This window comes from Pantoea sp. NSTU24, assembly GCF_050157905.1.
In the GTDB taxonomy this organism is placed as follows: Bacteria; Pseudomonadota; Gammaproteobacteria; order Enterobacterales; family Enterobacteriaceae; genus Pantoea.
Genome location: NZ_JBKIWZ010000001.1, coordinates 2058092 through 2114170, shown reverse-complemented (window position 1 = coordinate 2114170; position 56079 = coordinate 2058092). Strand labels below are relative to the sequence as shown.

52 protein-coding genes and 4 pseudogenes (2 of these 56 only partly in view) are annotated in these 56079 nt (G+C 58.3%); 44 read left to right on the top strand and 12 right to left on the bottom strand.

The features are described 5' to 3' along the window. The 10 genes and pseudogenes from ccmB to ACLHDD_RS09905 all read left to right on the top strand — a co-directional run. Positions 1 to 10, top strand: the 3' end of a protein-coding gene (ccmB, locus tag ACLHDD_RS09950; RefSeq protein ID WP_427103990.1) for a heme exporter protein CcmB. It extends 650 nt beyond the left edge of the window; 10 of the gene's 660 nt are visible here — the last part of the coding sequence; its start codon lies beyond the left edge, outside the window; it ends in the stop codon at positions 8 to 10. Positions 11 to 77: 67 nt separating this feature from the next. Continuing rightward, positions 78 to 817: pseudogene (locus tag ACLHDD_RS09945) on the top strand (heme ABC transporter permease). Beyond that, positions 814 to 1047, top strand: coding sequence for a heme exporter protein CcmD (gene ccmD / locus ACLHDD_RS09940; protein WP_128085448.1), 234 nt, complete (start codon positions 814 to 816; stop codon positions 1045 to 1047). The pseudogene ACLHDD_RS09945 and the gene ccmD overlap by 4 nt, the downstream one beginning before the upstream one ends. Continuing rightward, complete coding sequence (gene ccmE / locus ACLHDD_RS09935; protein ID WP_427103989.1) at positions 1044 to 1529, top strand: cytochrome c maturation protein CcmE; 486 nt, start codon at positions 1044 to 1046, stop codon at positions 1527 to 1529. The genes ccmD and ccmE overlap by 4 nt, the downstream gene beginning before the upstream one ends. After that, entirely contained in the window at positions 1526 to 3484 is a 1959-nt protein-coding gene (locus ACLHDD_RS09930) for a heme lyase CcmF/NrfE family subunit (protein ID WP_427103988.1), read from the top strand. The genes ccmE and ACLHDD_RS09930 overlap by 4 nt, the downstream gene beginning before the upstream one ends. Then, positions 3481 to 4038 carry a thiol:disulfide interchange protein DsbE gene (gene dsbE, locus ACLHDD_RS09925; protein ID WP_427103987.1) on the top strand — a complete coding sequence of 186 codons (558 nt, stop codon included), beginning with the start codon at positions 3481 to 3483 and terminating at the stop codon, positions 4036 to 4038. The genes ACLHDD_RS09930 and dsbE overlap by 4 nt, the downstream gene beginning before the upstream one ends. Beyond that, positions 4035 to 4490 (top strand): cytochrome c-type biogenesis protein, encoded by a 456-nt coding sequence (locus ACLHDD_RS09920; RefSeq protein WP_427103986.1) that lies wholly within the window; start codon positions 4035 to 4037, stop codon positions 4488 to 4490. The genes dsbE and ACLHDD_RS09920 overlap by 4 nt, the downstream gene beginning before the upstream one ends. Beyond that, the gene (ccmI, locus tag ACLHDD_RS09915; RefSeq protein ID WP_427103985.1) at positions 4487 to 5719 is read left to right on the top strand and encodes a c-type cytochrome biogenesis protein CcmI; all 1233 of its coding nucleotides are present in this window, start codon (positions 4487 to 4489) and stop codon (positions 5717 to 5719) included. The genes ACLHDD_RS09920 and ccmI overlap by 4 nt, the downstream gene beginning before the upstream one ends. 128 nt (positions 5720 to 5847) lie before the next feature. After that, positions 5848 to 6612: a phospholipid-binding lipoprotein MlaA gene (gene mlaA / locus ACLHDD_RS09910; RefSeq protein ID WP_427103984.1), complete on the top strand. Its 765-nt coding sequence runs from the start codon at positions 5848 to 5850 to the stop codon at positions 6610 to 6612. Between the two features lie 624 nt (positions 6613 to 7236). After that, the gene (locus ACLHDD_RS09905) at positions 7237 to 7851 is read left to right on the top strand and encodes a hypothetical protein (RefSeq protein WP_427103983.1); all 615 of its coding nucleotides are present in this window, start codon (positions 7237 to 7239) and stop codon (positions 7849 to 7851) included. A gap of 279 nt (positions 7852 to 8130) precedes the next feature. Here ACLHDD_RS09905 and fadL read toward each other — a convergent pair whose 3' ends face one another. Further along, complete coding sequence (gene fadL, locus ACLHDD_RS09900) at positions 8131 to 9414, bottom strand: long-chain fatty acid transporter FadL (protein WP_427103982.1); 1284 nt, start codon at positions 9412 to 9414, stop codon at positions 8131 to 8133. Positions 9415 to 9770: 356 nt separating this feature from the next. Between fadL and ACLHDD_RS09895 the strand changes: the two genes are divergently transcribed. The 4 genes from ACLHDD_RS09895 to sixA all read left to right on the top strand — a co-directional run bounded on the left by ACLHDD_RS09895 (position 9771) and on the right by sixA (position 14339). Beyond that, on the top strand, positions 9771 to 10067 hold the full coding sequence (locus ACLHDD_RS09895) for a YfcZ/YiiS family protein (protein WP_427103981.1): 297 nt from the start codon (positions 9771 to 9773) through the stop codon (positions 10065 to 10067). A gap of 158 nt (positions 10068 to 10225) precedes the next feature. Continuing rightward, positions 10226 to 11536 (top strand): acetyl-CoA C-acyltransferase FadI, encoded by a 1311-nt coding sequence (fadI, locus tag ACLHDD_RS09890; protein WP_427103980.1) that lies wholly within the window; start codon positions 10226 to 10228, stop codon positions 11534 to 11536. Next, entirely contained in the window at positions 11536 to 13632 is a 2097-nt protein-coding gene (fadJ, locus tag ACLHDD_RS09885) for a fatty acid oxidation complex subunit alpha FadJ (protein ID WP_427103979.1), read from the top strand. Before fadI ends, fadJ begins: the two co-directional genes overlap by 1 nt. Positions 13633 to 13856: 224 nt before the next feature. Next, complete coding sequence (gene sixA, locus ACLHDD_RS09880; protein ID WP_427103978.1) at positions 13857 to 14339, top strand: phosphohistidine phosphatase SixA; 483 nt, start codon at positions 13857 to 13859, stop codon at positions 14337 to 14339. Between the two features lie 31 nt (positions 14340 to 14370). Here the strand turns inward: sixA and smrB are convergent, their stop codons facing one another. Then, entirely contained in the window at positions 14371 to 14919 is a 549-nt protein-coding gene (gene smrB / locus ACLHDD_RS09875) for an endonuclease SmrB (protein WP_427103977.1), read from the bottom strand. A gap of 159 nt (positions 14920 to 15078) precedes the next feature. Between smrB and prmB the strand changes: the two genes are divergently transcribed. Genes prmB through ACLHDD_RS09845 form a run of 6 tightly spaced genes read left to right on the top strand, consistent with a single transcriptional unit; the run spans position 15079 to position 19665 of the window. Further along, positions 15079 to 16011, top strand: coding sequence for a 50S ribosomal protein L3 N(5)-glutamine methyltransferase (prmB, locus tag ACLHDD_RS09870; protein WP_136198656.1), 933 nt, complete (start codon positions 15079 to 15081; stop codon positions 16009 to 16011). A 45-nt stretch (positions 16012 to 16056) separates the two neighbouring features. Continuing rightward, a complete protein-coding gene (gene aroC, locus ACLHDD_RS09865) occupies positions 16057 to 17142 on the top strand; it encodes a chorismate synthase (protein ID WP_427103976.1) in 1086 nt (361 codons plus the stop codon). A 4-nt stretch (positions 17143 to 17146) separates the two neighbouring features. Next, positions 17147 to 17971, top strand: a complete 825-nt coding sequence (mepA, locus tag ACLHDD_RS09860; protein WP_427103975.1) for a penicillin-insensitive murein endopeptidase — start codon at positions 17147 to 17149, stop codon at positions 17969 to 17971. Between the two features lie 8 nt (positions 17972 to 17979). Next, positions 17980 to 18783, top strand: a complete 804-nt coding sequence (locus ACLHDD_RS09855) for a sulfite exporter TauE/SafE family protein (protein WP_427103974.1) — start codon at positions 17980 to 17982, stop codon at positions 18781 to 18783. A gap of 19 nt (positions 18784 to 18802) precedes the next feature. Next, positions 18803 to 19348 carry an elongation factor P hydroxylase gene (locus tag ACLHDD_RS09850; protein ID WP_427103973.1) on the top strand — a complete coding sequence of 182 codons (546 nt, stop codon included), beginning with the start codon at positions 18803 to 18805 and terminating at the stop codon, positions 19346 to 19348. A gap of 32 nt (positions 19349 to 19380) precedes the next feature. Then, positions 19381 to 19665: a YfcL family protein gene (locus ACLHDD_RS09845; RefSeq protein ID WP_427103972.1), complete on the top strand. Its 285-nt coding sequence runs from the start codon at positions 19381 to 19383 to the stop codon at positions 19663 to 19665. Positions 19666 to 19700: 35 nt separating this feature from the next. Here the strand turns inward: ACLHDD_RS09845 and mnmC are convergent, their stop codons facing one another. Continuing rightward, positions 19701 to 21707 (bottom strand): bifunctional tRNA (5-methylaminomethyl-2-thiouridine)(34)-methyltransferase MnmD/FAD-dependent 5-carboxymethylaminomethyl-2-thiouridine(34) oxidoreductase MnmC, encoded by a 2007-nt coding sequence (mnmC, locus tag ACLHDD_RS09840; RefSeq protein ID WP_427103971.1) that lies wholly within the window; start codon positions 21705 to 21707, stop codon positions 19701 to 19703. A gap of 154 nt (positions 21708 to 21861) precedes the next feature. On the opposite strand from mnmC, the gene fabB reads away from it, so the two are divergent. Further along, positions 21862 to 23082, top strand: coding sequence for a beta-ketoacyl-ACP synthase I (fabB, locus tag ACLHDD_RS09835; protein WP_111140438.1), 1221 nt, complete (start codon positions 21862 to 21864; stop codon positions 23080 to 23082). 133 nt (positions 23083 to 23215) lie between these two features. Here fabB and ACLHDD_RS09830 read toward each other — a convergent pair whose 3' ends face one another. Next, the gene (locus ACLHDD_RS09830) at positions 23216 to 24652 is read right to left on the bottom strand and encodes a PLP-dependent aminotransferase family protein (RefSeq protein ID WP_427103970.1); all 1437 of its coding nucleotides are present in this window, start codon (positions 24650 to 24652) and stop codon (positions 23216 to 23218) included. 87 nt (positions 24653 to 24739) lie between these two features. Here ACLHDD_RS09830 and ACLHDD_RS09825 point away from each other — a divergent pair, with 87 nt between their 5' ends. Continuing rightward, entirely contained in the window at positions 24740 to 25183 is a 444-nt protein-coding gene (locus tag ACLHDD_RS09825; protein WP_427103969.1) for a rhodanese-like domain-containing protein, read from the top strand. A gap of 1 nt (position 25184) precedes the next feature. On the opposite strand, the gene flk is transcribed toward ACLHDD_RS09825, so the two are convergent. From flk to ACLHDD_RS09805, 4 genes are all read right to left on the bottom strand, one after another. Then, positions 25185 to 26234, bottom strand: a complete 1050-nt coding sequence (gene flk, locus ACLHDD_RS09820; RefSeq protein WP_427103968.1) for a flagella biosynthesis regulator Flk — start codon at positions 26232 to 26234, stop codon at positions 25185 to 25187. Between the two features lie 111 nt (positions 26235 to 26345). Beyond that, the gene (locus ACLHDD_RS09815; RefSeq protein WP_427103967.1) at positions 26346 to 27851 is read right to left on the bottom strand and encodes a tripartite tricarboxylate transporter permease; all 1506 of its coding nucleotides are present in this window, start codon (positions 27849 to 27851) and stop codon (positions 26346 to 26348) included. A 10-nt stretch (positions 27852 to 27861) separates the two neighbouring features. Continuing rightward, the gene (locus ACLHDD_RS09810) at positions 27862 to 28293 is read right to left on the bottom strand and encodes a tripartite tricarboxylate transporter TctB family protein (protein ID WP_427103966.1); all 432 of its coding nucleotides are present in this window, start codon (positions 28291 to 28293) and stop codon (positions 27862 to 27864) included. A 12-nt stretch (positions 28294 to 28305) separates the two neighbouring features. Continuing rightward, on the bottom strand, positions 28306 to 29274 hold the full coding sequence (locus ACLHDD_RS09805) for a Bug family tripartite tricarboxylate transporter substrate binding protein (RefSeq protein ID WP_427105193.1): 969 nt from the start codon (positions 29272 to 29274) through the stop codon (positions 28306 to 28308). A 132-nt stretch (positions 29275 to 29406) separates the two neighbouring features. Here ACLHDD_RS09805 and tctD point away from each other — a divergent pair, with 132 nt between their 5' ends. Further along, positions 29407 to 30078, top strand: a complete 672-nt coding sequence (gene tctD, locus ACLHDD_RS09800; protein ID WP_427103965.1) for a transcriptional regulator TctD — start codon at positions 29407 to 29409, stop codon at positions 30076 to 30078. Beyond that, positions 30069 to 31475, top strand: a complete 1407-nt coding sequence (locus tag ACLHDD_RS09795) for a sensor histidine kinase (protein ID WP_427103964.1) — start codon at positions 30069 to 30071, stop codon at positions 31473 to 31475. The genes tctD and ACLHDD_RS09795 overlap by 10 nt, the downstream gene beginning before the upstream one ends. On the opposite strand, the pseudogene ACLHDD_RS09790 reads toward ACLHDD_RS09795, so the two are convergent. Further along, positions 31438 to 32336 (bottom strand): annotated as a pseudogene (locus tag ACLHDD_RS09790) (DMT family transporter). The gene ACLHDD_RS09795 and the pseudogene ACLHDD_RS09790 overlap by 38 nt on opposite strands. A gap of 97 nt (positions 32337 to 32433) precedes the next feature. Here ACLHDD_RS09790 and ACLHDD_RS09785 point away from each other — a divergent pair. The 15 genes from ACLHDD_RS09785 to hisP all read left to right on the top strand — a co-directional run bounded on the left by ACLHDD_RS09785 (position 32434) and on the right by hisP (position 46650). Beyond that, a complete protein-coding gene (locus ACLHDD_RS09785; RefSeq protein ID WP_427103963.1) occupies positions 32434 to 33213 on the top strand; it encodes an AraC family transcriptional regulator in 780 nt (259 codons plus the stop codon). Positions 33214 to 33269: 56 nt separating this feature from the next. Beyond that, positions 33270 to 34403: a 4-phosphoerythronate dehydrogenase PdxB gene (gene pdxB, locus ACLHDD_RS09780; protein WP_427103962.1), complete on the top strand. Its 1134-nt coding sequence runs from the start codon at positions 33270 to 33272 to the stop codon at positions 34401 to 34403. 170 nt (positions 34404 to 34573) lie between these two features. Beyond that, positions 34574 to 35581: an aspartate-semialdehyde dehydrogenase gene (locus tag ACLHDD_RS09775; RefSeq protein WP_427103961.1), complete on the top strand. Its 1008-nt coding sequence runs from the start codon at positions 34574 to 34576 to the stop codon at positions 35579 to 35581. Between the two features lie 2 nt (positions 35582 to 35583). Next, a complete protein-coding gene (truA, locus tag ACLHDD_RS09770) occupies positions 35584 to 36387 on the top strand; it encodes a tRNA pseudouridine(38-40) synthase TruA (protein ID WP_427103960.1) in 804 nt (267 codons plus the stop codon). A 29-nt stretch (positions 36388 to 36416) separates the two neighbouring features. Next, positions 36417 to 37079, top strand: coding sequence for a DedA family protein (locus ACLHDD_RS09765; protein ID WP_427103959.1), 663 nt, complete (start codon positions 36417 to 36419; stop codon positions 37077 to 37079). 144 nt (positions 37080 to 37223) lie between these two features. Further along, positions 37224 to 38138: an acetyl-CoA carboxylase, carboxyltransferase subunit beta gene (gene accD / locus ACLHDD_RS09760; RefSeq protein WP_427103958.1), complete on the top strand. Its 915-nt coding sequence runs from the start codon at positions 37224 to 37226 to the stop codon at positions 38136 to 38138. A gap of 94 nt (positions 38139 to 38232) precedes the next feature. After that, positions 38233 to 39501: a bifunctional tetrahydrofolate synthase/dihydrofolate synthase gene (folC, locus tag ACLHDD_RS09755; protein ID WP_427103957.1), complete on the top strand. Its 1269-nt coding sequence runs from the start codon at positions 38233 to 38235 to the stop codon at positions 39499 to 39501. Further along, on the top strand, positions 39491 to 40282 hold the full coding sequence (gene dedD, locus ACLHDD_RS09750) for a cell division protein DedD (protein ID WP_427103956.1): 792 nt from the start codon (positions 39491 to 39493) through the stop codon (positions 40280 to 40282). The genes folC and dedD overlap by 11 nt, the downstream gene beginning before the upstream one ends. Positions 40283 to 40546: 264 nt before the next feature. Next, the gene (gene cvpA, locus ACLHDD_RS09745) at positions 40547 to 41032 is read left to right on the top strand and encodes a colicin V production protein (RefSeq protein ID WP_111140455.1); all 486 of its coding nucleotides are present in this window, start codon (positions 40547 to 40549) and stop codon (positions 41030 to 41032) included. A gap of 37 nt (positions 41033 to 41069) precedes the next feature. Continuing rightward, positions 41070 to 42587, top strand: a complete 1518-nt coding sequence (purF, locus tag ACLHDD_RS09740) for an amidophosphoribosyltransferase (protein ID WP_427103955.1) — start codon at positions 41070 to 41072, stop codon at positions 42585 to 42587. A gap of 112 nt (positions 42588 to 42699) precedes the next feature. Next, positions 42700 to 43269 (top strand): UbiX family flavin prenyltransferase, encoded by a 570-nt coding sequence (locus tag ACLHDD_RS09735; protein ID WP_427103954.1) that lies wholly within the window; start codon positions 42700 to 42702, stop codon positions 43267 to 43269. Between the two features lie 259 nt (positions 43270 to 43528). Beyond that, positions 43529 to 44311 carry a lysine/arginine/ornithine ABC transporter substrate-binding protein ArgT gene (gene argT, locus ACLHDD_RS09730; RefSeq protein ID WP_427103953.1) on the top strand — a complete coding sequence of 261 codons (783 nt, stop codon included), beginning with the start codon at positions 43529 to 43531 and terminating at the stop codon, positions 44309 to 44311. 158 nt (positions 44312 to 44469) lie between these two features. Further along, positions 44470 to 45159 carry a histidine ABC transporter permease HisQ gene (locus tag ACLHDD_RS09725; protein ID WP_427103952.1) on the top strand — a complete coding sequence of 230 codons (690 nt, stop codon included), beginning with the start codon at positions 44470 to 44472 and terminating at the stop codon, positions 45157 to 45159. Beyond that, the gene (locus ACLHDD_RS09720) at positions 45152 to 45868 is read left to right on the top strand and encodes an ABC transporter permease (RefSeq protein ID WP_128084701.1); all 717 of its coding nucleotides are present in this window, start codon (positions 45152 to 45154) and stop codon (positions 45866 to 45868) included. Before ACLHDD_RS09725 ends, ACLHDD_RS09720 begins: the two co-directional genes overlap by 8 nt. Positions 45869 to 45876: 8 nt before the next feature. Further along, on the top strand, positions 45877 to 46650 hold the full coding sequence (hisP, locus tag ACLHDD_RS09715) for a histidine ABC transporter ATP-binding protein HisP (RefSeq protein WP_427103951.1): 774 nt from the start codon (positions 45877 to 45879) through the stop codon (positions 46648 to 46650). A gap of 114 nt (positions 46651 to 46764) precedes the next feature. On the opposite strand, the gene ACLHDD_RS09710 is transcribed toward hisP, so the two are convergent. Beyond that, positions 46765 to 47712 carry a sugar-binding transcriptional regulator gene (locus tag ACLHDD_RS09710; protein ID WP_427103950.1) on the bottom strand — a complete coding sequence of 316 codons (948 nt, stop codon included), beginning with the start codon at positions 47710 to 47712 and terminating at the stop codon, positions 46765 to 46767. Positions 47713 to 47907: 195 nt separating this feature from the next. Here ACLHDD_RS09710 and dalD point away from each other — a divergent pair, with 195 nt between their 5' ends. From dalD to ACLHDD_RS09695, 3 genes and pseudogenes are all read left to right on the top strand, one after another. Then, a complete protein-coding gene (gene dalD, locus ACLHDD_RS09705; RefSeq protein ID WP_427103949.1) occupies positions 47908 to 49296 on the top strand; it encodes a D-arabinitol 4-dehydrogenase in 1389 nt (462 codons plus the stop codon). Positions 49297 to 49298: 2 nt separating this feature from the next. Continuing rightward, positions 49299 to 50767: pseudogene (gene xylB / locus ACLHDD_RS09700) on the top strand (xylulokinase). A 27-nt stretch (positions 50768 to 50794) separates the two neighbouring features. Continuing rightward, a complete protein-coding gene (locus ACLHDD_RS09695) occupies positions 50795 to 52075 on the top strand; it encodes an MFS transporter (RefSeq protein WP_427103948.1) in 1281 nt (426 codons plus the stop codon). Positions 52076 to 52106: 31 nt separating this feature from the next. Here ACLHDD_RS09695 and ACLHDD_RS09690 read toward each other — a convergent pair whose 3' ends face one another. Further along, positions 52107 to 53003, bottom strand: a complete 897-nt coding sequence (locus ACLHDD_RS09690; RefSeq protein ID WP_427103947.1) for a TIGR01777 family oxidoreductase — start codon at positions 53001 to 53003, stop codon at positions 52107 to 52109. 182 nt (positions 53004 to 53185) lie between these two features. Between ACLHDD_RS09690 and yfcF the strand changes: the two genes are divergently transcribed. After that, a complete protein-coding gene (yfcF, locus tag ACLHDD_RS09685; RefSeq protein ID WP_427103946.1) occupies positions 53186 to 53827 on the top strand; it encodes a glutathione transferase in 642 nt (213 codons plus the stop codon). A 108-nt stretch (positions 53828 to 53935) separates the two neighbouring features. Then, complete coding sequence (gene yfcD / locus ACLHDD_RS09680; RefSeq protein ID WP_427103945.1) at positions 53936 to 54460, top strand: NUDIX hydrolase YfcD; 525 nt, start codon at positions 53936 to 53938, stop codon at positions 54458 to 54460. A 96-nt stretch (positions 54461 to 54556) separates the two neighbouring features. Here the strand turns inward: yfcD and pta are convergent. After that, a pseudogene (gene pta, locus ACLHDD_RS09675) lies at positions 54557 to 56079 on the bottom strand (phosphate acetyltransferase); it runs 621 nt beyond the window's last position.

Here is a 56079-nt window from a genome sequence, read left to right as displayed (position 1 = left end):
TTTGCAATAACCGGTGTTGCACTCACGCGCGTAAAAGACGCGGCAACTCCCTTTTTTCGTCAATGTGAGCACTTGATATGTGGAAAGCGTTACATCAGCTGGGCAGGCCGGAACGGCTCTACCGGTTGTCGGGGCGACTGGTGCCCTGGTTCGCCGTTTCAGGGCTGGCGGCATTGCTGCTGGGTTGGGTCTGGGGATTTGGGTTTGCACCCGCTGACTATCAGCAGGGTGACAGTTTTCGCATCATGTACATTCATGTGCCTGCCGCGATGTGGTCGATGGGCATCTACGCGTCTATGGCCATTGCCGCGTTTATCGGGCTGGTGTGGCAGCTGAAAATGGCCGACCTGGTTTCTGCTGCAATGGCGCCGGTGGGCGCGATCTTTACCTTTATTGCGCTGGTCACCGGGGCCGCCTGGGCAAGCCGATGTGGGGCACGTGGTGGATCTGGGATGCACGCCTGACTTCGGAGCTGGTGCTGCTGTTCCTCTATATGGGCGTGATTGCGCTTTATCACGCGTTTGACGATCGCCGCACCGCAGGCCGGGCCGCGGGCGTCCTGATTCTGGTTGGCGTAGTAAATCTGCCCATCATTCACTTCTCGGTACAGTGGTGGAATACCCTGCATCAGGGATCGTCGGGCATTCTTCAGCAGGCGATTGCGCCCGTCATGCGCACGCCGCTGCGCTGGGCCATCATCGGTTATCTGCTGCTGTTTGTGACGCTGACGCTGATGCGGCTGCGCAACCTGATTCTGTTAACAGAACGTCATCGTCCCTGGGCGCTGACGGTCGCGAAAGGGGGAGAGCAGGGATGACGCCAGCCTTTTCCTCCTGGCACGCCTTCTTTGCGATGGGAGGCTACGCCTTCTACGTCTGGCTGGCCGTCGCCTTTACGCTGCTTCCGCTAATCGGTCTGACGCTGCACACGCTGTTGCTGCGCCGCCGCCTGCTGGCTGAGATCCGCCAGCGTGAGGCACGTGAACGTCGTATCCGTGCGGCTAAATCTAAAAAAGCCGCGGCTGAAGCGGCAGGAGAGACATTGTGAATACCCGTCGACGCAACCGCCTCTATGCGGCAGTGGCGATTCTGCTCGGCCTCAGCCTGGCCACCGCGCTGGTCATGTATGCGCTGCGCTCAAACATCGATCTCTTCTATACGCCGGGTGAAATTCTCTACGGCAAAGGCGAAGCACACGAGAAGCCCGAGGCGGGCCAGCGACTTCGCGTGGGCGGCATGGTCATGCCCGGCAGCGTCCGGCGCGATCCGGAAACACTGGCCGTCTCCTTTAAACTTTATGACGCTCGCGGTGTCGTCAGTGTCAGTTTCGAGGGCATCCTGCCGGATCTGTTCCGGGAAGGGCAGGGCGTAGTGGCGCAGGGCGTGCTTACGGCGGGCAACCGGATCGTCGCCAAAGAAGTGCTGGCAAAACATGATGAAAAATATACGCCGCCAGAGATTGAAGATGCGATGAAGAGCACTCCGGGTGGCCCGCAGTCGCCTTACTCTGCAGGAAGTAAATCATCATGATGCCAGAGATTGGAACCTTTCTGCTCTGCCTGGCGCTGAGCCTCGCTCTGCTGCTGAGCAGCTATCCACTGTGGGGCGCCGTGCGTCAGGACGCCCGCCTGATGGCGATGGCGCGACCGCTGGCTGGTGGCCTGTTTGTCTGCATCGCGGCAGCGTTTGCGCTGCTGGTCTGGGCCTTTATCTGCAACGATTTTACCGTTGCCTATGTCGTCACCAATTCCAACAGCCTGCTGCCGGTCTGGTATCGCATTGCTGCCACCTGGGGCGCGCACGAGGGCTCGCTGCTGCTCTGGGTGCTGCTGCTCAGCACCTGGACTCTGGCGGTGGCGCTTTTCAGTCGCGGGATGCCGCAGGATGCGCTGGCGCGGGTGCTGGCAGTGATGGGGATGATTAATCTCGGCTTCCTGCTGTTTATCCTGCTTACCTCCAATCCGTTTGCCCGCACGCTGCCGGACTTTCCTGTGGATGGTCATGACCTGAATCCGATGCTGCAGGATATTGGCCTGATCTTCCATCCGCCGCTGCTTTACATGGGCTATGTCGGTTTTTCCGTGGCGTTCGCGTTTGCCATCGCCTCGCTGATGGCCGGACGACTGGATACGGCCTGGGCGCGCTGGTCGCGTCCGTGGACAACGGCGGCCTGGGTCTTTCTGACCATCGGCATTGTGCTCGGCTCAGCCTGGGCCTATTACGAGTTAGGCTGGGGCGGCTGGTGGTTCTGGGACCCGGTAGAAAACGCCTCCTTCATGCCGTGGCTGGCGGGAACAGCCCTGATTCACTCGCTGGCGGTCACCGAAAAGCGCGGAACCTTCAAAGCCTGGACCGTGCTGCTGGCCATTACCGCGTTTTCACTCAGCCTGCTGGGCACCTTCCTGGTGCGATCCGGCGTGCTGGTGTCGGTACACTCCTTTGCCTCCGATCCGGCACGCGGAATGTTTATCCTCGCATTCCTGGTGATTGTGATCGGCAGTTCGTTGCTGCTCTACGCTATTAAAGGCGGGCAGGTGCGTGGTCGGGTTCAGAATGAAACCTGGTCGCGTGAATCGTTTCTGCTGGGGAATAACGTGTTGCTGATTGCCGCCATGCTGGTGGTGCTGCTCGGCACGCTGCTGCCGCTGGTGCATAAACAGTTGGGCCTGGGCAGCATCTCCGTCGGCGAGCCGTTCTTCAATACCCTGTTCAGCTGGCTGATGGCCCCCTTTGCGCTGCTGATGGGCATCGGCCCGCTGGTGCGCTGGCGGCGTGATGAGCCGCAGAAGCTGGCAAAACGCCTGGCACTGGCGCTGATCGTGACCCTGGCCTGTTCCGTCGTCATTCCATGGTGGCTGCAGGATCGCGTTGCGGCGATGAGTGTGGTGGGGCTGCTGATGTCCGTCTGGATTATCATCCTGACGCTGCTGGAACTGCATGAGCGCGCCACGCACCGCCATCGTTTCTTTACCGGTTTAAAGCATCTTTCGCGCAGCCACTGGGGGATGGTGCTGGGGCATCTGGGTGTGGGTGTCACGGTTATCGGCATTGCGTTCAGCACGCAGTACAGTGTAGAGCGCGATGTACGCATGAAGGCGGGTGACAGCATCGATATTCATCACTATCACTTTGTCTTTCGCGGCGTGCAGAATCTTCAGGGCCCTAACTACAGCGGTGGCATGGGCATCATTGATGTCACCCGCGACGGTAAGCCGGAAGCGACACTGCAGGCAGAAAAACGCTTTTACACGGCAGCCCGTACCATGATGACTGAAGCGGCAATTGATGGCGGCTTCAGCCGCGATCTCTATGCGGCGCTGGGTGAAGAGCTGGACGACGGCGGCTGGGCCGTGCGCATCTACTACAAACCCTTTGTGCGCTGGATCTGGGCGGGCGGCATACTGATGGCGTTGGGTGGGCTGTTCTGCCTGCTTGACCCCCGTTATCGTTCGCGCAAAAAAGACGAATGTGAGGAGCGGACATGAACAAAAAAATCCTGTTTATTCCTCTGATACTGTTTCTGTTGTTGGCGGCGGCGCTGCTGTGGCAGCTGACACGTAACGCAGAGGGCGACGATCCCACCCGTCTCGAATCTGCGCTGATTGGCAAGCCGGTGCCGCTGTTCCGGCTGGAAGCTCTGGATCAGCCGGGCCAGACCTACGACCAGCGCGTGCTGACGGATGGCAAACCGATCCTGCTGAACGTCTGGGCAACCTGGTGTCCAACCTGCCGCGCCGAACATCACTACCTGAATAGTCTTGCGGAGCAGGGGATTCGGGTCGTGGGGCTGAATTATAAAGACGACCGTCAGAAAGCAGTGAACTGGCTGAATACGCTCGGGAACCCCTATGCGCTAAGTCTCTATGATGGTAATGGCATGCTGGGGCTGGATCTCGGGGTGTACGGCGCGCCGGAAACGTTCCTGATCGACGGTAAAGGCATTATCCGTTATCGCCATGCGGGCGATCTCAACGCGCGCGTCTGGGAGCAGGAAGTGAAACCGCTGTGGGAAAAATACAGCGCGGAGGTAGGATCATGAGATCGCTGATGCTGATTTGCGGCCTGCTGTTCAGCTTCTCACTCTGGGCCGCCATCGATACGTTGCAGTTTGACTCGGTCGCGCAGGAAGAGCAGTACCGCGATCTGACCGCCTCGCTGCGCTGCCCGAAGTGCCAGAACAACAGTATCGCCGACTCAAATGCAATGATTGCCGCCGATATGCGCCTGAAGGTCTATCAGTTGATGAAGCAGGGCCAGAGTCGCCAGCAGATCATCGACTATATGGTGGCGCGTTATGGCAATTTCGTCAGCTATTCGCCGCCGGTTACGCCCTCAACACTGATTCTGTGGGTGGGGCCTGCGCTGTTTGTCCTGCTGGGCGGCGCGGTTATTATCCTGCGCAGCCGTCAGCGCAAAACCCGCAGTGAGCTGAGTGAAGATGAACAACAGCGTCTTAATGCGCTTCTGAAATCCGACAGGAAACCGTCATGAGTGCATTCTGGATCACCCTTTTTCTGTTACTGCTGGCGGCCTGTACGCTGTTTCTGGCCGCAGGCTGGCGACAGCGTCAGGCCAGCACGGGCGATCGCGACCGCCTTAACCAGCGTTTCTATCATCAGCGGGTCGACGAGCTGGCGCAGGATGAAGCACAGGGCGTCGTCGCTGAGCGACCACTGATGGAGCGGGAACTGCAGCAGACGCTGCTGGCCGATATTCCACTGGCAGAGGCGCCGCCGTCACACCGCAGCAGCCGCTGGATTCTGCTGCCCGGCATAATTGTGCTGGTTGTGGTCTCGCTGGGCACTTATCTGAAAACCGGCGGCCTGGCGCAATTCACCGGCTGGATGCAGGTCCGGCAGGCGTATCCTGAACTGCGGGCCCGGCTGATGGATCCCGGTGCTAAACCGCTGAGTATGGAGGAGCTGGCGCGTTTACAGCTCGGATTGCGTACCGCGCTGCAGAAAAAACCGGATAATCTGGCCGACTGGACGATGCTGGGACGGCTCGGCATGGTGCTCAACAATGCAGAGATCGCCAGCCAGGCATTTGAGCGCGCACTGCAGCTTGCGCCTAACGACCTGGCGCTGAAGCAGGATTATGCGGAGGTGCTGACGCGATCTGCCGATCCGCAGGATAACCGGCAGGCGGCACTGCTGCTGCGATCGCTGCTTAAAGCAGATCCACAGAATCTGCGTACGCTGAGCCTGCTGGCGTTTAACGCCTATGGACAGCAGCAGTACGATCAGGCCATCGGTGCCTGGCAGACGCTGCTGGAGCTGCTGCCTGCAGATGATTCGCGCCATGCGATGATCGCCCGCAGTATCGAAAAGGCCCGGAGTGCTGCCGGGCAGCAGAGCCGTCAGCTGGCGCTGAAGGTGACACTGACGCCGCAGGCAGAAAAAATGTTACCGCAGGACGGAGTATTGTATATTTCGGTTTCTGACGGGGTGTCACCGGTGCCGGTGGCGGTTAAACGCATGCCGCTCAGCCACTTCCCGCTGACCCTGACGCTGGATGACGGCAATGCCATGATGCCGGACAGGCTACTGTCAGCGCAGCATCAGGTCGCGGTTCGGGTGCGGATCGCCCGTGACGGCAGCGCCAATCCTCAGCCAGGCGACTGGCTGGGCCAGAGCGCGGTGACGCCCTGGAACGGGCAGCAGCCGATAACGGTAGAGATTAATCAGCAGACCCCTGATGACGCTCAGCAACAACATTAACTAAGATATGTGCCATTGCCTGCTGCCTCTGGCACAAAGTCAGCTATGCTCATCGGGTAAGCCGCTTCGATACCAGGCGTTAACCTGAACGATGGGCAGTTCTTTTTCATCCGCACAGGGAGATTGGAATGAATTATCGCCTGACCAGCCTGGCAGTAGCCAGCGTTCTTCTGGTGGGTTGTGCCAGTTCAAAGCCGGCGAATAGCGATCCTGCTGAACGCAGCGATCCCTTCGAAAGCTTTAACCGCACGATGTTTAACTTTAACTACAACGTGCTGGACCCCTATCTGCTGCGTCCGGTGGCGGTGGCCTGGCGTGATTATGTGCCGGTGCCGGCGCGTACCGGCCTGAGTAACTTCCTGGGCAACCTGGAGGAGCCAGCCAGTATGGTTAACGCCATTCTGGTGGGAGATGGACGGGATGCGGGCATTCACTTTACCCGTTTCTTCCTGAACAGCGTGCTGGGCCTGGGCGGTTTCATCGACGTGGCCGGAAAAGCGAACCCGGCACTGGCACGTGAAGAGCCGCACCGTTTCGGGACTACGCTCGGACACTACGGCGTCGGCTATGGCCCCTACGTTGAACTGCCGGCTTACGGCAGTTTCACGGTCCGTCAGGATGGCGGCGACTACGTGGATTCGCTTTATCCGATTCTTGGCTGGCTCACCTGGCCGATGTCGATCGGCAAGTGGACGCTTGAAGGGATTGAAACCCGCGCGCAGCTGCTGGACTCCGATGGCATCCTGAAACAGCAGCGCGATCCGTACGCCTTTATCCGTAACGCCTACTTCCAGCGTCACGACTTCCTGGCGCGCGGTGGCAAGCTGAAGCCGGAAGAGAATCCAAACGCGGCGGCCATTCAGGATGATCTGAAGGACATCGACGCGCCATAACGCTACGATCCGCAAGAGGGCGCGTCACATAAGTCGTTTGAGTTGTTGACTGCGTCTGGCTCGGTCTGCTTTAAGACCGGGCCAGCAAAAATAAGCGTTTTCAGTCTTTACCAGACCGTTCGGTTTGCATCATTTATGCTTCGGGCCGTTTTTTTCGTCTGCCTTTACTTCTGACTTAATCCGTAACGACCTGTCTCTTTCCAGTCTGGGGCGGCTATCAACCTCCTGTCTTCCAATATGAGCCTGTTTTTTTTCAACAAATCTGATGTCAGAGAACAACTGTTCATATTGGTCAGCGCCGGATGTTAAAGTCGGTGGAATTTGCTGGTGTGAAAAAGCGCTTTTTAATCAGCCGGATAGTTTTAGAGTGTTCCCCGCGTGAGCGAGGATAAACCTGGTTGACTTCAGCTTCCGGCCAAATGGCAGTTCGTTATAGATTTTCCTGCGTTTTCCATATTGCTGTGTAATTGTTAAGTGCGACGGATTACAATCTCTCGCATCCGACAATTTTTTTTGAAGATGCATTGTTAAGCTCTGTAATTATTTAAATGTCATCATTTATCATAAATATATCAAAGTAATATTGATTGCACTTTAATCTTTAACTGAAGGATCAGAATAACCATGTTCTTTATGTATTTAAAAAGTATTACCTTTAAAATTACTTTTACTTTGCTAATCGCGACAGCTTGCGTGAGTCTGACTGGATGCACCGTCAATTTTGCAACAGCAGTAAATAAGGCTCTTACCTTCAGAGACTTTCAGACCTACAGGACCGATATCAAATACTGGACATTTGCAGACGGAAAGCGGGGCACACAGTATACATACACCATGCAGGTACAGGATAAAAATGAATACGTTTTCTACATAATGGATTATGGTTCATATAAATATCTTGGACGAGTCTCTGTTAAAACGTTTGATGAAGATATCAAACCCTACAGAGAGTTTCTCAAATGGGCGACACAACCTGCCGATGAAAGAGAACGGACAGCGAAAACTTTGACAGGCACTGAGATGTTCAGGAAGCGTGGCTTCTCTCTTTACACCGAGAAACACACCGAGGAGCCTCTGTTGATTATTACGCGAAATCCCGCCTTCTATATTCCTACCGGTGTTTATGCGATGACAAAGCAGGAAGTAGCAAGACTGATCCTTCAGAGCTATGAAATTAAGTCGAGAAATGAAAAGGGCATAAAGAATCCGACTGATTATGACACAGCTTTTAAACTCTGATTAGGTAACAAAAATCGTCTACGGTTGCAGTGACAGCTGCAACCCAGCCAGCGCAAATATGGCTGGGTGCTCTCCATGTATGCCGCGGTAAATCTGTAATGGGCGAGTCCGGGAAAGATGAGGATAAATTTTTGCTGGTCGAACGATGATAAACCATGATGAAGAAAGACGGGGTAGAGTGAGAATCTCTGTTGCCAGCGCCTGCGGGGCATACGTCGGGAGGGGTCAGCAGTATAAAGGCGACTCATCCGTGTCGCCTTTTTTAATCTCACTCGCCGGTCAGAACTTGTAGTTAAAGTTCGCGCCGTAAAGCCACGCCTTGCCTTCAGAGGTAAAAGTATACGGCCCCTCTTTGACGGTGACTTTCTGTCCATGCATATAAGAGATGCCTAAATCCACCGAGGCATCATCGTTAAAGGCATAAGACGTCCCGGCGCTCAGCCACAGACGATCCTGGTCGGGAATGGAGATAGAACGCTTATCGGCCGGAACCGGACTGTCGTCAAACGCGATACCGGTGCGGAACGTCCAGTTTTTGTCGTAAGAGTAGGTCGTACCCAGCGCAATGCGGTAGGCGTCGTGGAAGCTTTCATCTTTATAGAACAGCGTCTGACCATTCGAGCCGGTCGCCTTCAGCTCCTGGAACTGACTCCAGCTGGTGTAGGCCATGCTGTAGTGTACCGCCCACTGCGGCGCCACTTTATGCCAGCCCGACACTTCCCACATCTCTGGCAGATTCAGGGTTAACGCGCCCGGAATGGTGGTGCCGCTGGTGCCATAAGGGATACCGGTCACGGTCGGATTGTTAACCGCATTCAGACGCGATGAGAGGCTGCTCTTGTAATCGCCATCGAAATCGACTTTAACTTCTGAACGGTAGGTAAAGCCAAAGCGGTTGTTTTCATCCACTTCATACAGGATACCGGCGTTCCAGCCGTAGCCCCACTCATCACCTTTCAGATGGGCTACCTGGGTATCCGCCGGAACGCCGAGTCTCGCGCCGGATTCACCCGCATAACGTTCAATTTTAGCTTTTGCATAGACAGCATCAAAACCGACGCCCACGCTGAAATGCTCATTTAGCCGGTAGGCGGTGCTCAGATTGAAGTTGCCGGTGACCAGGTCAGTCTTACCACCATAGCCGCCTGCGGTGTAACCATTGTTAAACTCTGTTGCTAAGCCGTAGTTAGAGGTTGCAGACGCGCCGATCCACCACTGATCGTTGATAGGCTGAACGTAATGAATATTCGGCACCCACTGATTCGGCGCAATATTATTCGCGTCCAGGCTGCGTCCGCTGGGACTGCGGCCACTGATATCCACATCCGGCGCAATATAGACCGCGCCGATTGAAAATTCCGGTCGATCCATTAACGCCATGGTTGCCGGGTTACGGCTGGCAGATGCCGCCGTATCACCCATTGCCCCCTCGCCTGAATATGCGCGACCTAAACCAATCGTAGAAAACTCATTTAACTGGAACCCAGCTGCGTAAACGTGTGAAGAGACAAGCGCCACTGCAGCCGCCACGGCTGACTTTGCAAACAGGTTTTTATGGTTCATGACCACAACCTCATGTGAATTATTATCTAACGCTGTAACGTCGCGTAACATAGGACGGCGGATTGTAGGGACTGACGTAAAGCGCACATATCAGACCAGTGCGGAGAGTATAGGTCCGACCTGTGTACAGGTTGCAATATTGTTTTTAAAATATTTCAGGTTTGATCGTTTAAAATTCGATCTGCATAACAAAACTGCCCTGAATCTCCCTAGCATACCGATTCCAGTTTGTTCTGGATCAAATTTTATTGTGATATTCGTCACTTAGCATCCGGCGCATGGCACATCCTCAGACAGGCGGGTAAGATTTCGGCCATAAAATCGCTTAACCCCTATTTACAGGCCAGGAGAATGAAATGAGTGATGCTATGAAAAAATGCAGTGCGAATGAAACCGCCGCCTGTTGTTGTGTCGATGTGGGCACGGTGATGGATAACACCGATTGTACCGCCAGCTGGTCGGAGTGGTTCGCTGACCGCGCTGAAGCGGAGGTAAAATTAGCACAGCTGACCCAGCGAGCCCGGGCAGCAGAGTCGGAACCCTGTGTAATTCAACCCCGCTTCAGCAACGTCAATCAGGGCGTGCAGCTCGATATCGATTTTACGTTCAGCTGCCAGGCAGAAACCCTGATTTTTCAGCTTGGCTTGCGTTAATCGGCCCGACGCCGCACCTGTGCGGCGTTTTTCATTTTCGTGTTTCTCTTCGCACTTTTTCCTTTCCGGTATTGGCGGCTCACCCGCTTGTGGTTAACACTGATCAGGTCAGACCTCTTCAGGCAATGATGCCCTAGTCCCAGCCACAGGTGAGAACAATGAGTAAAGCGCAGCCGCTGCTGACGCGCGATGGTGAACGCATCGCAATAACCCACGGGTTACGGACCCCTTTCCTGCGCCAGGCAACCGGCTTTCATGGCATCCCCGCCGTTGAACTGGGCCGCATGGTCATCAGCGAATTAATGGCGCGCAGTGAGCTGCCACCGGCGGTCATCGAACAACTGGTCTTTGGTCAGGTGGTTCAGATGCCGGAAGCACCTAATATTGCGCGCGAGATTGTCCTGAGCAGCGGGCTCGGTGTACAGACAGATGCCTATAGCGTCAGCCGCGCCTGCGCCACCAGTTTTCAGGCGGTCGCCAACGTGGCGGAGAGCCTGATGGCAGGTACCATTTCGGCGGGCATCGCCGGTGGCGCGGACTCCTCGTCGGTGCTGCCGATTGGCGTCACTAAAACCCTGGCGCGTGCGCTGGTGGATCTCAACAAAGCCCGCAGCCTCGGACAAAAACTGCATATCCTGCGCCGCCTGCGCCCGCGCGATTTGCTGCCGGTTCCGCCTGCGGTGGCGGAGTACTCAACGGGTCTGCGGATGGGGGACACGGCAGAGCAGATGGCGAAAAGTCATGGCATTACGCGTGAAGCCCAGGATGCGCTGGCGCTGCGTTCTCATCAGCGTGCGGCCAGAGCCTGGCAGTCCGGCGTCCTGCAGCAGGAAGTGATGGCAGCCTTCGTACCACCGTGGAAAAGCGCCATCGATCAGGACAACAATGTACGCATGAATGCGAAGGCAGAAGATTACGCCCGGCTGCGCCCGGCGTTTGACCGTCAGCACGGCAGCGTCACCGCCGCCAACAGCACGCCGCTGACCGATGGCGCGGCGGCGGTAATTCTGATGCGTGAGGGCCGCGCCCGGGAGCTGGGTATCAGCCCGCTGGGCTATCTGCGCAGCTACGCCTTTACGGCAATCGATGTAAAGCAGGATATGCTGCTGGGCCCCGCATACAGCACACCGCTGGCGCTGGATCGGGCCGGGGTCACGCTGAACGACCTGACGCTTATTGATATGCACGAAGCCTTTGCGGCCCAGACGCTGAGTAACCTGCAACTGTTCCGCGATGAGCGTTTTGCCCGTGATGTACTGAATCGTCCGCATGCGCTGGGCGAAGTAAATGAAGAGCGCTTCAACGTGCTGGGCGGATCGATCGCCTATGGTCATCCGTTTGCCGCGACAGGTGCGCGTATGATCACGCAGACACTGAATGAACTCCGGCGACGCGGTGGCGGGCTGGGGCTGGTCACGGCCTGCGCGGCGGGTGGTCTGGGTGCGGCAATGGTTCTGGAGGCCGAATAATGGAGCAGAAAGCGTTTCATCTGACGATGCGCGGGGATCATGTCGGCATCATTACTATCGATGTGCCCGGCGAAAAAATGAACACCCTTAAAGCGGAATTTGCCGCAGAGATAACGGCTATCATTGCAGAAGCACGGCGCGATCCGCAGCTGGCAGGCCTGGTGCTAATCTCCGGTAAAGCGGACAACTTTATTGCTGGCGCAGACATCAGCATGATCGATCGCTGCCAGAGCGCGCAGGAAGCCGAAGCGCTGGCAAAGCAGGGCCAGGAGGTGATGGCCGCGCTGGATGCGCTGCCGTTCCCGGTGGTCGCGGCGATTCACGGTGCCTGTCTCGGTGGCGGTCTGGAACTGGCGCTGGCGTGCGATGCGCGCATCTGCTCGCTGGATGATAAAACCCGTATCGGGCTGCCGGAAGTGCAGCTCGGCCTGCTGCCGGGGTCGGGCGGTACGCAGCGTTTGCCGCGATTAATCGGCATCCGGCAGGCGCTGCCGCTGATCCTGACCGGCAAAAGCGTGCGGGCGAAACAGGCGCGTAAGCTGGGGATCGTGGACGACGCCGTTCCCCGGTCGATTCTGCTGGAAACCGCCATCGCCAGGGTAAAGAAAGGCAAGGTCAGCGGACGCACACTGCCGCTGCGCGATCGTCTGCTGCAGGGGCCGGCCGGTCGTCAGGCGCTGTTTACGCTGGCGTCCCGCCAGACGGCCGCGAAAACCCAGGGTAACTATCCGGCTGCACAACGCATTATCGACGTGGTGCGTACCGGGCTGGCGCAGGGCAGCCGGGCCGGACACGACGCGGAAGCGCGCGCCTTTGGAGAGCTGGCAATGACGCCAGAATCGGCGGCTCTGCGCGGGATTTTCTTTGCGACAACGGCCATGAAGAAGGAGCGGGGCGGGGAGGCTGAACCCGCCAGCATCAGTCGCGTCGCGGTTCTTGGCGGTGGCCTGATGGGCGGCGGCATCGCAAGCGTGACGGCGATTCATGCCGGCCTGCCGGTGCGCATTAAAGATATCAGCCTGGAAGGGGTCAACCACGCGCTGAAAACCAGCTGGGAACTGCTGAGCAAAAAGGTCCGGCGTCGTCAGCTCACTCCGGCACAGCGTCAGCAGCAGATGGCCCGCATCACCGGCAGTATCGATTATCAGGGCTTTTCCCGGCGCGATGTAGTGATTGAAGCCGTTTTTGAAGACCTGGCCCTGAAACAGCAGATGGTCCGCGACGTGGAGACACATTGTCAGCCCCATACGCTGTTTGCCTCCAATACCTCCTCACTGCCAATTGCGGACATCGCCGCGGGCGCGCAGCGTCCGGAGAATGTGATCGGGCTGCACTATTTCAGTCCGGTAGAGAAGATGCCGCTGGTTGAGGTGATCCCTCATCTGAATACCTCCACTGCGACGCTGGTAACCACAGTGGCGCTGGCGCGCAGCCAGGGCAAAACGCCGATTGTGGTAGCGGACAAGCCGGGTTTTTACGTTAACCGCATCCTGACGCCTTACATTAATGAAGCAATGCGCTGTCTGCTGGAAGGGGAACCGATTGACTATATCGATCGCGCGCTGGTAAAAGCCGGTTTTCCGGTAGGCCCGCTGCAGCTGCTGGATGAGGTGGGTATCGACGTCGGCAGTAAAATCAGCCCCATTCTGGCGCAGGCTTATGGCGACCGCTTTGCCGCGCCTGCTGCGTTTGCTGCGGTGCTGAACGATGGGCGTAAAGGCCGCAAAAATCGCAAAGGCTTCTATCGCTATGACCAGCCCCGCTGGCAGCGTAAAAAACCCGATGCTTCCCTCTATACACTGCTGAAGGTGACGCCACAGATCCGGCAGAGTGAAGCGGAGATTGCGGAACGCTGCATGATGATGATGCTCAACGAGGCGGCCCGCTGTCTTGATGAACAGGTGATTCGCTGCGCTCGCGACGGGGATATTGGCGCGGTGTTTGGCATCGGATTTCCGCCTTTTCTGGGCGGCCCGTTCCACTACATTGACCAATTGGGGGCGGCAGACGTCGTCAACAGATTAACCCGGCTTACGCAGCGTTATGGCGACCGTTTTACTCCCTGTGACGCGCTGATTCAGGCGGCCAGAAAATAGACGAAATTTTACATTCCGGAAGACAGTGGAATAACCAACCCAATTCAGCGGGTTAGAAATGCGCCGTCAGAGTGTGCGGCGCAGCAGGATTCTGAGAAGTGCTTATTTAATAAACAACCGGTTGACTATACTGAAGTCATTAGGGTAAAACACAGCGTTCACTCGCAGAGTGAAGAGTCAGGCGCGACGCGCCGGGCGATATCGACAAACAACAGCGGTGCTTTATGCAAGTTTTTATCATGCGTCACGGCGATGCGGCTCTGGAAGCAGCCAGTGATTCAGTCAGGCCATTAACCTTATGTGGCTGCGATGAATCCCGTCAGATGGCACACTGGCTTAACAGCCAGACGCCGGAAATTGAGCGTGTCCTGGTGAGTCCCTATTTACGTGCGCAGCAAACGCTCGCTACCGTGCGTGAAGCTTTTTCCCTGCCTGAAAATCAGGATGTTCTGCCAGAGTTGACGCCGGGCGGCGATCCGGAGCAGGTCGGATGCTATCTGCAGATGCTGGCGAATGAAGGCGTGAAATCGGCTCTGGTCATCTCACACCTGCCGCTGGTCGGCTATTTAGTCTCTGAGCTCTGCCCGCAGGAAGCGCCGCCGATGTTTGCTACGTCTGCGATCGCCTGCGTAGAGTTCGATCCCGCAAAGCACGCGGGTAAACTGCTCTGGCAGGTCAGTCCGAAAAAGCTGGCAAAAGCCATCTGATTACCCCGGGCCGACCTCATCGGCCCCGTTCTCAGGGTAATTCTGGCGGTTGCCACTCCTCAATCTCAATCAACACCAGCAGCGCAGCATCGCCACCGAAGAGTTTTGGTGCCTGATGAAAGGCCATCACCCACGGATGCTGAGCCAGCCACAGCGGCGTCTGCTGCTTCAGAATATGTTTTCCATGACCGGTCATGACGCTGGCGCAGAACAGATGTTCACGGCGGCAGGCGGCGATCAGTGCACCCAGCTCCTGCTTGGCCTGCTGCTGAGTCAGGCCGTGCAGGTCGAGGAATATCTCCGGCGTGTAGTCGCCACGACGTAGTTTTTTCAGCTCAAAGTGGCTGACGTCAGCGCGCACATAGCGGGTTGCACCTTCGGTCGACAATAGCGGCTGAAACTCATCCGAGAAGTAGTGGCTGTTGTCCGCCTGCTCTGAAAGCAGACGTTTCATCGGCACCTGGCGCGTTTTTGCAGGCGCTTTGTGGACAAAAGTGTCCTGTTTTAACTGACGTGTGCCAGTCATTAACTGGCGAAACAGCGCCTGATCATCCGGGCTTAAGGGCGTTTTTTTACTCATGGCAGGTCAGTCATATCAGATAAGGCTGTCACACAGCAGAGCCGATACCTTACCGTTAAGCACGATTAATTGTCAGCTTTTTCACCTCCCTGCGCTGAATTCTCTCTGGCTTCATGGCACACTACTGGCCGATTTAGCAAAAGGCCTGCGGAGGGCTACGTGGACAAAATTTTCGTCGATGAGGCAGTGAACGAACTGCACACTATTCAGGACATGCTGCGCTGGGCGGTCAGCCGCTTTTCCGCTGCCGGAATCTGGTACGGGCATGGCACAGATAATCCCTGGGACGAAGCCGTTCAACTGGTCCTGCCGTCACTCTGGCTGCCGCTGGATATTCCGGAAGATATGCGCAGCGCGCGTCTGACCGCCAGCGAGCGTCTTTTAATCGTCGAGCGCGTGATCCGTCGCGTTAACGAGCGCATTCCTGTCGCCTATCTGACCAACAAAGCCTGGTTCTGTGGCCATGAATTCTTTGTGGACGAGCGCGTGCTGGTGCCGCGTTCACCGATAGGCGAACTGATTGAGAACCGCTTTGCCGGTCTGGTCAGCACACCGCCGCGCCATATTCTGGATATGTGTACTGGCAGCGGCTGTATCGCGATTGCCTGCGCCTACGCCTTCCCGGAAGCGGAAGTCGATGCGGTCGATATCTCTACCGGTGCGCTGGCGGTGGCCGAGCAGAACATTGAAGAGCACGGTCTCATTCACCAGGTTACGCCAATCCGCGCTGACCTGTTCCGCGAACTGCCACCGCTGAAATACGATCTGATTGTCACCAACCCGCCTTATGTGGATGCGGAAGACATGGACGATTTGCCCAACGAATATCGCCACGAGCCGGAGCTGGGTCTGGCCGCCGGCAGCGACGGCCTGAAGCTGGTGCGCCGCATTCTGGCCTGTGCGCCAGACTATCTCAGCGAGCAGGGCGTGCTGGTCTGCGAAGTGGGCAACAGCATGGTTCACATGATCGAGCAGTATCCTGATGTGCCGTTTACCTGGCTGGAATTCGACAACGGCGGAGACGGAGTCTTTACGCTGACGCGCCAGCAGATTGTTGACGCACAACACCATTTCTCTTTTTACAAAGACTAAAAGTGGGGCGAAGCCTCGCCCGCCGAACTCTGACAAGGAAACAGCATGGCCGGAAACAGCATCGGGCAATTTTTTCGAGTAACCACCTTTGGCGAATCCCACGGTCTGGCGCTGGGCTGTATCGTTGACGGCGTGCCGCCAGGCATTCCGCTGACGGAAGCCGATATTCAGCACGATCTCGATCGCCGTCGTCCTGGCACGTCGCGCTATACCACACAGCGTCGCGAGCCGGATCAGGTGAAAATTTTGTCGGGTGTTTTTGAAGGGGTCACCACCGGCACCTCTATCGGTCTGCTGATCGAGAATACCGATCAGCGGTCTCAGGATTACGGTGCCATTAAGGATCTCTTCCGTCCGGGCCATGCTGACTACACCTACGAGCAGAAATATGGACAGCGCGACTATCGCGGCGGCGGCCGCTCGTCGGCGCGCGAAACCGCGATGCGCGTGGCGGCGGGTGCGATTGCCAAAAAGTATCTGCAGATGAAGCATGGCGTGGTGGTGCGCGGTTATCTGGCGCAGATCGGTGATGTCGCCTGTGAGCTGAAGGACTGGAGCATCGTTGAACAGAATCCATTCTTCTGCCCGGATGCCGACAAGCTGGACGCGCTGGATGAACTGATGCGTGGCCTGAAAAAAGAGGGCGACTCCATTGGCGCAAAAGTGACGGTCATGGCAGATAACGTACCGCCAGGGCTGGGCGAGCCCGTCTTTGACCGTCTGGATGCCGATCTGGCGCATGCACTGATGAGCATCAACGCGGTGAAAGGCGTCGAAATCGGTGACGGGTTTGCCGTGGTGAACCAGCGCGGCAGCCAGCATCGCGATGAAATCCGTCACGACGGTTTTCAGAGTAACCACGCGGGTGGCATCCTGGGCGGCATCAGCAGCGGCCAGACTATCAGCGCCAACCTCGCGATGAAACCGACCTCCAGCATCACCGTACCGGGCAAAACCATTACCCGCGACGGCGAAGAGGTGGAGATGATCACGAAAGGCCGCCACGATCCCTGCGTCGGGATCCGCGCGGTGCCGATCGCCGAGGCGATGATGGCGATCGTCCTGATGGATCATCTGCTGCGCCAGCGGGCGCAGAACGGTGACGTCAACAGCACCGTGCCACGCTGGTGATGGGATGAAAAGACTTCTGCTTATCCTGAGCGCGCTGCTGGTCAGCGCCTCCAGCCTGGCGGCGACGCCGTGGCAGCGAATTCAGCAGCCCATCAGCGGCACACCGCAGTCCATCGGGGGCTTCGCCAACGGCTGTATTGTCGGTGCCGAGGCGCTGCCGCTGAATTCGCCTCACTATCAGGTGATGCGTCAGGATCAGCGTCGCTATTTCGGTCATCCCGATCTGATTCAGTTTATTGAGCGACTCAGTAATCAGGTGCATAACCTGCAGCTGGGTAATGTGCTGATCGGCGACATGGGGATGGCCGCAGGCGGCCGCTTCAGCAGCGGTCATGCCAGTCATCAGACCGGACTCGACGTCGACATCTGGCTGCAGCTGCCGAAAACCCGCTGGAGTGCGCAGCAACTGCTGAAGCCGCAGCCGCTGGATCTGGTGGGGCCGGGCGATCGCAATGTGATTGCCCGCCACTGGCAGCCTGAAATCGACAGCCTGATCAAACTGGCGGCGAAAGATGACGATGTTACACGCATCTTCGTCAATCCGGCGATTAAAAAGCAGCTGTGTGCTGATGCGGGAAGCGATCGGGCGTGGCTGCGGAAAGTGCGCCCGTGGTTCGCTCACCGTGCTCACATGCATGTGCGGCTGCGCTGCCCGGCGGGCAGTCCCGGCTGTGAAGAGCAGCCTGAACCACCTGCGGGTGACGGCTGTGGCGCCGAACTGCAGAGCTGGTTCCTGCCGAAGCAGCCGGGTTCAGGCGCGCCGGTAAAACGCGAGCCGCCACCGCTTCCGCCTGCCTGTCAGGCCCTGCTGGATAAACACCTACTGTAAGGGATTTCATGGACTGGTTTGTGGTCAGCCCGCTGCTGGTCGGGCTGCTGTTTTTAATCGCCATGCTCGCTGGTTTTATCGATTCCATTGCGGGCGGCGGTGGTTTACTGACCGTACCTTCGCTGCTGGCTGCAGGCCTCTCTCCCGCCCAGGCACTGGCGACCAATAAACTGCAGTCGGTCGGCGGCTCCTTTTCCGCCAGCCTCTATTTTGTCCGGCGCGGGGCGGTCAGGCTGAATGAACAATGGCTGAACATCGCCATGACGCTGCTGGGTTCGGTGCTGGGCGCGATCCTGATCCAGCGGCTGCAGGCTGATTTTCTGCGCCAGATGCTGCCGCTATTCTTAATCGCTATCGGCCTGTGGTTCCTGCTGATGCCGCGCCTGGGAGAAGTGGATCAGACGCGTCGCCTGCATGGCCTGGCCTATGCGCTGGTCGGCGGCGGGGCGGTGGGCTTCTACGACGGATTTTTCGGACCCGGAGCCGGATCCTTTTATGCGCTGGCGTTCGTCACGCTCTGCGGCTATAACCTCGCCAAAGCGACCGCCCATGCCAAGGTGCTTAATTTCACCTCCAATGTGGGCAGCCTGCTGTTCTTTATGTTCGGCGGCAAGGTCGTCTGGGGAACCGGCCTGGTCATGATGCTGGGTGCTTTCTGTGGTGCACGTATGGGCGCACGCCTGGTGCTGAGCCGCGGACAGAAACTGATCCGTCCGATGGTGGTGATTGTCTCCGCCGTCATGAGCATCAAACTCCTGTGGGACAGCCACGGCAGCGCCGTTATGGCCTGGCTTGCCACACTGCAATCGTAACTTTTCACGTGAACCTGTCATGAACCCGACTCATCATTATGAACAGCTGATCGCGCTGTTTGATCGCTGTTTCAGCGAGGACTTTCAGACCCGCCTGATTAAAGGCGACGATGAACCGATCTATCTTCCTGCTGACGACACATCGCCGTGGAACCGGGTGATCTTCGCCCACGGCTTTTACGCCAGCGCCCTGCATGAAATCTCTCACTGGTGCATCGCTGGCGAAGCCCGTCGTAAGCTGGTTGATTTTGGCTACTGGTATTGCCCGGATGGCCGCGATGCACAGACGCAGAGCCAGTTTGAAGCGGTGGAAGTGAAGCCGCAGGCGCTGGAGTGGATGTTTTGTACCGCGGCAGGCTTTCCCTTCAACGTGAGTTGTGACAATCTCGACGGAGATTGTGAGCCGGATCGCATTGCGTTCCAGCGTAAGGTGCATGTGCAGGTGATGCATTATCTGACGTCGGGTATCCCTGAGCGTCCCGCGCGTTTTATTACCGCCCTGGCGGAATTTTATGGCAGACCGCCATTAACCGCGTCACAGTTTCCCTGGCCGGACGATCTGTGATGCAGCAAGGCATGATTAAAAGAGGAATTAAGATGATCGCAGAATTTGAAGCGCGTATTCTGGCCCTGATTGACGACATGGTTGATCACGCCAGCGACGATGAGCTGTTCGCCAGCGGTTATCTGCGCGGGCATCTGACACTGGCGGTCGCGGAGGTCGAGCAGCTGGATGACCATAGCCCGGAAGCGCTGCAGGTTCAGGTTTCACGCAGCCTGCAAAATGCCATCGCTGCCGGTGAACTCTCGCCGCGCGACCAGGTTCTGGTTGTGGGTATGTGGGATAACCTGTTCGTTCAGGCCCGCCAGCTTTCCGCCTGATGGTGCCGGGCGGCGTGTGCCGCCCGTTGCGTTCGCTAGACCGCCTTTCCCTTCAGTAATTTTCTTACCCAGTAACGATTCGGATTGAGTGCTGCCAGCGTCGCAGTATCCAGTGGTTGTGGTTCGCCCGCCAGCTGGGCGGCCAGCACTTCGGCCACCAGTGGCGCACTGCACAGGCCGCGCGAGCCCAGCGCGCCGGTAATAAACAAGCCGGGCAGGTCAGGTGCCTCAGCGATCTCACTGCCCCTGGCCAGCTGACTCTGCAGATCGGCATACTGCGCCAGCGTCGCCGCATAATCGGGCACGCTGCCTGCCATTGGCAAATGGTCACGCGACGCGCAGCGCACACCCATTCTCGCATCACCCTCACTGACATCGACGGCTGCAGCCCATTCGACATCCGGCAGGCAATGCACCAGACGACGATGGTTCTCCTGCTGATCCGCTTCGCGATAGTCGGTGGTCGTTTCGCCGCGACGATAGCTGGCACCGATGCAGTGGGTGCCGAACTGCGGGCTGACAGGCGTCAGATAGCCGTCGTAACAGAGCACCGTCTGCAGCGCGTCAAGGCCTGGCGTGGAGGGAACATGGCTGACCTGACCCGCCACCGCATAGGTTGGCAGCGGGGCGCTCTGGAAAAAGTCAGCAATCGCGTGACCGTTCGCCAGCACGACGCTGGCGTGGCGGACCGCCGGACGTTCGCTGAAGGTGAGCGTCCACTGCTCATCCTCGCGCGACAGCGCCTCGACACGGTGCAGCCAGTGAATGCGCAATCCCTGGCTTTCACCATAAGCCAGCATCGCGCTGGTCAGTTCGGCCGGTGAGAGCCAGCCACCCTGTGGATAGAAAATACCGCCGTGACCATGCTTAACATTCGCCAGCCGTTCTGCCTCAGCCACATCGACACGATGGGCTATTGTCTCTGGCAGCCCCATGGTCAGCATCTGGTCGATCTTTTTACGGCTCTTCTCATCCCACCCCAGCTGCAGCACGCCGCTCCAGGCATGTTCAAAGCTGACGTTCAGCTGGTCATAGAGCCGCCGGGCGAAGCCAAAGGCCGCCGGGAAGAACGTCGCCAGCGCTGGATCGTGCTGATTGAGAAGCGGATAGAGCGCCCCCTGACGATTGCCGGAGGCGCCCAGCGCGGGGGCGTCATCGGCACAGTAAAGCGTCACCCGCCAGCCACGACGCAGCAGCGCCAGCGCCAGGGTAGCACTGGCCACGCCGCCGCCGATCAGGGCCACCTCGCGCTGTTCAGCGGCGCGGCGGTGATACCATGGCTGCGGACTGGGCAGCGAAGGCGCATCCTGTAATGTGCCGCACAGCATCTCGCGTTTTGGGCCAAAACCTTTACGGCGGATGACCTCAAAACCGGCCTGCTGCAGCCCGCGCCGCACAAAACCGGCGGCGGTGAAGGTGGCAAAGGTCCCCTCCGGTCGCGCCAGCCTTGCCATCATGCCAAACAGCTCTGGCGTCCACATGTCGGGGTTCTTCGCAGGAGCAAACCCATCCAGAAACCAGGCATCTACCTGTCGATGCAGACTTTCATCCAGCTGCCCCATCAGCGCGTTAATATCCCCCAGCCACAGATCCAGCGTGATGCGGCCGCCATCAAACAGTAACCGCTGACAGCCAGGCAGGGCAGAAGGCCACTGCGCCTGCAGCGCGTCAGCCCACTGTGCCAGCTCAGGCCAGTGCTGATGAGCCGCCGCCAGATCGGCGCGGGTTAAAGGGAATTTTTCAAAGCTGATAAAATGCAGACGCCTGAGGGCAGCATCCGGCTGTTCACGCTCAAAGGCATCGAACGCCTGCCATAACGTCAGAAAGTTGAGGCCAGTACCGAAACCGCTTTCCGCCACAACCAGCAGATCGCGCGGATGCGCAGCAAAACGTTCAGGAAAGCCGTTTCCGCCCAGGAAGACGTAGCGTGTCTCTTCCAGACCGTTGTCATTAGAGAAATAAACGTCACCGAACGCTCGGGAAACAGGTGTACCCTGTTCATTCCAGTTCAGCTGTGCATGTTCAACCGGGGTTAATTTCACGGCAAAGGCTCGTTTTTCAGGCAGTGGCGCGATTTTAACGACCCACGTGACATGACGCAAATTTACAAAAGGAAATAGCTGATCGGACTTGTTCGGCGTACAAGTGTACGCTAGAGTGCATCCCAATTAAGAAGAAGTGGATGAGGAAGATTGAATGAAACGTGCTGTGATTACTGGCTTAGGGATCGTTTCCAGTATTGGTAATAATCAGCAGGAAGTGCTGTCATCTCTGCGTGAAGGACGCTCTGGCATCACCTTTTCTGAAGAGATGAAAGATTCCGGCATGCGTAGTCACGTCTGGGGTAACGTTAAATTAGATACCACCGGCCTCATCGATCGCAAAGTTGTGCGTTTTATGAGTGATGCGTCCATCTATGCTTATCTCTCCATGGAAGAAGCGATTAAAGATTCTGGTCTCAGCGCTGAGATGTATCAGAGCAACCCACGTGTGGGTCTGATTGCAGGCTCAGGCGGCGGCTCTCCACGTTTTCAGGTCTTCGGTGCGGATGCCATGCGTAGCCCGCGTGGTCTGAAAGCCGTCGGTCCCTATGTCGTGACCAAGGCGATGGCTTCCGGTGTGTCCGCCTGCCTCGCCACGCCATTTAAAATTCATGGCGTAAACTACTCAATCAGCTCTGCCTGTGCCACCTCTGCGCACTGTATCGGTAATGCCGTTGAGCAGATTCAGCTGGGCAAGCAGGACATCGTCTTTGCCGGTGGCGGCGAAGAGCTGTGCTGGGAAATGGCCTGTGAGTTCGATGCGATGGGCGCACTGTCAACCCGCTACAACGACACTCCAGAAAAAGCGTCACGCACCTATGATAACGAGCGCGACGGCTTTGTTATCGCTGGTGGTGGTGGCATGGTCGTGGTTGAAGAGCTGGAGCATGCGCTGGCCCGCGGAGCACACATCTATGCCGAAATCGTCGGTTACGGTGCGACTTCCGATGGTGCAGACATGGTTGCGCCGTCAGGCGAAGGCGCTGTGCGTTGCATGAAGATGGCGATGAACGGTGTGGATACCCCAATCGACTATCTGAACAGCCACGGCACATCCACTCCGGTGGGCGATGTGAAAGAGCTGGGCGCCATTCGTGAAGTGTTCGGTGATAACACGCCGTACATTTCTGCGACTAAAGCCATGACCGGTCACTCTCTGGGTGCAGCGGGCGTGCAGGAAGCGATTTACTCACTGCTGATGCTGGAACATGGCTTTATCGCGCCAAGCATTAACATCAGTTCACTCGACGCGGCGGCAGAAGGCATGAACATTGTCACGCAGCCGATGGAAAAAGAGCTGACTACGGTGATGTCCAACAGCTTCGGCTTCGGTGGCACCAACGCCACGCTGACCATGCGTAAATATCAGGCGTAAAACTACGTCAGAATTCTGAAGGGCCGGCTTGCCGGCCCTTTTTATTTGCCCGGCGTAGGGCGCGTCTCTTTTGCATTGACGTTTCATCTGACGTACAGGCTCATCCGTCTGACATTTCCCTCCTCGCACTCGTTTAACACTCCGCCTGCAGCAGCATTCGCAATTTATCGCACCCCGTTATGATCTCCTCCGGCGTCAGCGCCGCAAAGCCCAGCATCCAGCCCTGCGGCGCTGTGGACCCGGCATAGAGCGGGCTCAGGCGCGGCAGCAGCAGACCGCGTTTTGCCGCCAGCGCGGTGAGTCGCGCTTCTGCCGTTGGCGCGTTCTGCTGAAGTTTCACCGTGACCTGCAGGCCACCGCCGCTGGCCAGCGGCGTGATCCAGGGCGACAGACGCTGCGTAATCTGCGTCAAAAAAAGATCACGACGGCTATGATAGAGCTGACGCATCAGCCGCAGATGGCTGGCAAAATGACCCTGCTGCAGAAAAGCGGCGGTAATTGCCTGTGGCAGCAGGGCACTGTGTCCGTCCAGCACGCTGCGCGCCTGGCCGAGGGGCGTGATCAGCGCAGGTGGCACCACCATCCAGGCCAGACGCAACGAAGGAAAAAGCGACTTGGAAAACGTGCCCAGCGTAATCACCCGCTGAGAGCGATCCAGCCCCTGTAATGCCGGAATGGGTCGCTCGTCGTAATGAAATTCGCTGTCATAATCATCCTCGATGAGCCAGCTCTGGTGGCGCTGCGCCCACGCCAGCCACGCCAGACGCCGTGGCAGGCTCAGCGTGACGCCTGTGGGATAATGATGGGAGGGCGTCAGATACATCAGCTTCGCGCTGCCGCTGGCGGGCAGGGCGCCTTCAGCATCCACCTCAATGCCGCGCACCTTTGCGCCTGCGGCCAGAAATGCATTGCGGGCACCGGGATAACCGGGCTCCTCCATCCATACCTCGTCACCGGGATCGATCAGCATCATGGCCAGCAGCTGAAGCGCCTGCTGTGAACTGGTGAGAATGATCACCTGCTCTGGCTGGCACACGACGCCCCGGGCGAGCGAGAGATAATCGGCGAGCGCACTGCGCAGCGGCAGATAGCCGCACGGGTCGCCATATCCCATGGCCGCACTGCCCAGGGTTCGCTGTACGCTGCTGGTCAAGCGTCGCCAGAGATCGTGGGGAAACGCACGTAACTCCGGCGAACCGGCGGCAAAGGCATGGGGAAAAGGGGGATCCTGACAGCCTCCGGTCGCCAGTACCTGCCAGCCCCGCGCCGAAAATCGGGCAGGCTGAGGGGGGCCCGGCGGCGAGGGAGGGCTTGCGGGAACGGTGATGGCAACAAAGGTACCACGGCCGGTTTCGCGTCGCAGATAACCTTCACTTTCCAGCTGCCCGTAAGCGGCCTCCACCGTGACGCGGGAGAGCCGCAGGTCCTGCGCCAGCTGTCGGCTGGAGGGTAACTGCTGCCCGGCGTGCAGGTGGTGACGGTGGATGGCCAGCCGTAGCGTGGCGCAGAGGCGTTCACGTACGCCGCCGCTCGCCTGATGCTGAAAAAGCTGTAACAGCGGAGAGGTCATATCGGTCTTATGCCTGATGAAGAATGGGTATCAGTAAGCAGTCCAATTTGCCGTAAACTGCCCGTTCACTACAACAGGAGAATTGCGATGTCATCAGTGTTACGCGTTGCGGCCGCTACGCCGCAGCAAAGCCTTGCGTATTTACAGGCAAAACTTGCCTGGTACACCGACGCCTGGGATCTGGCGGAAGACCTGGGGCAGCAGCTTACCGATATTGTGGTAGTTGACGCACGTGCCCCGGATGCCTATCGCGCCGGGCACATCTGCGGTGCGATTAACTTTCCGCATCGCGGGATGAACGCGGAAACCACGGCCCGGCTTGACCGCAGCAAAGTTTATGTCACCTATTGCGACGGCATCGGTTGCAACGGCTCGACGAAAGCGGCTCTGAAGCTGGCTTCGCTGGGATTTCAGGTCAAGGAGCTGATTGGCGGACTGGATTTCTGGAAACGGGACGGTCATCCGCTGACGTGGGGGGAGGCGGCGGGCGAATGGCCCGTTTCCGGGCCGGGGGCATTCTGTGGCTGCTGACTCAGAGCACCAGCCAGAAGAGCAGAAAGAGGACTAACAGCGCGACAAACAGGCCCAGCAGGGGACGCTGCGCCAGGGGTTGCAGACCCGCGGGCAGCGAGGCGACAAACGGCGACCAGATCGGCTGCGGCTTGATTTCGCTGGGCGGCAGCAGCTGTTCATGCTGTTTCTCTGCCCGCTCGGCGCGACGGCTGAACAGGAAGTTAAGCAGATCCTGCGTCTGAGTCACGGTAAGCACGGTCTGTGGCGTCGCCTGGAAACGCTGCTGGCTGTACTCCTCCAGCTGACTCTGCTCCTGCTTATCCAGCGGCTGTTTCAGAGACGCTTCCAGCAGCTGCAGTGTCGGCGCACTGTGCTGACTCAGCGTCTGACGGACCTGCAGATACTGGGTCAGCAGCGGGAAGTGACGCGACGGGATTGGATCGCCACTGGTCAGATTCACCAGCTTCAGGGCCGCCGCCCACAGCTTGCCTGTTGATTCACCCGTCGCGGCGGCCAGACGAATTACCTGCTGATTCAGCGTATGGTGCTCGGCAGGCAGCAGGGTGCGATCGCTGACGCGGGTCTGTTGCGGCTGCGGGATCGTCATCTGCCCGTTCTGCAGCATGGTCAGCACCTGGTGCAGCTGATCCTGACTCAGTGCACTCAGCACGGTCTGACCAAACTGCTGCCGGATAAAATCACTGACCGCCTGCCGATTATTGCCTTTTGGCAGCAGCTCAGTGAGCTGGGTCATCAGCTGACGCGTACCATGCCCGTTCTGCGCCTGGGTCAGGCGACTGTTAAGGTACTGTTCTGCCAAAGGAAAATGGCGTGACTGCAACTCAGCTTCACTTTTTACACCGACTTCATGCCGTACGCCCGCCCAGAGTTCAGGCGCTTTAAGATTGCTGAGCGAGGAGATACGCACGATCAGACGTTCTAACGTCGTGCGCTGGGCAGGAGATAGCGGCTGCTCACCGGCCACCGAACCGTGACGCGAAGCGCCGGTTTGCGGATTGACAGATGAACGATCGCCGACCGGCACACCGGGGCCGCTGAGAGGTTGCATGGCGGATTCCTTGGAAAAACAGAACAGCGTGGGGTGCGCCGGAAAAAGAATAGGCCATGATAGCAAAAGCCCCCGTGAAATCACACGGGGGACAGCGGTTTGATACGAGATTTACTCTTCCGCCAGCTTAAGGCGGTGACGACGCCAGCGTTTCCAGAGTGGCGGAACAAGCAGGACCGCAATCGCCAGCACCAGCAGGACTTTGCAAATCAGGCTTTCCCACAGGATCACCAGATTGCCATTGCTGATTGACAGGGCGCGGCGCAGGTTCTGTTCCAGCATTTCGCCCAGCACAAAGCCCAGAATCAGCGGCGACATCGGAAAATCCATTTTGCGCAGGATATAACCAAATATCCCCAGACCGACCATCAGTAGCAGATCGAAGGTGGTGCTGTGCACGGCGTAAACGCCCACGGCGGAAATGGCGGCGATGGCCGGCACCAGGAACCAGAGCGGAATGCTCAGCATACGGGCGAAAACGTTGATCATCGGGATGTTCATTACCAGCAGCATGACGTTACCAATCAGCAGTGCCGCAATCAGACCCCAGACGATATCCGGCTGCTCAACAAACATCGCCGGGCCTGGCGTAATGTTATAGAGCGTTAAGGCGCCGACCATCACTGCAGTGGTGCCGGAGCCAGGGATACCCAGCGTCAGCATCGGGATAAAGGAGCCGCAGGCTGAGGCGTTGTTTGCCGCTTCCGGGGCGGCCACACCGCGAATATCGCCTTTGCCGAACTGATCGCTGCCGCTGATTTTTTTCTCCGTCATATAGGCGATGGCGCTGGCGATGGTCGCACCGGCGCCGGGCAGAACGCCGACAAAAAAGCCCAGGAAGGAGGCGCGAAGCGTGGCTCCGGTTGCCATCGCGGCCTCTTTCATGTTGAACATCATGCGGCCGCTTGCCCGCACCGCTTTCTGACCGCTGCTGGTGGATTCCAGCATCAGCAGAATTTCACTGACCGAGAACAGGCCAATCACGACGACCACAAACTGAATGCCATCAGAAAGGTGAACGCTTTCAAAGGTAAAACGGTAGACGCCGGTATTCGCATCCACCCCGACCGTCGCCATGCCCAGGCCGATTAAGGCGGCAAGGAACGATTTCAGCGGATTGTGGCTCATCATGCTGCCCAGGCAGGCGATGGCGAACACCATCAGGGCAAAATATTCAGCCGGTCCGAACGCCAGCGACCAGCTGGCCAGCAGCGGAGCGAACAGAATGATACCCACGATAGCGATGGTAGAACCGATAAATGAGCTGACTGCTGAAATCGAGAGGGCGACGCCCGCCTTGCCCTGCTGCGCCATCGGATAGCCATCCAGCGCGGTCATGATGGCTCCGGCATCGCCTGGCACGTTGAGCAGAATCGAGGAGATGCGTCCGCCATATTCACAGCCGATATAAACCGTCGCCAGCAGGATCAGCGCTGATTCAGCCGGCAGGTGCAGTGCAAACGCCAGCGGCATCAGAATCGCCACCCCGTTAATCGGGCCCAGGCCAGGCAGCAAGCCGACAATGGTGCCGATAAAGCAGCCGATCAGGGCGATCAGCAGATTCTCTGGCGTCATGGCGACGGCAAAGCCCTGCATTAAAAAGGACCAGGTTTCCATGATGCTCTCCTTAACTCAGCCAGCTGCCGACCGGAAGCGTAACTTCCAGCAGACGGTCAAATGCATAAAACAGCGAGGTGCCCATCACCAGTCCGGCCAGCGCAGCGGCCCACCAGCGCGCGCCGAACAGCAGGCCGATGCCGAAGGTCAGCAGCGTTGTGCAGATGGGAAAGCCCAGCGTCTCGAACAGCCAGCCGTAGAGCACCATCATCACCGCCAGCGCCGCCAGTCGTTTCAGCGTACCGCTGGCGGGCCACTGAATCGCATCCGGTTTACGAAACAGCATCAGCACGGCGCAGATAGCCATCAGGCCGAGGATCGCCATCGGGAACGGACGCGGCCCCACCGGTTCGTAGCTGTATTCACTCTGAATCTGCCAGGCCACCATCATGCCGCCAAGGCACAGCGCCAGCCACAGGGCAGCAAAAATACGATCGCTCATCATCTGCTCCGGTTATTTGGCCAGGCCAAAGGATTTGGCCTGTTCACGGTAATCCGCCACCTGCTTCTTCACGTAGCTGTCGAGCGCCTGACCGGTCAGGTTAAATTCGAACAGTCCGCGCAGGTCGCGCTGCTTTTTGAACTCCGGCGTCTCAACCATCTTTTTGAACGCCGCCTCCCACCACTGATAATCGGCATCGCTGACCTTCGGACCGAGGTAGTAGCCGCGGATCACGGGCCAGACGATGTTGAAACCCTGCTCTTTGGCGGTGGGTACTTCCGCCAGCTGACCCGGCAGACGCTGATCGGCCATCACGGCCAGTACCCGCATTTTTCCGCCCTGCAGGTGCGGCACCATTTCACTCATGTCGCCGGAAACGACCTGAATATGGTTGCCGAGCAGCGCCGTTACCGGCTCACCGCCACCCTCAAAGGCGACATAGCGCATTTTGCGGGGATCGATACCGGCTTCGCGGGCCAGCAGGGCGGTCTTCATCCAGTCCTGGCTGCCGATTGACGCGCCGGCACCCACCACCACTTTGGTAGGATCCTCTTTCATGGCCGCCATCAGCTCACCCAGCGTTTTCCACGGCGCATCGTCACGCACCGCCACCATGCCGTAATCCGTGCCGACGGCCGCCAGCCACTTCACGTCGTCAACGGTATAGCGGCCAAATTTGCCCTGAGAGAGGTTGAGCAGCGAGCCGCCGGAGAAGGCGACAACGGTGCCTGCTTCAGCCGGACGCTGGGCGATAATGGCGTTATAGGCGACCGCGCCCACGCCGCCAGGCATATAGGTAACGCGCATCGGCGTCTTAATCTGGCCGGTTTCCTGCAGAGTGACCTGCAGCAGTTTACAGGTCAGGTCAAAACCGCCGCCGGGTTTCGCGGGCGCAATACATTCGGTGCGGCCCGGCTCGTCAGCGGCGACGGCATGCGTCGCCATCAGCGTCAGCAGGGTAGTGGCGAGGGCGGCAGGCATTAATTTTTTCATTGCGGGCTCCATTCGTTCATCCAGAGTGTGATTGCGGCTGAAACATCAGCGTTACCGAATTGTTAAAACAGCTACCTTTCATTTACCTTTCAGGGACCGGATTTAATAACAGGATGTGATATGCGTCTCTTACTGGTGGAAGATACGGCTGACCTGGCGCGCTGGCTGCAGAAGGCGCTGGCACAAAAAGGATTTGCGGTTGACTGGGTGGCGGATGGCGTGGCGGCCGATCACGCATTGCAATGTGAAGCTTATGCGCTGGTCGTGCTGGATGTCTCCTTGCCACGAATTGATGGCCTGGAAGTGCTGACACGGCTGCGGCGACGGGGACAAAGCGTGCCGGTGCTGTTGTTAACGGCGCGCAGTGCGCTGGACGATCGGGTGCGCGGCCTGAATCTGGGTGCGGATGACTACCTGACCAAACCGTTTGAACTGGATGAGCTGGAAGCGCGGTTGCGGGCGCTGCTGCGGCGCAGCCAGAGTCCGACCACGCAGAATCAGTCGCTGGGCCAGCTGAGACTGGACAGCGAGGGCTATTTCCTGCTGGCCGACAGGCCGCTGGCGCTGACCCCACGCGAATCGAGTATCCTGACGACGCTGATGCAGCGTCATGGCCGGCCGGTCTCACGCCAGTATCTCTATGAGCAGACCTTCAGCCTGGCGGATGAAGCCAGCCCGGAAAGTATCGAGCTTTACGTGCATCGCGTAAGGAAAAAACTGGCGGGCAGTGATGTGGCGATCGTGACGCTGCGTGGGCTGGGTTACAGCCTGGAAACGCTGCCATGCGGCTGACGCATTCGCTGCGGGGTGAGCTGCTGGCCTGGTTTGGCCTGCCGCTGCTGTTGCTCTGGGCGCTTTCGGTCTACACCCACTATCAGAGCGGTCTGGCGGCCGCGAATCAGGCCTACGATCGTTCGCTGCTGGCGTCTGCGCGGACGGTGGCGGAGCGGCTGGTGGTGCGGCGGCAGCATCTGGAGGTGGACGTGCCCTGGGTCGTGCTCGACAGTTTCGAGCGCAACATGAACGATCAACTCTTCTATCAGGTGATCTCCCCGGAAGGAAAAACCTTGTCCGGCTACGACGATCTGCCGCCAATCCCCATCACCAGTAAAATGTCGGCCGCCTATCCGGCGCTGGTACACTTTTATGACGGGCGCTATCACCAGCAACGTATCCGGGTTGCCGCGCTCTGGCAGCCGGTGAGCGAGTCAGGGGTGGACGGCATGGCGCTGGTGCTGGTGGCCGAAACCATTCACTCCCGGCAGGAGTTTGCCCGCGGGCTGATGCGGACCGCGCTGATCAGCCAGAGCGGACTGGTGCTGATGACATTGCTACTGGCGGGCCTGATGTTGCGCCGGGTTTTGCGTCCGCTGCGGCGGCTGTCGCGCATCGTGTTGCAGCGCGACGGCGGCGAACTGACGCCACTTCCCTCGCTGCCCTGGTCGGAACTGCAGCCGCTGATTATCGCCTTTAACCGCTATCTTGCCCGGCTGCGGGGGCTGCTGGCGCGCCAGGATCGTTTCAGTGCTGACGCGGCGCACCAGCTGCGCACGCCGCTTACCATCCTTAAAACTCAGGTCAGCGTCGCGCTCAGCAGTGACCGTCCCGAAGCCTGGCAGGAGAGCCTGATCGGCATGCGCCATACGCTGGATGAAACCATTATCCTGACCGATCGGCTGTTGCAGTTGGCCCGTATCAAAGCGCGTCATGGCGAGGATAAACCGATGGCACAGGTAGATCTGGCGGCCATCGTGCGCGATGCCTGTTTCAGCCGCTATACGGCGGCCCGCACCCGGCAGATCGATCTGGGCTACGAAGGGGAAGAGAGCAGCCGGGTCAGGGGCGATGGGGTGCTGATAGGCGAACTGTGCGCCAACCTGCTGGACAACGCGATCAAATATACCCCCTGTCACGGCATCGTCACCGCGCGGGTGGTCGCGGGCGGGGTGGAAATTGAGGATAGCGGGCCGGGCATCGGGGGAGCAGAGCAGCTGAAAGCATTACAGCCTTTTCAGCGGCTGGACAATGTCGGCATGGAGTCAGGAGCCGGTATCGGCCTGGCGCTGGTGCAGGATATCTGTGCCTGGCATGGCGCGACCCTGCAGCTGGATCGCAGCCCGCAGCTGGGCGGACTGCGGGTGACGGTGCGGTTTACTGCCGATGCAGGTCAGCCGTTTTGCGGCGAGTAAGAGGCGTTCGCAGCCGCTGCGCCAGGATGACGCCGGCGAGCGTCAGACCCCCCCAATCCAGTGGTAGCTGTGCAGATGCTCATGCAGAAATAGCACGGCAATCAGAGCGGTAAACAGCGGGATCAGGTTCATAAAGATACTGGTGGTGCTGGCACCCAGCCGCTGTACGCCGTGGATCCACAAAAAGGGCGCGATGATCGAGGCGAACAGGCCGGCAAACAGCACCAGCGGCAGGTTATGCAGGTTCAGTGCGACCGTTGGCGCCAGCAGGAAGCCGGGCAGCAACAGCAGCACACCAAAGAAAATCTGCACGTAAAGACTGTGCCAGATTGGCAGCGGCAGCGCCCAGCGGCGGGTCAGCACGCCATATAGCGCATAGGCGGCTGAGGCGGCCAGCATCATCAGTTCTCCCGTGCCCAGCCCCTGACTCAGTAACTGTGTCACATTGCCCTCGCTCACCAGCCACACCAGACCGGTAAAAGAGATCACGCTGCCGAGCAGGATGCCGAGCGTCGGCGCAATCCGCAGGATCACCACGCTCAGCAGCACGGTAAGCAGCGGGATTAGGGCACCAATGATCCCCATAAAGAGCGCGCTGACGCTGTGCGCGGCGTAATAGGCCAGGCTCTGATAAAGCGCCATGCCCAGCAGGCCGAGCAGTGCCAGCCGCCCCAGGTGCGGTTTAATCACCTGACGCGTGCGCCAGACGCCGGGCAGCACAAACGGCGTCAGCACCAGCAGCGCCAGCAGCCAGCGATAGAAGGAGATCGCCGAAGGATCAATCGCACTGGCCGAAAGCTTGCTGACGATCGCGTTGATCGACCAGATCACAACCGCCACAAGCGGATAAAGAAAGAACATGCCGACGCTCCGGATACCTTAAAGAGGCGCAGTGTACGCTTGTCCGGATTTATCCAGATAGTTAATATCGGACAAAATTAGCCATCGGGCGGACAGAATGAGCCTCAAAGTTATCTATCAGCCGCCAGTGGATGCGCCGCAGTTACGCTACTTTATGCGTTATGAGCAGGCCAACGCCCGCACCGAGTATCTGCCGCACACGCACGCCTGGGGCCAGCTGATCATGGTAAAAAGCCATGTGCTGGAGATGCAGGTCGAAGGGGAGCGGCTGCTGACACCGGCAGATATTCCGGTCTGGATCCCGCCGGGTCAGCAGCACAGCAGCTATAACCACCGGCAGGCTCAGTTGCGGACCTTCAATCTGGCCGCGTCGCTGTGCCGCGCGCTGCCGCAGCGCGCCTGCCTGATGCTGGTCGATCCAATCGCGCACGCCATCATGGATACCTTCGCGGAGCAGCAGCTTGAACAGCCTGAAACCAGGGCGCAGTGGCGGCTGTGCGAGGTACTGCGCGACCGGCTGCAACTGGCGCAGGTTCAGGAGAGCTATCTGCCTACTTCTACAGACAAGTTTCTGGCGCCGGTGTTACAGGCACTGGAGGCCTGTCCGGGCGATAACACCACGCTGGCGGGCTGGGCGGCGCGGGTCTTCACCACCGAGCGGACGCTGGCCCGGCGCTGTCAGCAGCAGCTCAATATGACGTTTGGCGAATGGCGGCAGCGGCTGCGCTTTCTGCGCGCTATCGGGCTGCTGGCGCAGGGCGAAAGCGTGCAGAGCATCGCGTGGGAACTGGGCTACAGCTCCGCCTCGGCGCTGATCGTGATGTTCCAGCAGCAGGCGGGCACCACGCCGGATCGCTACCGCGCGCGGTTAGGCTAACGCGCCGCTTTGTGCCAGAATAATTCCCCTTACATGTAACTGACAGGAAAGCCGTGGTGAAAATTCTGGTCGATGAAAATATGCCTTATGCCCGTGAGCTGTTCAGCCGGACCGGCGAAGTCGTTATGGTGCCAGGGCGCCCGCTGCCGGTAGAAGAGCTGGCCGACGCTCAGGGGCTGATGGTGCGCTCCGTCACCCAGGTCAATGAGGCGCTGCTGGCGGGCACGCCGGTGAAATTTGTCGGCACTGCCACGGCAGGCACCGATCATGTCGACGAGGCCGGGCTGCAGCGGGCGGGTGTTGCGTTCTCCGCCGCCCCCGGCTGTAATGCCATTGCGGTGGTGGAATATGTCTTCTCTGCACTGCTGCTGCTGGCGGAACGTGATGGTTTTCAGCTGCGCGATCGTACCGTCGGGATTGTCGGCGTCGGTAACGTTGGCGGGCGGCTGCAAAAACGGCTAGAAGCCTGGGGCATCCGGACGCTGTTGTGCGATCCTCCACGCGCCGATCGCGGTGATGAAGGCGAGTTCCTGTCGCTGGACGCCGTGGCTGAGCAGGCTGATATTCTGACGTTCCACACGCCGCTGTTTAAAGAGGGCCCTTACCGGAGCTGGCATCTGGCCGACGCGGCACTGCTGATGGGGCTGAAACCCAATACCATTTTGATCAACGCCTGTCGCGGCGCGGTGGTGGACAACGGTGCCCTGCTGGAGGTGCTAAAGATGCGGCACGATCTCAGCGTAGTGCTCGATGTCTGGGAGCCGGAGCCGGATCTCTCGCTGGCGCTGCTGGATAAGGTCGATATCGCCACACCCCATATCGCGGGCTACACGCTGGAAGGCAAGGCGCGCGGCACGACCCAGGTATTCGAAGCCTGGTGCGACTTTATCGGTCAGCCGCAGCAGGTGCCGCTCAGCACCTTACTGCCGGTGCCAGAGTTCAGTGAGATCACGCTGAATGGCCCGCTCGATCAGCCAACGCTGAAACGCCTGGCGCATCTGGTGTATGATGTGCGCCGCGATGATGCCCCCTTGCGTAAAGTGGCGGCAAAACCCGGTGAGTTTGATCGCCTGCGCAAGCAGTATCAGGAGCGCCGCGAGTGGTCATCGCTGCGGGTAAACTGTGATGAGGCCGCCACAGCCGCGATGCTCAGCCAGCTGGGCTTTAACGCACGCTTCTCCCCGGAATAATGCCCGCTGCGGGCCGGTTAACCGTTTCCTTATGGAATCAAACGGAACAGAGGCGGTGCGCAGTGCTGACACCCGATCGGGCGGCGGGTTAAAGGGGGGATAAATCTGAATCCCCGGGCGGTGAATATCACCGCCTTCTGTTTTTATGTCATTGTCTGGAGTAAACCAACATGTCTGACGGCTGGAATATTGCGCTACTTGGCGCGACAGGCGCAGTAGGGAACGCTGTACTGGAACTGCTGGCGGAACGCCAGTTCCCGGTTGGTGAATTATATTTACTGGCCAGCGAGAACAGCGCGGGCGAAACAAAACGCGTCGACGGCCGCTCGCTGCGGGTCGAAAATGCAGAGTCGTTCGACTGGTCCCAGGCGCAGCTGGCCTTTTTCGTGGCCGGACGTGACGCCTCGGCGCGCTATGCCGATGACGCCGCTAACGCAGGCTGTCTGGTGATCGACAGCAGTGAGCTGTTTGCGCTGGAGCCCGATGTGCCGCTGGTGGTGCCGGATGTGAACCCGCACGTGCTGGCGGATTACCGCAACCGCAACATTATCAGCGTGGCCGATAACCTGGTGAGCCAGCTGCTGACCGCCATCAAACCGCTGGTGGATGCGGCGGGCCTGGGACGTCTGCAGGTGACGAACCTGCTCTCTGTCTCCAGCTACGGCAAAGTGGCCGTAGATGCGCTGGCCGGTGAAAGTGCCCGACTGCTGAACGGTATTCCGGCCGATGAGCACCATTTTGGTCGTCAGCTGGCCTTTAACCTGATGCCACAGCAGGCTGATGCCGAAGGCAGCGTCGAAAGTGAACGCCGTCTGATTGATCAGGTGCGTAAGGTGTTGCAGGACGACGGCTTACCGATTGCGGTCAGCAGCGTGCAGGCACCGGTGTTCTACGGTAATGCGCAGATTGTCCACATTGAGAACCTGCGTCCGCTTTCGGCGGAAGAAGCGCGTGCTGAGCTGGCACTGGCGGCAGATATTCGTCTGAGCGAAGAGGATGAGGTGCCGACACCGGTGACGGATGCTTCGGGGAATGGCGAGCTGAGCATCGGCTGCGTCCGTAACGACTACGGCATCCCGGAGCTGCTGCAGTTCTGGTCTGTGGCGGACAACATTCGCTTTGGTGGCGCGCTGATGGCGGTAAAAACTGCTGAGAAACTGGTTCAGGAGTATCTGTAACCATGTCAGAAGGTCAGACGCACAAGCTGGCGCTCGGTATTGAATATGATGGCAGCCACTACTATGGCTGGCAGCGTCAGAATGAAGTCCGCAGCGTGCAGGAGAAGGTAGAGCGGGCCCTGTCGAAAGTAGCCGACCATCCGGTCAGCATTTTCTGCGCAGGTCGCACCGATGCGGGCGTGCACGGAACCGGACAGGTGGTGCATTTCGAAACCACCTCGCAGCGGCCGGACGGGGCCTGGACGCTGGGCGTTAACGCCAATCTGCCGTCGGATATTGCGGTTCGCTGGGTAAAGGCGGTGCCGGACGCGTTTCATGCCCGCTTCAGCGCCACAGCGCGCCGCTATCGCTACCTGATTTATAATCAGCGCCTGCGTCCGGCGGTGCTGGCGAAGGGAGTGACGCACTTTTACCACCCCCTGGATGCGGAGAAAATGCATCGCGCCGGGCAGTGCCTGCTGGGCGAGAATGATTTCACCTCGTTCCGCGCGGTGCAGTGTCAGTCACGCACGCCGTGGCGCAACGTGATCCACCTTAACGTGACGCGCCAGGGCGCTTACGTCATTGTGGATATCAAGGCCAACGCCTTTGTGCATCACATGGTGCGCAATATCGTGGGCAGCCTGATGGAGATAGGCTGCGGCAATCAGCCGGAGTCATGGATGGCAACGCTGCTGGCGGCGAAGGATCGGACATTAGCCGCCGCCACCGCCCGGGCAGAAGGGTTGTATCTGGTAGCGGTGGATTATCCATCGCACTTTGCGTTACCACAGCCGCCGATGGGACCGTTGTTCCTCGCGGATTAATTCACTTTCAGGACTTTAAAGGGCGCCCTATGGAGTTTCTCCATTTTCTGGTTGATTTTATTTTGCACATTGATGTGCATCTTGCCGAACTGGTTGCACAGTACGGTGTGTGGATTTACGCTATTTTGTTCCTGATTCTGTTCTGCGAAACCGGGCTGGTTGTCACGCCGTTTCTGCCAGGTGATTCGCTGCTGTTTGTGGCAGGCGCGCTGGCGGCGCTGCCGGGGAACGATCTTAATGTGCATCTGATGGTGACATTGCTGGTGGTGGCGGCTGTGCTGGGCGATGCGGTGAACTACACCATTGGCCGTCTCTTTGGCGAGCGGTTGTTCAGTAACCCGGACTCGAAGATTTTCCGTCGCAGCTATCTGGATAAAACCCACGCGTTTTATGCCCGTCACGGTGGAAAAACCATTATCCTGGCGCGTTTTGTACCGATTGTCCGGACCTTTGCACCGTTTGTGGCCGGAATGGGCCACATGTCCTATCGCCACTTCGCGCTGTTTAACGTCTCGGGTGCACTGCTGTGGGTGCTGCTGTTCTCGTATGCCGGCTACCTGTTTGGTGATCTGCCGGTGGTACAGGAAAACCTGAAGCTGCTGATTGTGGGCATTATCCTGGTCTCGATTCTGCCGGGTGTGATCGAAGTCTGGCGTCATCGCCGTCAGGCGAAGCAGCAGAAGCAGCCCTGAGGTTTCGCTCAGGGGTAAGACCAGATTTTTATCCACAGTCTGAACAGGTTGTGGTTTAATGAGCGACATTTACCGTCTGCTGAAGCGGTTTTCAGCAGTATCAAGACGACTGGACCAGGTCAGTTTTTAACAGAAAGGTCATCAATGAGCTGGATTGAACGCATTCTTAATAAGAGCACCACAACGCCTGCGCGCAAAGCTAGCATCCCGGAAGGGGTGTGGACGAAGTGTGACAGCTGTGGACAGGTGCTTTACCGCGCTGAACTGGAGCGCAATCTTGAGGTCTGCCCGAAGTGTGACCACCACATGCGTATGCATGCCCGTGAGCGCCTTGGCAGTTTCCTCGATCAGGGCACCCTGGTTGAGCTTGGCAGTGAACTCGAGCCTAAAGATCTGCTCAAGTTCCGCGATTCCAAGAAGTATAAAGATCGTCTGGTCGCCGCCCAGAAAGACACCGGCGAAAAAGATGCATTGATCGTAATGAAAGGTCAGCTGCACGGCATGCCGGTTGTGACGGCCGCCTTTGAATTTGCCTTTATGGGCGGTTCCATGGGCTCTGTCGTGGGTGCACGTTTCGTCCGTGCCGTTGAGCAGGCGCTGGAAGATAACTGCCCGCTGATCTGCTTCTCCGCCAGTGGGGGTGCCCGTATGCAGGAAGCGCTGATGTCGCTGATGCAGATGGCGAAAACCAGTGCGGCGCTGGCAAAAATGCAGGAACGCGGTCTGCCTTACATTTCTGTGCTGACTGACCCGACCATGGGCGGCGTCTCCGCCAGTTTTGCGATGCTGGGCGACCTCAACGTCGCGGAACCGAAAGCGCTGATCGGCTTTGCCGGTCCACGCGTTATTGAACAGACCGTGCGTGAAAAACTGCCGCCGGGCTTCCAGCGCAGTGAGTTCCTGATTGAGAAGGGCGCGATCGACATGATCATTCGCCGTCCGGAAATGCGCTATAAACTGGCGAGCCTGCTGGCCAAAATGATGAACCTGCCGGCACCGCTGCATGACGGTGAACAGTCCGTTCCTGCGACGACTGAATCGGAAAGCAACGAGGCCTGACAGGAGATAGAGAGGCACGCCCGTCGTGCCTCTTACCAATGCACCGTATACCGCAGCATCCGTCTGGCGGGTATCAATAAGCAAAACGGGACATATGGACAATCTTCACCTTCCTCAAGCCACGTCGCCTTTGGCCACGTGGCTTTATTATCTTGAGCACCTGCATACTCAGGCCATCGAACTGGGTCTGGACCGTATTCGTCAGGTAGCACTTCGTCTCGACCTGCTCAAACCCGCTCCTTTTGTCTTTACCGTAGCCGGAACCAACGGCAAAGGCACGACCTGTCGCACGCTGGAAACGCTACTAATCGCCGCAGGCTATCGCGTGGGCGTCTACAGTTCGCCCCATCTGGTGCGCTACACCGAACGCGTCCGGGTGCAGGGTCAGGAACTGAGTGAGGCGCAGCACTGCGCCAGCTTCGCGGAAATCGAGGCCGGACGGGCAGATATTTCGCTGACCTACTTTGAATTTGGCACGCTCTCGGCGCTGAACCTGTTCCGCCAGGCGCAGCTCGATGTGGTGATCCTGGAAGTCGGTCTGGGCGGACGGCTGGATGCCACCAATATTGTGGACGCTGATGTCGCCGTCATCACCAGCATCGCGCTGGATCACACTGACTGGCTTGGCCCGGATCGCGAAAGCATCGGACGAGAGAAAGCCGGTGTCTTCCGCGCCGGAAAGCCTGCTGTGGTTGGCGAAGCCGAAATGCCGCAGAGCATTGCCCGCGTCGCGCAGGAAAAAGGCGCGCAGCTGTTACAGCGTGATGTGGACTGGTCCTGGCATGCGCAGACGGAGAGCTGGTCGCTGCGCGATGCGCATGGTGAGCTGAACGATCTGCCGCTGCCGCAGGTGCCGTTGCCGAATGCGGCTACAGCGCTGGCGGCGCTGCGGGTTTCTGGCCTTGCGCTCAGTGAGGCGCAGATCCGCGCCAGCCTGCCACTGGCGATGCTGCCAGGACGGTTTCAGACCCTCAGCGAGTCACCACGCGTGATTCTGGATGTCGCTCACAATCCGCACGCGGCGACCTATCTGGCGTCACGGCTGGCGGCCCTGCCGAAACGCGGCAAGGTGCACGCCGTTGTGGGTATGCTGCATGATAAAGACATCGCCGGAACGCTGGCCGCGCTGGCGCCGGTCGTCGATGCCTGGTATTGCGCGCCGCTGACGGGGCCACGCGGCGCCAGTGCTGAGCAACTGCTGGACGCGCTGCCGCAGGGCGAGGCGTTCGGCTCGGTTGAGCTTGCCTGGCAGCAGGCGCGGCAGCGTGCTGCGCCGCAGGATATCGTGCTGGTCTGTGGTTCATTCCACACTGTGGCACAGGTCATGGAATCGATTGAAACGGAGAAAGGACGTGGCAAGTAAGTTTCAGAACCGTTTAGTCGGTACCGTTATTCTGGTCGCCGTGGGCGTGATTGTACTGCCGGGGCTACTGGATGGTCAGAAAAAGCATTACAAAGAGGAGTTCGCCGCCATTCCACTGGTGCCGAAACCCGACGATCAGCAGGACAGCGAGATGGTGCCGCCGGTAACGCAGTCTTTACCGGCTCAGCCACCGGAAGGTGCGGGCAGTGCTGTCAGCAACAGCAGCGGCGCAGCCAGTACCACGGCGGCGCAGGGGCGGACGCAGCCTGAGGAAGAGAGCGAGCCGGCCGTCGTGTCGCCGCCGCCGGTGCATCAGTCTGTGCCTGCTCAGACGGTGACGAAGCCGAAAGCGGAAGAAACCCGCAAGCCCAAAGTGACCGAGCAGACGAAGCCGAAAACGGTCGAGCAGCAGAAGCCAAAAACGGTGGAACAGCCTAAACCGAAGCCGGTTGAGCAGCCAAAAGCGGTGGAACAGCCGAAGCAGGATCAGCCGAAGCAGGAAGAGTCGCCGAAAGCCGCAGAGAGCACCGCCCCGGCTGGACAGGCTTACGTCGTACAGCTGGGTGCGCTGAAGAACGCCAGCAAAGTCAATGAGATCGTCGCGCAGCTGCGGCTGTCAGGCTACCGCGCCTTTACCGTGCCTTCGACGCCGGTACAGGGTCAGATCACCCGCATTTACGTGGGACCGGATGCCTCGAAAGCCAAAATGCAGAGCGCGGTGGGCGAGCTGAAAAGCCTCTCAGGGCTGGGCGGCGTCGTGAAGCCGTACAGCGCTCGTTAACGCGTTCATCGACGCTGCCGATAGCAATAACAGGCAGCGTCTTTGCGCCGCCAGATTCACCAGTTAAGCTGGTATCTGGTCTGAAAATATGAAGATTTTCAACGGACTGTCTGGCTGAAAATCAACCGGGCGAGGGTCTTTTTTTTCATCGCCCTTTTTATGGATGCAGAAAAAGAAAACCGCTACGCAAACGTTTTCTTTTTCTGTTAGAATGCGCCCCGAACTGGATGCAGGGGTGCAATTGCACTGGCGCTGGAAAAGTTCATGATCTGGATTGATTACGTCATTATTGCGGTAGTTGGTTTTTCGGCTCTGGTCAGCCTGGTTCGCGGGTTTGTCCGGGAAGCCTTATCTCTCGTTACCTGGGGATGTGCGTTTTTTGTCGCCAGTCATTACTACGCCTACCTTGCAGTCTGGTTTACAGGTTTTGACGACGAACTGGTTCGTAACGGTATTGCCATCGGTGTGCTGTTTGTGGCTACCCTGATTGTGGGGGCTATCGTGAACTACGTTATCGGCTCGCTGGTGGAAAAAACCGGCCTGTCGGGAACCGACCGGGTGTTGGGCGTCTGTTTCGGGGCGTTGCGGGGTGTGCTGATCGTAGCCGCTTTGCTGTTCTTCCTTGATACATTCACTGGCTTTTCCAGAAGTCCGGACTGGCAGCAGTCCCAACTCATTCCCGAGTTCAGTTATATCATCAGGTGGTTTTTTGATTACCTGAAAAGCACGTCGAGTTTTTTACCCCGGTGATGTGACCGGGAGTGCGGCTTAATGAGGAAATGACAACATGTGCGGTATTGTCGGTATCACCGGTTTCATGCCGGTCAACCAGTCGATCTATGACGCGTTAACGGTGCTCCAGCACCGCGGGCAGGATGCCGCAGGCATTTGTACTATCGATGCGCTGAAATGTTTCCGCTTGCGAAAGGCAAACGGCCTCGTCAGCGACGTTTTCGAAGCACGCCACATGCAGCGTCTGCAGGGCAACATGGGGATTGGTCACGCGCGTTATCCCACAGCGGGAAGCTCCAGTGCCTCTGAAGCGCAACCTTTCTATGTAAACTCGCCGTATGGCATTACCCTGGCGCACAACGGTAACCTGACGAACGCCCACGTGCTGCGTAAGCATCTGTTTGAAAAAGGCCGCCGTCACGTTAACACCACGTCAGATTCTGAAATCCTGCTGAATATCTTTGCGCAGGAGCTGGATCGTTTCCAGAATGACCCGCTGGAAGCCGATAACATTTTTGCGGCGGTCGCCGCCCTGCATCAGCAGGTGCGTGGCGCCTACGCCGTCGTCGCAATGATTATCGGGCATGGTATGGTTGCCTTCCGCGATCCAAACGGCATCCGTCCGCTGGTGCTGGGTAAGCGCGTCATCGCCGATGGCCGCACTGAATATATGGTCGCCTCCGAAAGCGTGGCGCTGGATACGCTGGGCTTTGAGTTCATTCGTGACGTGGCACCGGGCGAAGCGGTTTATGTCACCGAGCAGGGCCAGCTTTCGACCCGCCAGTGCGCGGAAAACCCGAAGAGCAATCCGTGCCTGTTTGAATATGTCTATTTTGCCCGCCCGGACTCCTTCCTGGACAAAATCTCCGTTTACAGCGCCCGCGTCCGTATGGGCACCAAGCTGGGCGAGAAGATTGCCCGCGAATGGGAAGATCTTGATATCGATGTGGTCATTCCGATTCCGGAAACCTCAACCGATATCGCGCTGGAAATTGCGCGTATTCTCGACAAACCCTATCGTCAGGGCTTTGTGAAGAACCGCTACGTGGGCCGGACCTTTATCATGCCAGGCCAGCAGTTACGCCGCAGCGCGGTGCGCCGCAAGCTCAACGCGAACCGCGCCGAATTCCGTGATAAAAACGTGCTGCTGGTGGATGACTCGATCGTCCGCGGCACCACCTCCGAGCAGATTATTGAGATGGCGCGTGAAGCGGGCGCGAAACGGGTCTATCTGGCCTCTGCGGCCCCGGAGATCCGTTTCCCGAACGTCTACGGTATTGATATGCCAAGCGCCACCGAGTTAATCGCCCACGGTCGCGAAGTGGAAGAGATCCGTCAGCTGATTAAAGCCGATGCGCTGATTTTCCAGGACCTGAACGACCTGATCGAGGCGGTGCGTGAAGAGAACCCGGAGATTGCACAGTTTGAGTGCTCCGTGTTTAACGGCGTCTACGTCACCAAAGATGTCGATCAGCAGTATCTGGAGTATCTCGAATCGCTGCGTAACGATGACGCCAAAGCGCTTCAGCGGCAGAATGAAGTCGAGAACCTTGAGCTGCACAACGAAGGCTGATGTGGCACTGAGCCGGTCAGGATAAAGCAGGGCGGGAGCAATCCCGCCCTGTTTGTTTTCAGAATCCCGCTGGCCGCGTATGATGGCGCACTGGCAGATATAAGGTTGGACTATGAAACGACTCATCATTGGCATCTCTGGCGCAAGCGGGGTGATTTACGGCGTGCGCCTGCTGCAGGTGCTGCAGCAGGTGGAAGGGGTGGAAACGCATCTGGTTATGAGCAACGCGGCGCGGCAGACCCTGGGGCTGGAGAGCGACTATTCGCTGCGCGATGTCCAGGCGCTGGCCGATGTGGTGCATGACGTGCGCGATATTGCTGCAAATATCTCGTCCGGCTCGTTTAAAACTCTGGGCATGGCGATCCTGCCCTGCTCGATGAAAACGTTGTCGGGCATCGTCCACAGCTACAGCGATTCATTGCTGACCCGCGCCGCGGATGTGGTACTGAAAGAGCAGCGCAAGCTGGTGCTGTGCGTGCGGGAAACCCCGCTGCATGTCGGCCATTTGCGGATGATGACCACGGCCGCAGAGCTGGGGGCGATTATTATGCCGCCCGTGCCCGCGTTTTATCATCGCCCTGAGACTATCGACGCGCTGATCGATCAGACCGTGAACCGGGTCATCGACCAGTTTGATATTGAATTGCCGGAAGATCTCTTTACGCGCTGGCAGGGTGCATAAAGTTCCGCTGGCGCACTTATTTAGTGCATAAGCGCGCCAGGGATCACTCTTCGTGCATTTGATGCACCAAAAGTTAACAACATCGCTTTTTCTCTTTTACTTCGCTGCTATATTCCCCTCACAAACACAGCATTTTCACCGGTCTGACGTCACGCTAACTGCGTGGATTGCTTGCAGAACTGGCATGAAACATGCAGATTAATTTGCGCAAACACATCACGAACCACATAACAAAAAGCACTTTACTTGAGGGTAATCTATGAAAAAGCGTGTTCTGGCTCTTTCCCTGATGCTGGGCTTATCCAGTGCTGCCAGCGTTTTTGCGGCCGTACCGGGTTCGATCCGTATTGGTACAGATCCAACTTACCCACCGTTTGAGTCGAAAAACGCGCAAGGCAAGTTAGTGGGCTTCGACATCGAGCTCGCTAACGAAATCTGTAAACGCATTCATACCCAGTGTACCTATGTTGAAAGTGACTTTGATGCGCTGATCCCGTCGCTGAAAGCGAAGAAAATCGACGCCATCATCTCCTCACTCTCAATCACCGCCAAACGTCAGGAAGAGATTGCCTTCTCGGAAAAACTCTATGCGGCGAATGCGCGTTTAGTGGCACCAAAAGGCTCTAAGATCGAGCCGACCATCGAGTCGCTGAAAGGAAAAAATATCGGTCTGCTGCAGGGCACCACCCAGGAAACCTATGCTAATGAAAACTGGCGGCCAAAAGGCGTAACCATTACGCCTTATGCGAATCAGGATCTGGTCTATCAGGATCTGAATGCCGGACGTATTGATGCAGCTTTCCAGGATGAAGTGCAGGCCAGTGAAGGTTTCCTGAAGCAGCCGGTCGGTAAGAACTATGCGTTCGCCGGTCCTGCGGTGAAAGATGACAAGATTTTTGGCGTCGGCACCGGTATGGGACTGCGTAAAGATGACAGCGAGCTGAAAGCGGCTATCGATAAAGCGTTTACCGAAATGCGTAAAGATGGCACCTACGACAAGATTGCGAAGAAATACTTCGACTTTAACGTGTACGGCGACTAACCATCCTGTCGCTTTATCCGCTATGCAGTACGCCGCTCTGCCCGCCTGAGCCGCTTCGCTCGGGGCAGACGGTATCTGCAAAGACGAGATAGAGCTAAACTGCCCGTCGAACGCTGGCGGGCAGCGTTTCGTTTTCACCCCACGACAGGACCCTCTCGATGCTGTATGGCTATTCTGATGTAATTCTTCGGGGCACCCTGGTAACGCTGGAACTGGCGCTTACCTCCGTGCTGCTGGCGGTGCTGCTGGGCCTGATTGGCGCAGGCGCGAAACTGTCACGCAACCGGCCTCTGGCGATCATTTTTGAAGGTTATACCACGCTGATTCGCGGTGTGCCGGACCTCGTGCTGATGTTGCTGATCTTCTACGGCCTGCAGATTGTCCTCAACCAGGTGACCGACGCGCTGGGCATGGCGCAGTTTGATATCGACCCGATGGTGGCTGGCATCATTACACTCGGCTTTATCTATGGTGCCTATTTTACCGAAACCTTTCGTGGTGCCTTTATGGCGGTGCCAAAAGGACAGATCGAAGCGGCTACCGCGTTCGGTTTTACCAGCGCGCAGGTGTTCCGCCGCATTCTGTTCCCCGCCATGATGCGCTATGCACTGCCGGGGATCGGCAACAACTGGCAGGTCATTCTGAAAGCCACCGCACTGGTTTCGCTGCTGGGGCTGGAGGATGTGGTGAAGGCGACCCAGCTGGCGGGCAAAAGCACCTGGCAGCCGTTTTACTTCGCCATCGTCGCGGGCGTGATTTATCTGGTATTTACCACGATTTCTAATGGCGTGCTGTGGTGGCTGAACCGTCGCTACACTGTCGGCGTGAAGAGGGCGAGTTATGATTGATATTATTCAGGAATACTGGAAATCGCTGCTCTGGACCGACGGCTATCGTTTTACCGGCGTCGCTATCACGCTATGGCTGCTAATCCTGTCGGTTACTCTTGGTGGATGTCTGGCGATTTTGCTGGCGATAGCGCGGGTGTCGCCTAACCGCTTTATCAGCTTTCCGGTCTGGCTTTTCACCTACGTGTTTCGCGGTACGCCACTCTATGTCCAGCTGCTGGTGTTCTATTCAGGCATGTATACGCTGGAAATTGTCAAAGGCACTGAGCTGCTGAACGCTTTTTTCCGCAGCGGACTGAACTGCACGCTGCTCGCGTTTACGCTGAACACCTGCGCCTATACCACAGAAATCTTCGCGGGGGCGATTCGCTCGGTGCCCCACGGCGAGATTGAAGCGGCGCGGGCCTATGGCTTTTCCACCTTTAAGCTCTATCGCTGCATTATCCTGCCTTCGGCGCTGCGGACGGCGCTGCCGGTGTACAGCAATGAAGTGATTCTGATGCTGCACTCTACGGCGCTGGCTTTCACTGCCACGGTGCCGGATCTGCTGAAAATCGCGCGGGATATTAACTCCGCGACCTATCAGCCGTTTACCGCCTTTGGTCTGGCGGCTGTGCTCTATCTGATTATTTCTTACGTGTTGATCAGCCTGTTCCGCCTGGCGGAACGCCGCTGGCTGGCCCACGTGAAACCCTCTTCATCGCATTGAGTAGAACTATGGCTGACAATAAATTAAGCGTCACCGAATTGCATAAGCGTTACGGTGAACATGAAGTGCTGAAAGGGGTCTCGTTGACGGCTCAGGCGGGCGATGTGATCAGTATCATTGGCTCGTCCGGTTCAGGGAAAAGTACCTTTTTACGCTGCATCAACTTTCTCGAAAAACCGAGTGAAGGCACCATTGTGGTCAATAACCAGCAGATTACGCTGGTGCGCGACAAAGATGGTCAGCTCAAAGTGGCTGATAAAGAGCAACTGCGGGCGTTACGCACCAGCCTGACCATGGTGTTCCAGCACTTTAATCTCTGGAGCCACATGACGGTGCTGGAGAACGTCATGGAAGCGCCGATTCAGGTGCTGGGATTAAGCAAAGCCGACGCGCGTGAACGCGCCATTCGCTATCTCGATAAAGTAGGTATTGATGCGCGTGCTCAGGCGAAGTATCCGGTGCATCTTTCGGGTGGTCAGCAGCAGCGCGTGTCGATTGCGCGCGCGCTGGCGATGGAGCCGGAGGTGCTGCTGTTTGACGAACCGACCTCCGCGCTGGACCCGGAGCTGGTGGGCGAGGTGCTGCGCATCATGCAGAAGCTGGCGGAAGAGGGCAAAACGATGGTCGTGGTTACGCATGAGATGGAGTTTGCCCGTCACATCTCCAGCCATGTGATTTTCCTGCATCAGGGCAAAATTGAAGAGCAGGGCCCGCCTGCGGAGCTCTTCGGCAACCCGAAAAGCCCACGTTTACAACAGTTCCTGAAAGGGTCGCTGAAGTAACCGCTGGCAGAGCGTGACGGTGAGGGCAGCAGGGCACGGGCATAATGTGCCCTGCACGTCGCGTCCGGGCACTGGCAGGATTATTGCGTCCCGGGCTGCCCCGACGTCGGGCCGTCACGTTTGCAGCAGCTTCAGCGCCGTATCTTCATCCGTTACCAGGCCTGATATCCAGCCGCCCCGTAAGGCAGCACGGATGGCCGGATATTTGCGCTCGCTGCCTGCGAAGCCAATGATTCTGCGCTGCGTCTGACTTTCCAGCTGCACGCTGGTCAGCAGCGCATCCGTTTCTCCCCACACCCGTTCGCCCTGCTGATTGAAAAAATGTCCGAGCATTTCACCCACTACGCCGCGTTCATTCAGCGCCGCGACCTGCGTATCGGTAATAAATCCCTCGGCGTTTAACGGGCAGCCCGGCATCACTTCTCCGATACCCACAAAGGCCACATCCGCCTGTAACGCGCGATCGATGACGCGCTGATAGACCTTATGCTGCACCCACATCGCTTTGTCCTGCGGCGTATCGGCGTAGAGCGGCGCAGGGATAAAGAAATACTTGCCCTGCATCTTTTCGGCCATCTTCAGCGGCACGTCATAGCGTGTGCCGGAATCATCCCGTGCGATGGCACCAATCATGGACACGCAATGATGCTGCGGGCGTTCAGTCCAGGGCAGCGCATCAATTATTGCGCGAAGCGTTTTGCCGGAGCCAATACCGAATACCTGCGGCGCTTCCTCATTGATGAATTGTGTCATCACTGACGCGCCTTCGACGGCCAGCATCTGCTGGATAGCCTCATCATTCAGACTGGCCGATGGCACAACCCGGCATAAATCCAGACCAAACTTCGCCTGTACCTCACGCGCCAGCTGCAAACAGTGTGTGACGGGATGATCGATCTTCACGTTCACCATGCCCATTTCGCGTGCGCTGGAGACCAGACGCTGCGCGACCTGGCGCGACAGTCCCAGTGCCTGCGCGATCTCCTGCTGCGTCACGCCCGCGACGTAATACATCCATGCGGCACGTGCGGCCAGCTCCTGCTTTTTTTCTTCTCTGCTCATCACGCTGTTCCGTCGAATTCGGCAGAACATCTTACCGCCACGCGGGAGGAAAAGCACCAGCTGAGCAAAAGCCCTGCAAATGAGCAAATGTATTATTTGTGACGTGGATCGCAGATGGATCGGCGCCATGGGCACTATGCTTAACGCTATCGGGCAAATGCCCTTTTTTGTGGCAAATGTTTAAATGAGGTGGCTATGAACAACCAATCAGTGTGGATGCACATCGGCGCGGGATCATTTCATCGGGCACATCAGGCGTGGTATCTGCACAAACTGCGTGAGCAGGGTGATGAAAGCTGGGGCATCGCACTCGGCAATATTCGTAATGACGCGGTGCCACTACTTAATCAGCTCGCTGCGCAGCAGGGCGAGTATGTGCTGGAAACCGTGACGCCGGATGGCAGTCGCAATTACGAAACCATCACGTCGCTGCGCAAAATTTTGCCCTGGGACAGTGAGCTGAATGCGCTGAGTGAGCAGGGCGCGCGCGCGGAAACGCGTGTCATCAGCTTTACCGTCACCGAAGCAGGTTACTACCTGACTCCCGCGTTTACCCTGGATCTCGAACATGCGGATGTGCAGGCCGATCTGGAGGGAGATACCCGCACGCTTTACGGCGCACTCAGCCGTATTCTGACACAACGTGTTGCGCAGGGCGGTGCACCGGTAACGCTGCTGAACTGCGACAACCTGCGCCACAACGGCGAGCGTTTCCGCGAGGCTTTCCTGGCATTTCTGATGGCCAAAGGCGATACCGCACTGGCCGACTGGGTACGCACCCAAACCCGTTCACCGAATACGATGGTCGATCGTATTACCCCGCGTCCGACGCCAGAGGTGACAGAACGCGTGCAGGCGGCGACCGGCAAACAGGATGGGGCCGCCGTCATGGCCGAATCCTTTATTCAGTGGGTCATTGAAGATGATTTTATTGCCGGACGCCCGGCGCTGGAAGCGGTCGGTGCTGAACTGGTGGAATCGGTTTTGCCGTGGGAAGAGGCGAAAATTCGCATTCTCAATGCGACACACGCCGCAATCGCCTGGGCCGGTACGCTGATTGGCCTGAACTATATCGATGAGAGCACGCGCCATCCGGCGATTTATCAACTGGCGAACGACTATGTCACGCAGGATGTTATTCCCTGCCTGTCGCCCAGCCCGCTGGATTTGGCGGACTATCGCGACGTGGTGCTGGCCCGCTTTAGCAACCCTTACATCAAAGACACTAACCAGCGCGTGGGTGCCGATGGCTTGTCCAAAATTCCCGGGATGGTGACGCCAACCCTGCAGGCGTGCTATCAGCGCGGCACGCAGCCTGCCGCCACGGCGGTGATCCCGGCGCTGTTCTTCCTGTTTATGCAGCGTTGGGCTGATGACGATCTGCCGTATTCCTATCAGGACGGTGCGCTACAGGCCGATGCGCTGCGCAGGCAGTTCGCCAGTGCCGATCCACTTCACGCCTTCCTGAGTGATAGCGCCCTGTTTGCGGAGCTGGCCTCTGATGAGGCGTTTCACGCGTTAGTCACTCGCCGTGTCGCAGCATTACAGCAGTGGCTGAAACAGCCAGAACTGGCGGCGGTGTAATCATGTATCTCGGCATTGATATCGGCACTTCAGAGCTTAAGGCTCTGATGATAAATACGCAGGGTGAGATTGTGGCGTCACAGCACGCCACGCTCACTGTGCAGCGCCCACATCCTCACTGGGCAGAACAGGATCCTGAACGCTGGTGGCAGGCGTGCAGCGAGGTTCTGGCTGCATTACGGCATCAGTTTCCTCAGGCGTGGGCTGAGATCCGTGCGATTGGGCTCTCGGGACAGATGCACGGGGCCGTGCTGCTGGATGATGCAGGGAAGGTGCTGCGCCCCTGTATCCTCTGGAACGACACGCGCAGTGCCCCGCAGTGTGAAAGACTGCAGACGAGCCATCCGCAGATCACCGACATCAGTGGCAACATGATCATGCCTGGCTTCACGCTGCCAAAACTGCACTGGGTCGCGGAACATGAGCCAGACGTTTTCAGCCGCATTGACAAGGTTCTGCTGCCGAAAGATTACCTGCGCTGGCGTCTTACCGGCCGCTTTGTCAGCGAGCCTTCGGATGCTGCCGGCACGCTATGGCTGGATGTCTCGCGGCGTGACTGGTCGGATGAACTGCTGGCTATGACCGGACTGACGCGCGCGCAGATGCCTGAACTGGTGGAAGGCAGCGCAGTGAGTGGCCATCTGCAATCGGCACTGGCAAGCGAGTGGGGCCTGTCCACCGCTGTCACGGTAGCGGGTGGGGGCGGGGACAATGCCGCATCGGCAGTAGGCGTGGGGGCGGTGAATCCAGGTGATGCGTTTATCTCTCTGGGCACGTCCGGCGTGATTTTTGTCGTGAATGACCGCCTCCAGGCCGATCCCCGGTCTGGCGTGCACGCCTTCTGCCATGCGTTACCGGGCCGCTGGCATCAGATGAGTGTGATGCTCAGCGCCGCGAGTTGCCTGCGTTGGCTGTGCAATCTGCTGTCAGTGAGTGAAAGCCAGCTGATGAGGGAGATGGCGCAGCTCAGCGAGGCACAAATGCGCAGCGCGCCAGTTTTCCTGCCGTATCTGTCGGGTGAACGTACTCCGCACAACGATCCTGACGCTTCCGGTTCTTTCTTCAATCTGCGCCACGAGACGCCGCGCGCCCTGCTGGGCTATGCGGTAACAGAAGGCGTGGCGTTCGGGCTGGCCGATGGCCTGGAGGTGCTCGGCGATACCAGGCATCGCATTCAGCAATGCAGTCTGACCGGGGGGGGGCACGCAGCACACTGTGGGCTCAGCTGATCGCCGATGTGCTGCAACTGCCGATGGTGACCCATCCGGCCAGCGCGTCGGGCGCACTGGGTGCGGCACGCTTAGCGTGGCTGGCCGATGGCGGCGCTGAGCATGAGGTCTGCCTGAAACCGGCTGTGCAGGCGCGCTATCAGCCGGACGCGACGCGGGGAGCCTGGCTGCAACAGCGGCGGCGTCTGTTCCGGGAACTTTATATCCAGCAACAGCAGGTGCGCAGTTTACTGCCTGCATAACGACTAACCAGACAGAAGGTCATTGTGATGCAATCGAACGAATACTGGTTTGGCTTACCGAAAAAGATGTTCTGGGGCTTCCTCGCTATCGCCATCTTCATGGCGGGCGACGGCTTTGAAATGGCGTTTCTGTCGCGTCATATCACCGATATGGGCTTTACGCCCGCGCAGTCGGCGGTCGTCTTCACCTTCTATGGCTTAGCGGCTGCGGTGGCCGCCTGGGCCTCGGGCGTGGTCGCCGAGCTGATTACGCCGCTGCGTGCGATGATGATTGGCTTTGTGCTCTGGATCGTAATGCACACGCTGTTTATGTCGCTGGGGCTTGGCCTGCGTAACTATCCGCTGATGGTGCTGTTCTACGGTATTCGCGGGCTGGCTTATCCGCTGTTTATCTACTCGTTTATGATGATGCTGGTGCAGGTCCTGCCGCGCGAAAAACTGGCGGCGGCGACCGGCTGGTTCTGGGCGATGTATTCTGTCGGCATCGGCGTGGTGGGCAGCTATCTCCCCAGCCTGACTATCCCGATGCTGGGGGAAACCGGGACGTTGTGGCTGGCGATCATCTGGGTAGCCTGTGGCGGGATCCTCGCCTGGCTCAGCCTGCGCAGGGTGCCCGTGGATCGCTCCCGCGTCAATCTGCCGATGCGTGACAAGATGACGGAGATGGGGCGTGCCGTAACGATCCTGTTCACCAATCAGCATGTGTTTTATGCCTGTCTGATTCGCATCATCAATACGCTGTCGCTGTTTGGTTTCGCGATTGTCATGCCACTGCTGTTTGTGGATCGGCTTGGCTTCTCTATTTCCGAATGGCTGCAGATCTGGGCGGTGTTCTTCTTTGTTACGATCTTTACGAATATCTTCTGGGGCCTCACGGGTGAGAAGCTCGGCTGGATCCGTCAGGTGCGCTGGTTTGGTTGCCTGGGGATGGCCATCTCCAGCCTGACCTTCTATTATCTGCCGCTGTATGCAGGGCATAACTTCTGGGTGGCGCTAATCCCGGCGGTCATGCTGGGGATCTTTGTCGCTGCGTTTGTCCCGATGACCGCCGTATTTCCGACGCTGGAGCCGCATCATAAGGGCGCAGCGGTCTCAATTTACAACCTGTCCGCCGGGCTGAGTAACTTTGTGGCTCCGGCTATCGCCTCGGTCATCCTGCCGTTCTTCGACATTGTCGGTGTGGTCTGGGCCTATACGGCGCTGTACGTGTTTGCGGGCGTGCTGACCTTTATCATTCGTGTGCCGCAACCGGGACACACGCGTGACGAAAAGGCCATGCCGTCGCCGGTCGCGGAGCCGCGCAGCTGATGAAATCAGGGCGGCTCAGCGCCGCCCTCATTTAGCCCGCGACATCCTGCAGCGCCTCCTGCAGATCGTACCAGCGGAAGCCAAAACCCGAGGCCTCCAGCCGCTTTGGCAGCACATGCTGTCCGCCCAGCACCAGAACCGACGACTCTCCCATCATCAGCTTAATGGCGCTGGCCGGCGTGCGCATAAAGGCGGGACGATGCATTACCCGGCCCAGCGTGGCGGCAAACTGCTCATTGCGCACCGCGTAAGGCGCGACCATGTTGAACGGGCCGCGCAGATCCTCATGATCCAGCAGCCAGAGAATGGCGTTGACCATATCGTCCAGATGGATCCACGGCATATACTGCTTGCCGCTGCCGAGCGGGCCGCCGATCCCCAGCTTAAAGGGCAGCTTCATTCTGCTGAGTGCGCCGCCTTCAGGAGCCAGCACCACGCCGGTTCGCAGCAGACAGACGCGGGTGCGTTCGCTCTCCGCTGCCAGCGCAAGCTGCTCCCAGCGGACGCAGAGCTGATGGGTAAACTCATCGTGTCCCTGATCCTCTTCCGTCAGCACCAGATCACCGGTATTGCCATAATAACCGGTTGCCGACCCTGAGATCAGGACGGCGGGTGGTGTGCTGCTGGCGTTGATCAGGGAAACGATCTGTTCGGTAATCTGCCAGCGGCTCTCGCACAGCTGCTGCTTGTGCGGCTCCGTCCAGCGTTTATCGGCGATCGGTTCGCCCGCCAGATTGATGACCGCATCGATGTTATCCAGGTCTGGCTGCTGTGCCAGGCCCGACCAGAGCGCGACCTGGTCGCCCAGTTTCTCCCGTGCGCTGACCACATCCCGCGTCACCACGCTAATCTGATGCCCCAGCTGCTGCAGACGCGGAATCAGATGACGGCCAATCAGTCCCGTGCCACCAGTAATAAGAATGTGCATGTTGCGGCTCCCTTGGTGTTTTTGTTATTTGCACCTTTCAGCATAGAAGAGTCGCGCCACTCTATCGTGCGTCGCGTCGTGCTTTCTTCTTCCCGTGGCAGAGATCGGATCAGCCGGGCGTTGCCATACCAAAAAAAAATCGGTAAACATGATGCAACCCTGACAGCCAATTGAGGTAACCGATGAATTATCCGCCCATCACCCTGTGGTCAGATTCATCATTTTTCAGTCCTTACGCCATGTCGGCCTACGTTGCCCTCTCTGAGAAAGGGCTCCCTTTCCAGCTTAAACGCGTCGATTTGTCTCAGAATCAGCACTATGCCGAGGCATACCGCGCGCTGTCGCTGACCTGCCGGGTTCCGACGCTGCAGATTGACACCTTTCTGTTAAGCGAATCCTCGGCGATTACCGAATACCTCGAAGAGCGCTTTCCGGCACCCGGGTTTGAGCGCCTCTATCCCCGCGATCGTGAGAAGCGCGCGCGCGCCCGGGAAATCCAGGCCTGGCTGCGCAGTGACTTCCTCTGGATCCGTCAGGAGCGCCCGACCGAGGTGCTGTTTGCCGGAGAGCGCTTTGCGCCGCTGACGGCCTCCGCACAGCAGGCGGTGGATAAACTGGTTACGGCGGTCGAGCGCCTGCTGCCGGACGGGCAGCAGAACCTGTTCGGTGAGTGGTCAATTGCCGATACTGATCTGGCGGTGATGCTCAACCGGCTGGTCCTGCATGGGGATCCCTTGCCCGATCGTCTTCGGCATTATGCTGAGTTTCAGTGGCAGCGAGCCTCGGTACAGCTGTGGTTAGCAGAAAGTGGCAAAAATCGTTAAGCGCCAGGGCTTGCTCAGGCTGGCGGAAGTGATTACCTTACGCCACATAAAAATAACGACGTGGCAAACTGCGTACCCAGGTGTACGCCAAACTGGAAAGGGTTACTGATGGTGGATCAAACGGCGGGTGACGGCATCGAGTGGGTGGATATCGTAAACGAAGAGAATGAAGTCGTTGCTCAGGCGACACGAGCGCAGATGCGTGCTCAATGTCTGCGTCATCGCGCCACCTATATCGTGGTTCATGACGGTATGGGCAGGATTCTGGTGCAGCGCCGCACAGAAATAAAAGATTTTATGCCGGGCAAGCTGGATGCGACCGCAGGCGGCGTGGTGCAGAGCGGTGAAGATATGCTGGAGTCTGCGCGCCGTGAAGCGGAAGAGGAGCTGGGCATTGCCGCAGTGCCGTTTGCCGAACATGGCAAATTCTACTTCGAAGATCAGCACTGCCGCGTCTGGGGCGGTCTGTTCAGCTGCGTCTCGCACGGGCCTTTTGCCATGCAGGAGTCGGAAGTCGATGAAATTATCTGGATGACGCCTGATGAGATCACCGCCCGCTGTGACGAGTTTACTGACGATTCGCTGAAAGCGCTGTCACTCTGGATGAGCCGCAACGGCGATAACCATGCCTGAGTGTTTGCTCCCGGTCGCGTGACCGGGCAGGTTGCGAGTAACCGGCAAAAAAAAGGCATGCCCTGCGGCATGCCTTTTTCGTTATTGTCTGAAAGCTTAACCTTCCGCCTGTTGAGACTGGATTGCCGTCAGGGCGATGGTGTAGACGATGTCATCCACCAGCGCGCCGCGCGACAGGTCATTGACTGGCTTACGCATACCCTGCAGCATCGGCCCGATGGAGATCAGGTCAGCTGAACGCTGTACCGCTTTATAAGTGGTGTTACCGGTATTGAGATCCGGGAAGATAAACACCGTTGCGCGACCGGCAACCTGCGAGTCTGGCGCTTTCGATTTCGCCACATCTTCCATGATCGCGGCGTCATATTGCAGCGGACCGTCAATCACCAGATCCGGACGTTTCTCCTGAGCGATACGGGTCGCTTCGCGGACTTTCTCTACGTCGCTACCTGCACCTGACGTGCCGGTAGAGTAGGAGATCATCGCCACGCGCGGGTCGATACCAAAGGCTTTGGCAGAATCGGCCGACTGAATAGCGATCTCAGCCAGCTGCTCAGCCGTCGGATCGGGGTTAATGGCGCAGTCGCCGTAGACCAGCACCTGCTCCGGCAGCAGCATAAAGAATACTGAAGAGACCAGTGAGCTGTTCGGGGCAGTTTTGATCAGCTGCAGTGGCGGACGAATTGTGTTGGCGGTGGTGTGTACCGCACCGGAAACCAGACCATCCACTTCGCCGCTTTCCAGCATCATGGTGCCCAGCACCACGTTATCTTCCAGCTGCTCCTGAGCGACCACTTCGGTCATGCCTTTGTTCTTACGCAGTTCGACCAGGCGCGGCACATAGTTTTCACGCACCACTTCCGGATCAACAATCTCTACGCCTTTGCCCAGCTCCACGCCCTGCGCCGCAGCGACGCGCTGGATCTCATCCGGGTTGCCCAGCAGGACGCAGGTCGCAATACCGCGCTCGGCACAGATGGCGGCGGCTTTCACCGTACGCGGCTCATCGCCCTCTGGCAGCACCACGCGTTTGCCCGCTTTACGCGCCAGCTCGGTCAGCTGATAGCGGAAGGCCGGTGGTGAGAGGCGACGGCTGCGCTCGGAGGTCGCAGTCAGGGACTCAATCCAGTCCGCATTGATGTAACCGGCAACATACTCCTGCACTTTCTCGATGCGCTGCGTATCGTCAGCCGGGACTTCCAGGTTGAAGCTCTGCAGGCTCAGTGAGGTCTGCCAGGTATTGGTTTTCACCATAAACACCGGCAGGCCGGTCTGGAAGGCGCGGTCGCAGAGACGGGCAATGCGGTCGTCAATCTCGTAGTTACCGGTCAGCAGGATGGCACCGATCTCAATGCCGTTCATGGCGGCCAGACAGGCCGCGACCAGCACATCCGGACGGTCGGCTGAGGTCACCAGCAGCGAGCCAGGACGGAAATGCTCCAGCATGTGCGGGATGCTGCGCGCACAGAAGGTGACCGATTTCACGCGGCGGGTCTGAATCTCCCCTTCGTTGATGATGCGGGCATCCAGATGGCGGCACATATCGATCGCACGGGTTGCGATCAGATCAAAGCTCCACGGCACGCAGCCCAGCACCGGCAGCGGGCTGTCGGAGAAGA

What these genes read in the sequence shown, in the direction of transcription:
- ccmD (WP_128085448.1), top strand. Translation starts at nt 814, where the DNA reads ATGACGCCAGCCTTTTCCTCCTGGCACGCCTTCTTTGCGATGGGAGGC.
- ACLHDD_RS09930 (WP_427103988.1), top strand. Translation starts at nt 1,526, where the DNA reads ATGATGCCAGAGATTGGAACCTTTCTGCTCTGCCTGGCGCTGAGCCTC.
- dsbE (WP_427103987.1), top strand. Translation starts at nt 3,481, where the DNA reads ATGAACAAAAAAATCCTGTTTATTCCTCTGATACTGTTTCTGTTGTTG.
- ACLHDD_RS09920 (WP_427103986.1), top strand. Translation starts at nt 4,035, where the DNA reads ATGAGATCGCTGATGCTGATTTGCGGCCTGCTGTTCAGCTTCTCACTC.
- ccmI (WP_427103985.1), top strand. Translation starts at nt 4,487, where the DNA reads ATGAGTGCATTCTGGATCACCCTTTTTCTGTTACTGCTGGCGGCCTGT.
- mlaA (WP_427103984.1), top strand. Translation starts at nt 5,848, where the DNA reads ATGAATTATCGCCTGACCAGCCTGGCAGTAGCCAGCGTTCTTCTGGTG.
- ACLHDD_RS09905 (WP_427103983.1), top strand. Translation starts at nt 7,237, where the DNA reads ATGTTCTTTATGTATTTAAAAAGTATTACCTTTAAAATTACTTTTACT.
- fadL (WP_427103982.1), bottom strand. Translation starts at nt 9,414, where the DNA reads ATGAACCATAAAAACCTGTTTGCAAAGTCAGCCGTGGCGGCTGCAGTG.
- ACLHDD_RS09895 (WP_427103981.1), top strand. Translation starts at nt 9,771, where the DNA reads ATGAGTGATGCTATGAAAAAATGCAGTGCGAATGAAACCGCCGCCTGT.
- fadI (WP_427103980.1), top strand. Translation starts at nt 10,226, where the DNA reads ATGAGTAAAGCGCAGCCGCTGCTGACGCGCGATGGTGAACGCATCGCA.
- fadJ (WP_427103979.1), top strand. Translation starts at nt 11,536, where the DNA reads ATGGAGCAGAAAGCGTTTCATCTGACGATGCGCGGGGATCATGTCGGC.
- sixA (WP_427103978.1), top strand. Translation starts at nt 13,857, where the DNA reads ATGCAAGTTTTTATCATGCGTCACGGCGATGCGGCTCTGGAAGCAGCC.
- smrB (WP_427103977.1), bottom strand. Translation starts at nt 14,919, where the DNA reads ATGAGTAAAAAAACGCCCTTAAGCCCGGATGATCAGGCGCTGTTTCGC.
- aroC (WP_427103976.1), top strand. Translation starts at nt 16,057, where the DNA reads ATGGCCGGAAACAGCATCGGGCAATTTTTTCGAGTAACCACCTTTGGC.
- mepA (WP_427103975.1), top strand. Translation starts at nt 17,147, where the DNA reads ATGAAAAGACTTCTGCTTATCCTGAGCGCGCTGCTGGTCAGCGCCTCC.
- ACLHDD_RS09855 (WP_427103974.1), top strand. Translation starts at nt 17,980, where the DNA reads ATGGACTGGTTTGTGGTCAGCCCGCTGCTGGTCGGGCTGCTGTTTTTA.
- ACLHDD_RS09850 (WP_427103973.1), top strand. Translation starts at nt 18,803, where the DNA reads ATGAACCCGACTCATCATTATGAACAGCTGATCGCGCTGTTTGATCGC.
- ACLHDD_RS09845 (WP_427103972.1), top strand. Translation starts at nt 19,381, where the DNA reads ATGATCGCAGAATTTGAAGCGCGTATTCTGGCCCTGATTGACGACATG.
- fabB (WP_111140438.1), top strand. Translation starts at nt 21,862, where the DNA reads ATGAAACGTGCTGTGATTACTGGCTTAGGGATCGTTTCCAGTATTGGT.
- ACLHDD_RS09830 (WP_427103970.1), bottom strand. Translation starts at nt 24,652, where the DNA reads ATGACCTCTCCGCTGTTACAGCTTTTTCAGCATCAGGCGAGCGGCGGC.
- ACLHDD_RS09825 (WP_427103969.1), top strand. Translation starts at nt 24,740, where the DNA reads ATGTCATCAGTGTTACGCGTTGCGGCCGCTACGCCGCAGCAAAGCCTT.
- flk (WP_427103968.1), bottom strand. Translation starts at nt 26,234, where the DNA reads ATGCAACCTCTCAGCGGCCCCGGTGTGCCGGTCGGCGATCGTTCATCT.
- ACLHDD_RS09815 (WP_427103967.1), bottom strand. Translation starts at nt 27,851, where the DNA reads ATGGAAACCTGGTCCTTTTTAATGCAGGGCTTTGCCGTCGCCATGACG.
- ACLHDD_RS09810 (WP_427103966.1), bottom strand. Translation starts at nt 28,293, where the DNA reads ATGAGCGATCGTATTTTTGCTGCCCTGTGGCTGGCGCTGTGCCTTGGC.
- ACLHDD_RS09805 (WP_427105193.1), bottom strand. Translation starts at nt 29,274, where the DNA reads ATGCCTGCCGCCCTCGCCACTACCCTGCTGACGCTGATGGCGACGCAT.
- tctD (WP_427103965.1), top strand. Translation starts at nt 29,407, where the DNA reads ATGCGTCTCTTACTGGTGGAAGATACGGCTGACCTGGCGCGCTGGCTG.
- ACLHDD_RS09795 (WP_427103964.1), top strand. Translation starts at nt 30,069, where the DNA reads ATGCGGCTGACGCATTCGCTGCGGGGTGAGCTGCTGGCCTGGTTTGGC.
- ACLHDD_RS09785 (WP_427103963.1), top strand. Translation starts at nt 32,434, where the DNA reads ATGAGCCTCAAAGTTATCTATCAGCCGCCAGTGGATGCGCCGCAGTTA.
- ACLHDD_RS09775 (WP_427103961.1), top strand. Translation starts at nt 34,574, where the DNA reads ATGTCTGACGGCTGGAATATTGCGCTACTTGGCGCGACAGGCGCAGTA.
- truA (WP_427103960.1), top strand. Translation starts at nt 35,584, where the DNA reads ATGTCAGAAGGTCAGACGCACAAGCTGGCGCTCGGTATTGAATATGAT.
- ACLHDD_RS09765 (WP_427103959.1), top strand. Translation starts at nt 36,417, where the DNA reads ATGGAGTTTCTCCATTTTCTGGTTGATTTTATTTTGCACATTGATGTG.
- accD (WP_427103958.1), top strand. Translation starts at nt 37,224, where the DNA reads ATGAGCTGGATTGAACGCATTCTTAATAAGAGCACCACAACGCCTGCG.
- folC (WP_427103957.1), top strand. Translation starts at nt 38,233, where the DNA reads ATGGACAATCTTCACCTTCCTCAAGCCACGTCGCCTTTGGCCACGTGG.
- cvpA (WP_111140455.1), top strand. Translation starts at nt 40,547, where the DNA reads ATGATCTGGATTGATTACGTCATTATTGCGGTAGTTGGTTTTTCGGCT.
- purF (WP_427103955.1), top strand. Translation starts at nt 41,070, where the DNA reads ATGTGCGGTATTGTCGGTATCACCGGTTTCATGCCGGTCAACCAGTCG.
- ACLHDD_RS09735 (WP_427103954.1), top strand. Translation starts at nt 42,700, where the DNA reads ATGAAACGACTCATCATTGGCATCTCTGGCGCAAGCGGGGTGATTTAC.
- argT (WP_427103953.1), top strand. Translation starts at nt 43,529, where the DNA reads ATGAAAAAGCGTGTTCTGGCTCTTTCCCTGATGCTGGGCTTATCCAGT.
- ACLHDD_RS09725 (WP_427103952.1), top strand. Translation starts at nt 44,470, where the DNA reads ATGCTGTATGGCTATTCTGATGTAATTCTTCGGGGCACCCTGGTAACG.
- ACLHDD_RS09720 (WP_128084701.1), top strand. Translation starts at nt 45,152, where the DNA reads ATGATTGATATTATTCAGGAATACTGGAAATCGCTGCTCTGGACCGAC.
- hisP (WP_427103951.1), top strand. Translation starts at nt 45,877, where the DNA reads ATGGCTGACAATAAATTAAGCGTCACCGAATTGCATAAGCGTTACGGT.
- ACLHDD_RS09710 (WP_427103950.1), bottom strand. Translation starts at nt 47,712, where the DNA reads ATGAGCAGAGAAGAAAAAAAGCAGGAGCTGGCCGCACGTGCCGCATGG.
- dalD (WP_427103949.1), top strand. Translation starts at nt 47,908, where the DNA reads ATGAACAACCAATCAGTGTGGATGCACATCGGCGCGGGATCATTTCAT.
- ACLHDD_RS09695 (WP_427103948.1), top strand. Translation starts at nt 50,795, where the DNA reads ATGCAATCGAACGAATACTGGTTTGGCTTACCGAAAAAGATGTTCTGG.
- ACLHDD_RS09690 (WP_427103947.1), bottom strand. Translation starts at nt 53,003, where the DNA reads ATGCACATTCTTATTACTGGTGGCACGGGACTGATTGGCCGTCATCTG.
- yfcF (WP_427103946.1), top strand. Translation starts at nt 53,186, where the DNA reads ATGAATTATCCGCCCATCACCCTGTGGTCAGATTCATCATTTTTCAGT.
- yfcD (WP_427103945.1), top strand. Translation starts at nt 53,936, where the DNA reads ATGGTGGATCAAACGGCGGGTGACGGCATCGAGTGGGTGGATATCGTA.